This is a genomic window from Pseudomonas sp. GW821-FHT11D10 (assembly GCF_058808435.1).
In genome coordinates, this window is record NZ_JBXARR010000001.1 from 1,349,859 (window position 1) to 1,407,529 (window position 57,671).

General features: G+C 61.7%; 47 protein-coding genes and 1 pseudogene (2 of these 48 cut by a window edge). 21 read left to right on the top strand and 27 right to left on the bottom strand.

Translation table 11 applies throughout. The features are described 5' to 3' along the window. The 7 genes from AC1RT4_RS06150 to AC1RT4_RS06180 form a co-directional block, all read right to left on the bottom strand. On the bottom strand, positions 1–1,383 hold the 5' portion of the coding sequence (locus AC1RT4_RS06150) for a putative bifunctional diguanylate cyclase/phosphodiesterase (protein WP_262161664.1). It extends 699 nt beyond the left edge of the window; the window shows 1,383 of its 2,082 coding nt (coding positions 1–1,383); the start codon lies at positions 1,381–1,383; the stop codon falls past the left edge of the window. Positions 1,384–1,572: 189 nt separating this feature from the next. Further along, positions 1,573–3,042, bottom strand: a complete 1,470-nt coding sequence (locus AC1RT4_RS06155; RefSeq protein WP_493084321.1) for an efflux transporter outer membrane subunit — start codon at positions 3,040–3,042, stop codon at positions 1,573–1,575. Continuing rightward, complete coding sequence (locus tag AC1RT4_RS06160) at positions 3,039–6,146, bottom strand: efflux RND transporter permease subunit (RefSeq protein ID WP_007955052.1); 3,108 nt, start codon at positions 6,144–6,146, stop codon at positions 3,039–3,041. The genes AC1RT4_RS06155 and AC1RT4_RS06160 overlap by 4 nt, the downstream gene beginning before the upstream one ends. Then, the gene (locus tag AC1RT4_RS06165) at positions 6,143–9,247 is read right to left on the bottom strand and encodes an MdtB/MuxB family multidrug efflux RND transporter permease subunit (RefSeq protein ID WP_493084323.1); all 3,105 of its coding nucleotides are present in this window, start codon (positions 9,245–9,247) and stop codon (positions 6,143–6,145) included. Before AC1RT4_RS06165 ends, AC1RT4_RS06160 begins: the two co-directional genes overlap by 4 nt. Next, complete coding sequence (locus tag AC1RT4_RS06170) at positions 9,244–10,551, bottom strand: MdtA/MuxA family multidrug efflux RND transporter periplasmic adaptor subunit (RefSeq protein ID WP_007955055.1); 1,308 nt, start codon at positions 10,549–10,551, stop codon at positions 9,244–9,246. The genes AC1RT4_RS06165 and AC1RT4_RS06170 overlap by 4 nt, the downstream gene beginning before the upstream one ends. A gap of 175 nt (positions 10,552–10,726) precedes the next feature. Then, on the bottom strand, positions 10,727–11,227 hold the full coding sequence (gene tpx / locus AC1RT4_RS06175; RefSeq protein WP_007955056.1) for a thiol peroxidase: 501 nt from the start codon (positions 11,225–11,227) through the stop codon (positions 10,727–10,729). A 132-nt stretch (positions 11,228–11,359) separates the two neighbouring features. Further along, complete coding sequence (locus tag AC1RT4_RS06180) at positions 11,360–11,803, bottom strand: SRPBCC family protein (protein ID WP_493084326.1); 444 nt, start codon at positions 11,801–11,803, stop codon at positions 11,360–11,362. Between the two features lie 132 nt (positions 11,804–11,935). On the opposite strand from AC1RT4_RS06180, the gene AC1RT4_RS06185 reads away from it, so the two are divergent. The 14 genes from AC1RT4_RS06185 to AC1RT4_RS06250 all read left to right on the top strand — a co-directional run bounded on the left by AC1RT4_RS06185 (position 11,936) and on the right by AC1RT4_RS06250 (position 29,446). Further along, the gene (locus AC1RT4_RS06185; RefSeq protein ID WP_085604104.1) at positions 11,936–12,361 is read left to right on the top strand and encodes a YciI family protein; all 426 of its coding nucleotides are present in this window, start codon (positions 11,936–11,938) and stop codon (positions 12,359–12,361) included. 315 nt (positions 12,362–12,676) lie between these two features. Continuing rightward, positions 12,677–14,053, top strand: coding sequence for a DUF1254 domain-containing protein (locus tag AC1RT4_RS06190; RefSeq protein ID WP_493084469.1), 1,377 nt, complete (start codon positions 12,677–12,679; stop codon positions 14,051–14,053). A 12-nt stretch (positions 14,054–14,065) separates the two neighbouring features. Further along, positions 14,066–15,016: a SphA family protein gene (locus tag AC1RT4_RS06195; RefSeq protein ID WP_007955060.1), complete on the top strand. Its 951-nt coding sequence runs from the start codon at positions 14,066–14,068 to the stop codon at positions 15,014–15,016. A gap of 62 nt (positions 15,017–15,078) precedes the next feature. Next, positions 15,079–16,059 (top strand): AAA family ATPase, encoded by a 981-nt coding sequence (locus AC1RT4_RS06200; RefSeq protein WP_493084329.1) that lies wholly within the window; start codon positions 15,079–15,081, stop codon positions 16,057–16,059. 8 nt (positions 16,060–16,067) lie between these two features. Beyond that, the gene (locus tag AC1RT4_RS06205) at positions 16,068–17,006 is read left to right on the top strand and encodes a DUF58 domain-containing protein (RefSeq protein WP_493084331.1); all 939 of its coding nucleotides are present in this window, start codon (positions 16,068–16,070) and stop codon (positions 17,004–17,006) included. After that, positions 17,003–17,491: a DUF4381 domain-containing protein gene (locus AC1RT4_RS06210; RefSeq protein ID WP_493084333.1), complete on the top strand. Its 489-nt coding sequence runs from the start codon at positions 17,003–17,005 to the stop codon at positions 17,489–17,491. The genes AC1RT4_RS06205 and AC1RT4_RS06210 overlap by 4 nt, the downstream gene beginning before the upstream one ends. Then, positions 17,478–18,470 carry a vWA domain-containing protein gene (locus AC1RT4_RS06215; protein WP_493084335.1) on the top strand — a complete coding sequence of 331 codons (993 nt, stop codon included), beginning with the start codon at positions 17,478–17,480 and terminating at the stop codon, positions 18,468–18,470. Before AC1RT4_RS06210 ends, AC1RT4_RS06215 begins: the two co-directional genes overlap by 14 nt. A 1-nt stretch (position 18,471) precedes the next feature. Beyond that, the gene (locus AC1RT4_RS06220) at positions 18,472–20,052 is read left to right on the top strand and encodes a VWA domain-containing protein (protein WP_493084337.1); all 1,581 of its coding nucleotides are present in this window, start codon (positions 18,472–18,474) and stop codon (positions 20,050–20,052) included. Continuing rightward, complete coding sequence (locus AC1RT4_RS06225; protein WP_493084339.1) at positions 20,049–21,353, top strand: BatD family protein; 1,305 nt, start codon at positions 20,049–20,051, stop codon at positions 21,351–21,353. The genes AC1RT4_RS06220 and AC1RT4_RS06225 overlap by 4 nt, the downstream gene beginning before the upstream one ends. Beyond that, on the top strand, positions 21,350–22,372 hold the full coding sequence (locus tag AC1RT4_RS06230) for an HAD family hydrolase (protein WP_493084341.1): 1,023 nt from the start codon (positions 21,350–21,352) through the stop codon (positions 22,370–22,372). Before AC1RT4_RS06225 ends, AC1RT4_RS06230 begins: the two co-directional genes overlap by 4 nt. A gap of 52 nt (positions 22,373–22,424) precedes the next feature. After that, entirely contained in the window at positions 22,425–23,999 is a 1,575-nt protein-coding gene (locus tag AC1RT4_RS06235) for an arylsulfatase (protein ID WP_273898604.1), read from the top strand. A gap of 192 nt (positions 24,000–24,191) precedes the next feature. Beyond that, complete coding sequence (locus tag AC1RT4_RS06240) at positions 24,192–26,696, top strand: spermidine synthase (RefSeq protein ID WP_493084344.1); 2,505 nt, start codon at positions 24,192–24,194, stop codon at positions 26,694–26,696. 99 nt (positions 26,697–26,795) lie between these two features. Then, positions 26,796–28,454, top strand: coding sequence for a J domain-containing protein (locus AC1RT4_RS06245; RefSeq protein WP_493084346.1), 1,659 nt, complete (start codon positions 26,796–26,798; stop codon positions 28,452–28,454). Continuing rightward, positions 28,451–29,446: a DUF3829 domain-containing protein gene (locus AC1RT4_RS06250; RefSeq protein ID WP_493084348.1), complete on the top strand. Its 996-nt coding sequence runs from the start codon at positions 28,451–28,453 to the stop codon at positions 29,444–29,446. The genes AC1RT4_RS06245 and AC1RT4_RS06250 overlap by 4 nt, the downstream gene beginning before the upstream one ends. Positions 29,447–29,495: 49 nt before the next feature. Here the strand turns inward: AC1RT4_RS06250 and AC1RT4_RS06255 are convergent, their stop codons facing one another. Then, positions 29,496–30,167 carry a DUF3313 domain-containing protein gene (locus AC1RT4_RS06255; RefSeq protein WP_085604143.1) on the bottom strand — a complete coding sequence of 224 codons (672 nt, stop codon included), beginning with the start codon at positions 30,165–30,167 and terminating at the stop codon, positions 29,496–29,498. A 201-nt stretch (positions 30,168–30,368) separates the two neighbouring features. On the opposite strand from AC1RT4_RS06255, the gene AC1RT4_RS06260 reads away from it, so the two are divergent. After that, positions 30,369–32,726, top strand: a complete 2,358-nt coding sequence (locus AC1RT4_RS06260; RefSeq protein ID WP_493084351.1) for a tetratricopeptide repeat protein — start codon at positions 30,369–30,371, stop codon at positions 32,724–32,726. Positions 32,727–32,768: 42 nt separating this feature from the next. Here AC1RT4_RS06260 and AC1RT4_RS06265 read toward each other — a convergent pair whose 3' ends face one another. The 3 genes from AC1RT4_RS06265 to AC1RT4_RS06275 form a co-directional block, all read right to left on the bottom strand. After that, entirely contained in the window at positions 32,769–33,743 is a 975-nt protein-coding gene (locus tag AC1RT4_RS06265) for a hypothetical protein (protein ID WP_493084353.1), read from the bottom strand. A gap of 129 nt (positions 33,744–33,872) precedes the next feature. After that, on the bottom strand, positions 33,873–34,352 hold the full coding sequence (locus AC1RT4_RS06270) for a DUF934 domain-containing protein (RefSeq protein WP_192564834.1): 480 nt from the start codon (positions 34,350–34,352) through the stop codon (positions 33,873–33,875). After that, entirely contained in the window at positions 34,349–36,022 is a 1,674-nt protein-coding gene (locus AC1RT4_RS06275; protein WP_493084355.1) for a nitrite/sulfite reductase, read from the bottom strand. The genes AC1RT4_RS06270 and AC1RT4_RS06275 overlap by 4 nt, the downstream gene beginning before the upstream one ends. Before the next feature lie 330 nt (positions 36,023–36,352). On the opposite strand from AC1RT4_RS06275, the gene ccoN reads away from it, so the two are divergent. Both ccoN and AC1RT4_RS06285 read left to right on the top strand, forming a co-directional pair. Next, a complete protein-coding gene (gene ccoN, locus AC1RT4_RS06280) occupies positions 36,353–37,780 on the top strand; it encodes a cytochrome-c oxidase, cbb3-type subunit I (RefSeq protein ID WP_493084357.1) in 1,428 nt (475 codons plus the stop codon). Positions 37,781–37,795: 15 nt separating this feature from the next. Next, positions 37,796–38,017: a cbb3-type cytochrome c oxidase subunit 3 gene (locus tag AC1RT4_RS06285; RefSeq protein WP_493084359.1), complete on the top strand. Its 222-nt coding sequence runs from the start codon at positions 37,796–37,798 to the stop codon at positions 38,015–38,017. Positions 38,018–38,162: 145 nt separating this feature from the next. Here AC1RT4_RS06285 and AC1RT4_RS06290 read toward each other — a convergent pair whose 3' ends face one another. Then, a complete protein-coding gene (locus AC1RT4_RS06290; protein WP_493084361.1) occupies positions 38,163–38,654 on the bottom strand; it encodes a hypothetical protein in 492 nt (163 codons plus the stop codon). 116 nt (positions 38,655–38,770) lie between these two features. After that, the gene (locus AC1RT4_RS06295) at positions 38,771–39,280 is read right to left on the bottom strand and encodes a GNAT family N-acetyltransferase (protein ID WP_493084363.1); all 510 of its coding nucleotides are present in this window, start codon (positions 39,278–39,280) and stop codon (positions 38,771–38,773) included. Between the two features lie 412 nt (positions 39,281–39,692). Here AC1RT4_RS06295 and AC1RT4_RS06300 point away from each other — a divergent pair, with 412 nt between their 5' ends. Continuing rightward, the gene (locus AC1RT4_RS06300; RefSeq protein WP_493084365.1) at positions 39,693–40,064 is read left to right on the top strand and encodes a DUF6124 family protein; all 372 of its coding nucleotides are present in this window, start codon (positions 39,693–39,695) and stop codon (positions 40,062–40,064) included. Between the two features lie 184 nt (positions 40,065–40,248). Next, positions 40,249–41,526, top strand: a complete 1,278-nt coding sequence (locus AC1RT4_RS06305) for an immunoglobulin-like domain-containing protein (RefSeq protein WP_493084367.1) — start codon at positions 40,249–40,251, stop codon at positions 41,524–41,526. 97 nt (positions 41,527–41,623) lie between these two features. Here AC1RT4_RS06305 and AC1RT4_RS06310 read toward each other — a convergent pair. Continuing rightward, positions 41,624–41,719 (bottom strand): annotated as a pseudogene (locus AC1RT4_RS06310) (GNAT family N-acetyltransferase); the annotation flags it as partial. A 427-nt stretch (positions 41,720–42,146) separates the two neighbouring features. On the opposite strand from AC1RT4_RS06310, the gene AC1RT4_RS06315 reads away from it, so the two are divergent. After that, complete coding sequence (locus tag AC1RT4_RS06315) at positions 42,147–42,518, top strand: DUF6124 family protein (protein WP_493084369.1); 372 nt, start codon at positions 42,147–42,149, stop codon at positions 42,516–42,518. A 175-nt stretch (positions 42,519–42,693) separates the two neighbouring features. After that, positions 42,694–44,415, top strand: coding sequence for an immunoglobulin-like domain-containing protein (locus AC1RT4_RS06320; RefSeq protein ID WP_493084371.1), 1,722 nt, complete (start codon positions 42,694–42,696; stop codon positions 44,413–44,415). 69 nt (positions 44,416–44,484) lie between these two features. Here AC1RT4_RS06320 and AC1RT4_RS06325 read toward each other — a convergent pair whose 3' ends face one another. The 13 genes from AC1RT4_RS06325 to AC1RT4_RS06385 form a co-directional block, all read right to left on the bottom strand. Then, positions 44,485–45,462, bottom strand: coding sequence for a LysR family transcriptional regulator (locus AC1RT4_RS06325; RefSeq protein WP_493084373.1), 978 nt, complete (start codon positions 45,460–45,462; stop codon positions 44,485–44,487). 39 nt (positions 45,463–45,501) lie between these two features. After that, positions 45,502–46,449, bottom strand: a complete 948-nt coding sequence (locus tag AC1RT4_RS06330) for a peptidylprolyl isomerase (RefSeq protein ID WP_493084375.1) — start codon at positions 46,447–46,449, stop codon at positions 45,502–45,504. Then, entirely contained in the window at positions 46,446–46,913 is a 468-nt protein-coding gene (locus AC1RT4_RS06335; RefSeq protein ID WP_007955105.1) for a YbjN domain-containing protein, read from the bottom strand. Before AC1RT4_RS06335 ends, AC1RT4_RS06330 begins: the two co-directional genes overlap by 4 nt. A 29-nt stretch (positions 46,914–46,942) precedes the next feature. Beyond that, complete coding sequence (locus tag AC1RT4_RS06340; protein WP_085604179.1) at positions 46,943–47,572, bottom strand: DNA repair protein; 630 nt, start codon at positions 47,570–47,572, stop codon at positions 46,943–46,945. A gap of 16 nt (positions 47,573–47,588) precedes the next feature. Beyond that, entirely contained in the window at positions 47,589–49,286 is a 1,698-nt protein-coding gene (locus tag AC1RT4_RS06345) for a putative porin (RefSeq protein WP_007955107.1), read from the bottom strand. Between the two features lie 39 nt (positions 49,287–49,325). After that, on the bottom strand, positions 49,326–50,030 hold the full coding sequence (locus AC1RT4_RS06350) for an energy transducer TonB family protein (RefSeq protein WP_064381837.1): 705 nt from the start codon (positions 50,028–50,030) through the stop codon (positions 49,326–49,328). 3 nt (positions 50,031–50,033) lie between these two features. Next, positions 50,034–50,459, bottom strand: a complete 426-nt coding sequence (locus AC1RT4_RS06355; protein WP_007955109.1) for an ExbD/TolR family protein — start codon at positions 50,457–50,459, stop codon at positions 50,034–50,036. A gap of 11 nt (positions 50,460–50,470) precedes the next feature. Further along, the gene (locus tag AC1RT4_RS06360; RefSeq protein ID WP_493084379.1) at positions 50,471–52,270 is read right to left on the bottom strand and encodes a DUF2341 domain-containing protein; all 1,800 of its coding nucleotides are present in this window, start codon (positions 52,268–52,270) and stop codon (positions 50,471–50,473) included. Between the two features lie 14 nt (positions 52,271–52,284). Continuing rightward, a complete protein-coding gene (locus tag AC1RT4_RS06365) occupies positions 52,285–53,880 on the bottom strand; it encodes a ShlB/FhaC/HecB family hemolysin secretion/activation protein (protein ID WP_493084381.1) in 1,596 nt (531 codons plus the stop codon). A gap of 55 nt (positions 53,881–53,935) precedes the next feature. After that, entirely contained in the window at positions 53,936–54,562 is a 627-nt protein-coding gene (locus AC1RT4_RS06370; protein WP_074690888.1) for a transposase, read from the bottom strand. 205 nt (positions 54,563–54,767) lie between these two features. After that, positions 54,768–55,976 carry a DSD1 family PLP-dependent enzyme gene (locus AC1RT4_RS06375; RefSeq protein ID WP_493084471.1) on the bottom strand — a complete coding sequence of 403 codons (1,209 nt, stop codon included), beginning with the start codon at positions 55,974–55,976 and terminating at the stop codon, positions 54,768–54,770. Between the two features lie 74 nt (positions 55,977–56,050). After that, a complete protein-coding gene (locus AC1RT4_RS06380; RefSeq protein WP_493084473.1) occupies positions 56,051–57,379 on the bottom strand; it encodes a D-arabinono-1,4-lactone oxidase in 1,329 nt (442 codons plus the stop codon). Positions 57,380–57,455: 76 nt separating this feature from the next. After that, positions 57,456–57,671, bottom strand: partial view of a c-type cytochrome gene (locus AC1RT4_RS06385; RefSeq protein ID WP_493084383.1) — the 3' portion only. The gene runs 138 nt beyond the window's last position; 216 of the gene's 354 nt are visible here — the last part of the coding sequence; its start codon lies beyond the right edge, outside the window; its stop codon occupies positions 57,456–57,458.

The following is a 57,671-nucleotide window of genomic DNA, read 5'->3' on the forward strand; positions in this document are numbered from 1 at the left end:
GGCCGCATGAAATTTGGGTTGGTAATGCAGGCTGAACTCGCCGTGCTCCAGCGCCGCGCGCAAGTCCTGCAGCAGTTGCAGTTGCTTGCGCGCGTTGCTGTTCATCGAGGCGTCGAAGAAGCTGTAGCCGTTCTTGCCGCCACCCTTGGCGTGATACATCGCGGCGTCGGCGTTCATCAGCAGCTCCTGGGCGCTCTGGCCGTTGCCCGGGTACAGGGCGATACCGACGCTGGCGGAAATCTGCAGCTCATGTTCGGCCACCCGGAACGACTGCGCGATCAGGCCGACCTGACGCGCCGCCAGGCCCAGCGCATCGTTGGGTTCGGTCAGGCGCACCAGCAGGACAAACTCGTCGCCGCCGATTCGCGCCAGGGTATCGAGACTGCGCAAATCTTCACGCAAACGTATCCCGACTTCGCGCAGCAACTGGTCGCCCATGTGGTGACCGAAAGCGTCATTGACCGGTTTGAAGCCGTCCAGATCGATGAACATCAGCGCAAAACAGCCGCCCTGCTCGTTGACCTTTTTCATCGCCTGATTGATCCGGTCGTCCAGCAGCATGCGGTTGGGCAGGCCGGTCAGAGTGTCGTGCAAAGCCAGTTGAGTGAGTTCGCGATTGGCCACGGTCAACGAATGGGCCAGATCAGCGGTGCGGGCTTCGAGGCGCGCGTCGAGAATCGAGGTCAGCAGCGCGATGGCCAGCACCGCCAATGTGGTGATCAGCACCAGATTGTCGAGACCGTTGCCGTTCAGGCCGCTGAGTGCTGCGCCGCAGAAACTGCCGTCGGGAAACCGCGCTGCCGCCATGCCGGTGTAGTGCATGCCGACAATCGCCACACCCATGACAATCGCCGCCCCGGCACGGAACAACCGCACGTAAGGCGACTGCTGACGCAGACGAAAGGCGATCCACAACGCTGCCGCCGAAGCGCCAACAGCGATCAATAAGGAAGCGCCGAACAGTGTCGGATCGTAGTCGATGCCAGGCTGCATGCGCATCGCGGCCATGCCGGTGTAATGCATCGCGCTGATGCCGGCACCCATGATCAACGCGCCAAAGGCCAGCTGCCAGGCCGGCAGTTTCGGCTGGCTGACCAGCCACAGGGCAAAACCGCAGGACAGCACGGCGATCAGCAATGAGAGCGCCGTGATTGAAATGTCGTAACCGAGACTGATCGGCAGCTTGAACGCCAGCATGCCAATGAAGTGCATCGACCAGACGCCGATGCCCATGGCAAATGCCCCGCCGGCCGTCCATAAATGCACGGCGCGGCCCTTGGCAGTGGCAATGCGCCCGGTGAGATCGAGCGCGGTGTAGGAAGCGAGGATCGCCACACACAGCGAAATGAAAACCAGCGTGAAGGAATAGCTACCGATGAGCATGAGAATTCTCGAGACTACCCCGCCGTACTGCGTCCGTTCTCGGCGGGGCCAAATGCGCCGATTGTACTGATTGCGTAAAAGAATTCACTGACAAAGTAATCAAATGGCCATCAACCCGATGAAACGCTTGTTTGATCGTCTGACAAGGCTCTATTTCGGTGTCTTGAGCAGATCGTTACCGGCTCTGTTTCAACGGTTATCAGTGGTTTCCAGCTGCCCGTCCCAACCGCCACCCAGTGCCGCGATCAACTGCACGCTGGCAATCAAGCGGCTCTGCAGGATATTCAGGACAGTGCGTTCATTGCTCAGCGCCGTGGCCTGCACCACCACCACATCCAGATAAGCAATCACCCCGGCCTTGTACTGGTTTTCGGTCAAACGCAACGAATCCCGTGCTGCATCGAGCGCTTCCTGGCGCACGGCTGCTTCGTCTTCGTACACCTTCAACTGCACCAGATAGTTTTCCACTTCGCGGAAGCCATCGAGTACGGTCTGGCGGTATTTGGCCACGGTCTGGTCGTACACCGCTTCGGTGCGGTCGACTTCGGCCGAGCGGATGCCGCCGTCGAACAGCGGCAGGGTCATTTGCGGCCCCACCGACCAGAAGCGGTTCGGCAGGCTGATCAGGTTCTGCGAGGTGCTGCTGCTGTAGCCGCCGCTCATGCTCAGGCTGAAATCCGGGTAGTACGCAGCCTTGGCCACGCCGATGTTGGCGTTGGCGGCGATCACCGAACGCTCGGCCGAGGCGATGTCCGGGCGGCGCTCAAGCAACTGCGACGGCAGGCTCAGCGGGATCTGCGGCAGCTTGGGAATGTCCTGAGTTTCGGCAATGTTGAATTCGGCGGGCGGCTGGCCGGTCAGCACTGCGATGGCGTTTTCGAACTGCGCCCGTTGCCAGATTAGGTCCACCAGATCGCCCTGGGTGGTTTTCAACTGGGTCTGCGCCTGCGCCACCGCGTCACGCCCGGAAACCCCGGCGTTGTACTGGTTCATGGTCATTTTCAGCGAGCGCTCGTACGCCGCCACTGTCGATTCGAGCAAGCGTTTCTGCTGATCGATCACCCGCAATTGCAGGTAGTTCTGCACCAGCTCGGACTGCTGGCTCAAACGCATCGCCGCCAGATCGGCGTAGCTCGCCTGGGCGCTGGCTTCATTGGCTTCAAGGCCACGACGCAATTTACCCCAGATATCCGCCTCCCAACTCACGCCCAGTTGCGCGTTGTAGGTGTCACGAATACCGCTGGAGGAACTGCTCAGGCTCGAACTGCTGCTGCCGGTGCCCTGACTGGAACGGGTCTTGCCGGCGCTCAGATCGACGCTCGGATAAAACGCCCCGCGCGCGCTGCGCACCAAGGCCTGGGCCTGACGGTACTGGGCCTCGGACTGGGCGACGGTCTGGTTGGAACTGTTGAGTTTCTCGATCAGCTCGTTGAGCTGACGGTCGCCATACAGCTCCCACCAGGCGCCGCGTGCCAGGGAATCGCTCGGGTTGGCCTGACGCCAGCCTTCGGCTTCCTTGTACTGGGCGATTTCGGCGGTCTGCGGGCGCTGGTAGTCCGGGCCGACGGCGCAGGCACTGAGCATCGCCACGCACAGGGACAGGCTCAGCAGACGCGAGCCGCGAGCGGTAGCCAGATTGATAAGCGAACGGTCAGTCATAGCGGAGTTTCCAGAGCGGCATCGGTGCGCACGCCACGCCATTTGTTGAAACGATGGCGCAGCTTGTCGAGATAGAGGTAAACCACAGGCGTGGTGTAAAGGGTCAGCACCTGGCTGAAGACCAGCCCGCCGATAATCGTCAGGCCCAGCGGCTGGCGCATTTCCGCGCCTTCGGCCCGGCTCAGCAGCAACGGCAAGGCGCCAAGGATCGCCGCCAGCGTGGTCATCAGGATCGGCCGCAAGCGTTGCAGGCAGGCGCTGCGAATCGATTCCAGCGGCGCCATGCCCTGATGACGCTCCAGTTGCAGCGCCAGGTCGATCATCAGGATCGCGTTCTTCTTCACCACGCCGATCAGCAAGAAAAGCCCGAGCAGCGAGATCAGGCTGAACTCGCCGCCCAGCACGTAGATCGACAGCAAGGCACCGACACCGGCCGACGGCAGCGTCGACAGGATCGTCAACGGGTGAATGTAGCTTTCATACAGCACGCCCAGCACCAGATACACCGCCAGCAGCGCACCAAGGATCATGAACGGCTGGCTCTTCTGGGTGGCGGCGAACGCATCGGCGGTGCCGGCCATTTTCACGATCACGTCTTCCGGCAGACCGAGCCTGGCAATCGCCCGCTCGATGGCGGCACTGCCCTGCTCCACCGTCACGCCTTCGGCCATGTCGAAGGAAATGCTCTCGGAGGCGAACTGGCCTTCGTGGCTGACCCGGTCGTCTTCCAGGCTGTTTTCGTAGTGGGCGAACGTCGACAACGGAATACGCGCGCCGTCGGCGGTGATCACCTGAACCTGCTTGAGCGTCACCGGGTCCTGGGCGTATTTCGGATTGACCTCCATCACCACCTGATACTGGTTGAGGCTGTCGTAGATCGTGGAAATCTGCCGCTGGCTGTAGGCGTTGTTGAGCACCGCCGTGACCATTTCCATGTCCACGCCCAGGCGCTTGGCCTGATCGCGGTCGACGATCAACGTCACCTGCTGCGCACCCGCGCCTTCGCGGGCGTCGATGGCGGTCAGCTCGGGCAAGGCCCGCAGCGCGGTGACCACTTTCGGGTACCACTCGCGCAAGGCGCCCAGGTCACCACTTTGCAGGATGTAGCTGTACTGCGAAGTGGTCTGCTCGCGACCGCCGCCGAATTGAAGGTCCTGGTCGGCCATCAGCATCAACTGCGCACCGGCCACCTTGGGCATTTCCTTGCGCAGGCGCTCGATGACTTTCTGCGCCGACAGATTGCGCTCCTTGATCGGCTTCAGGCGTACCAGCATGAAGGCGTTGTTGGTGCCGTTGGTGCCACCGATGAACCCGGCCACACTCTCCACCGCTTCGTCCTTGAGCACGGCACGGCGGAAGACTTCCATTTTCGGCTGCATCACGCTGAACGACAGACCGTCGTCACCGCGCACGAAACCGATCAACTGGCCGGTGTCCTGCTGCGGCATGAAGGTTTTCGGCACCACCACATAGAGGGCGACGTTCACCCCGACGGTGATGATCAGGCTCAGCAACGTCAGGCGCCGGTGGCGCAACACCCAGTCGAGGCTGGTGGCGTATTTGCCGACCATCCAGTCGTTGGTCCGGCGGCTCCAGCGTTGCAGGCGGTTTTCCTCGCCCGGTGTATGGGGTTTGAGCCAGCGGGCGCAGAGCATCGGGGTCAGCGTCAGGGAAACCACCAGCGACACCACGATGGCAGCGGCCAGGGTGATTGAGAACTCGCGGAACAGGCTTTCGATGATCCCGCCCATGAACAGGATCGACAGGAACACCGCCACCAGCGAGACGTTCATCGACAGCAAGGTGAAACCGACTTCCTTGGCCCCGAGGTACGCAGCCTTCATCGGTTTGACGCCTTCGTCGATGTGCCGGGAAATGTTCTCCAGCACCACGATGGCGTCGTCCACCACCAGCCCGGTGGCGAGAATCAGCGCCATCAGCGACAGGTTGTTCAGCGAGAATCCGTAGAGGTACATCACCGCGAAGGTGCCGACCAGCGACACCGGCACCGCCAACGTCGGAATCAGGGACGCGCGGAAATTACCGAGGAACAGGAACACCACCAGGATTACCAGCGCCACGGCGATCAGCAGGGTCATTTCCGCTTCGTGCAGGGTGGCCTTGATCACCGGCGAACGGTCCATCGCCAGGTTCAGTTTGACGCTGGCCGGCAACACCGCCTGCAACGCCGGCAACTGCGCCTTGATCTCGTTGACCGTCTCGATGATGTTGGCGCCGGCCTGCCGGTTGATCACCAGTAACACTGCCGCGTCGTCGTTGAAGAAACCGCTGTTGTAGCGGTCTTCCACGCCGTCGCTGACCTTGGCCACGTCTTTCAGACGCAGGGCCGCGCCGCCGTTGTAGTGGATGATCAGCGATTCGTAATCCTTGGCTTTCTCCAACTGGTCGTTGGCCTGAATCTGCCACAGACGCTGGTCGTCCTCGACCGAACCCTTGGGCCGGCGCACGTTGGCTTCGGCAATGGTCTTGCGCACATCGTCCAACGCTACGCCGTACTGGTTCAGTGCCTGGGGTTCGAGTTCGATACGCACCGCCGGCAGGGAGCTGCCGCCGATCTGTACTTCACCCACGCCCTGCACCTGGGACAGGCTCTGGGACAGAATCGTCGACGCCAGGTCATAGAGCTGACCCTTTTCCAGCACGTCCGAAGTCAGCGACAACACCATGATCGGCGCCTGCGACGGGTTGACCTTCTTGTAGGTCGGCATGCTGCGCATCCCGCTCGGCAGCAGGTTGCGCGAGGCGTTGATCGCCGCCTGCACTTCCCGCGCCGCGCCGTTGATGTCGCGGTCGAGGTCGAATTGCAGAATCACCCGGGTCGAACCCTGGCTGGAACGGCTGCTCATGGTGTTGACGCCGGCGATGGCGCCGAACGAACGCTCCAGCGGCGTGGCCACGGTGGACGCCATGACTTCCGGGCTGGCGCCGGGCAGGCTGGCCTGCACCACGATCACCGGGAAGTCCATTTGCGGCAGCGGCGACACCGGCAGCAGGCCGAAGCTCACGCCGCCCAGCAGCATGATCGCCAGGCTCAGGAGCATGGTCGCCACCGGGCGTTTGATGAAAGGACCGGACAGGTTCATGGCTGTTCCACCGGCTCCACGGCCGAAGGAGCACGGCCCCAGCGCCGGCCGAGACGATCGAAGTACAGGTAGATCACCGGGGTGGTGAACAGCGTCAGCACCTGACTCACCAGCAACCCGCCGACCATCACCAGACCCAGCGGTTGACGCAATTCAGCACCGGAACCGGTAGCCAGCATCAACGGCACCGCACCGAACAGCGCCGCCAGCGTGGTCATCAGAATCGGCCGGAAGCGCAACAGCGCCGCCTGATAGATCGCCTGCTCCGGCGCCATGCCCTGAGTGCGTTCGGCGTCGAGGGCGAAGTCGATCATCATGATCGCGTTCTTCTTCACGATACCGATCAGCAGAATGATGCCGATGATCGCGATCATGCCCAGATCATTGCCGCTGAGCAGCAACGCCAGCAACGCCCCCACCGCCGCCGACGGCAAGGTCGACAGGATGGTGATCGGGTGAATGTAGCTCTCGTAAAGCACGCCCAACACGATGTACATGGTCACCACCGCCGCCAGAATCAGCAGCAAGGTGCTCGACAGCGATGCCTGGAACGCTTCGGCCGCGCCCTGGAACTGGGTCTGCACGCCGATCGGCATGCCGATGTCCTTCTGCACCTGCTCGATGATGTCCACCGCATGCCCCAGCGCCACGCCGGGCGCGAGGTTGAACGACATCATCACTGCCGGGAACTGGCCGATGTGGGTGATCGCCAGTTGCGCCTGCCGTTCCTCGACGTGGGCCAGACTCGACAACCGCACCTGACCGCCGTCGGTGGTCTTGACGTGAATCTGATCCAGCGCCTGCGGGCCGATCTTCTCCCCGGCCTGAGCCTGCAGCACCACGCGGTACTGGCTGGCCTGGGTGTAGATGGTCGAAATCTGCCGTTGGCCGAACGCGTCGTACAGCGCATCGGTGATGTTCGAGACCGACACACCCAGCCGTGAAGCGGCGTCGCGGTCGATCACCAGGAACACCTGCAAACCCTTGTCCTGCAAGTCACTGGCAACGTCGGTCAGCTCCGGACGCTGGGCCAGGGCCTCGACCAGACGGCCGCTCCACAGGCTGAGCAATTCGGAATCCGGCGACGACATGCTGAACTGGTACTGCGTGCGGCTGACGCGGTCTTCGATGGTCAAATCCTGCACCGGCTGCATGAACAGACGGATGCCCACCAGTTTGTCCAGCTGCGGTTGCAGGCGGGTAATCACTTCGGTCGCCGTCAGATCACGCTGGCCATGGGGCTTGAGGTTGATCAGCAGCCGACCGCTGTTGAGCGTGGCGTTGTCACCGTCGACACCGATGTAGGACGACAGGCTTTCCACCGCCGGATCTTCCAGAATCACCTTGGCCAGCGCCTGCTGACGTTCGCCCATCGCAGCAAAGGAAATCGACTGCGGCGCTTCGGAAATGCCCTGGATCACCCCGGTGTCCTGCACCGGGAAGAAGCCCTTGGGCACCACCATATAAAGGAACACGGTCAGGGCCAGGGTGCCGATGGCTACCAGCAGGGTCAGCGGCTGGTGCTTGAGCACCCACTGCAACTTGCGGCCGTAAGCGGCGATCATCCAGTCGATGAACGCGACACTGGCACGGTAGAAACGGCCCTGCTCATGTGCTTCCGGCTCACGCTTGAGCAGACGCGCGCACATCATCGGCGTCAGGGTCAGCGAGACCACCAGGGAAATCAGGATCGCCACCGCCAGGGTGATGGCGAATTCGCGGAACAACCGCCCCACCACGTCGGCCATGAACAGCAGCGGGATCAGTACCGCGATCAGCGACAGGGTCAGGGAAATCAGGGTGAAACCGATCTGCTTCGCGCCCTTGAGCGCAGCCTGCATCGGGCTGTCGCCCTCCTCGATGAAACGCGCGATGTTTTCCAGCATCACGATCGCATCGTCGACCACGAAACCGGTGGCGATGGTCAGGGCCATCAAGGTCAGGTTGTTGACCGAGAACCCGGCCAGGTACATCACGCCAAATGTGCCGATCAACGACAGCGGCACCGCCACCGACGGAATGATCGTGGCACTGGCGCGCCGCAGGAACAGGAACGTCACCATCACCACCAGCGCGATGGCGATCAGCAATTCATGTTGCACGTCGGTGACGGAGGCGCGGATGGTCTGGGTGCGGTCGGTCAGCACGACCACGTCGAGACCGGCCGGCAGGTTGTCGGTGATGCTTGGCAGCAGCGCCTTGATCCGGTCGACCACCTCGATCACGTTGGCGCCCGGCTGACGCTGGATATTCAGCAGAACAGCCTGATTCTGATTGGCCCACGCCGCCAGACGCTCGTTCTCGGCGCCGTCGACGATCTGCGCGACATCCTTGAGCCGCAGCGGCGCGCCGTTGGCGTAGGCCAGGATCAGGTTGGCGTAATCCTTGGGCGAGGTCAGCTGGTCGTTGGCGTCAAGCATCGACACTCGGGTCGGGCCGTCGAAGTTACCCTTGGGCTGGTTGACGTTGGACGCACTGATCAGCGTGCGCACGTCCGACAGGTTCAAGCCATTGGCCGCGAGCGCCTCCGGATTGACCTTGATCCGCACCGCCTGACGCTGACCGCCGGCAATGCTGACCATGCCGACGCCGCTGATCTGGGCGATTTTCTGCGCCATGCGCGTATCGACCAGATCATTGAGTTTGGGCAGCAACATGGTTTTCGAGGTGATGGCCAGAGTCAGCACCGGGGTGTCCGCCGGGTTGACCTTGTTGTAAACCGGCGGCGCCGGCAAGTCGGTCGGCAACAGATTGGTCGCGGCGTTGATCGCGGCCTGCACCTGCTGTTCGGCGACGTCCATGTTGATGTCGAGGCTGAAACGCAGGGTCAGCACCGACGCACCGCCGGAACTGGTCGAGGCCATTTGCGTCAGGCCCGGCATCTGCCCGAACTGACGTTCCAGCGGCGCGGTGACGGCGCTGGTCATCACGTCCGGACTGGCGCCCGGATACAGGGTCATGACCCGGATGGTCGGGTAATCGACCTGCGGCAAGGCCGAGACCGGCAGCAGGTGATAGGCGATCAGACCGGCCAGCACGATGGCCAGCATGCTCAGCGTGGTGGCGACCGGGCGGAGGATGAACAGACGCGAAATGTTCATGCGCCCTTCTTGGCCTTGTCAGTGACGGTGGCGTCAGGCGCGGTGGCGGCGGACTTGCCTTGCAGGTGTTCGGTCGGAGTGGTCGGCACATCCTTGCTGTCGTTGACCACTTCCACTTCGCTGCCTTCCTTCAGGCGGTCGGTGCCTTCCAGCACCACCCGATCGCCAGCGGCCAGGCCTTCGGTGATCACGGTGTTTTCGCCGTCGCTGGCACCGATCTTCAACTGGCGGATGGTGACTTTCTTGTCGCCGTCCAGCGCGTAGACGAAAGTGCCGTTGGTGCCGAACTGGATGGCCGCCGACGGAGCCAGCACCACACCTTTCAAGGTGTCAGCCAGCAAATGAACGTTGACGAACTGGTTGGGGAACAGCGACTGATCGCGGTTCTCGTAGCGCGCCTTGAATTTCAGGGTGCCGGTGGTCACGTCGATCTGGTTATCGAGGCTTTGCAGTACACCGGTGGCTTGCAGTTTGGTGTCGCCACGATCCCAGGCCTCGGCCGGCAGTTTGGCGCCGCTGCGGTAGCGGGCGAGCACGGTTTCCAGGCTGTTTTCCGGCAGGGTGAAGGCCACGCTGATTGGCTGGGTCTGGGTGATCACCGCGAGGAACGTGGTGTCGTTCGCCGCCACGAGGTTGCCGACGTCGAGCTGACGCAGGCCGACGCGACCGGCAATCGGTGCGCGGATCTTGGTGAATTCGAGATTGAGCTTGGCGTCGTTGACTGCCGCCTGATTGGTTTTCACGGTGCCGAGGTATTGGCCGACCAGCGCTTCGGCGGTGTCCAGGGTCTGCTTGGCGATGCTGTCTTCTTTGTAAAGACCGCGATAACGCTCGACATCGACTTGGGCGTTCTTCAACTGCGCCTGATTCTGCAGCAAGGTGCCTTCGGCCTGGAGCAAAGCGTTCTGGTACGAGCGCGGGTCGATCTCCGCCAGCAGGTCGCCGGCCTTGACCATTTGCCCTTCCTCGAAATAGATCTTCACCAGCTCGCCGCCGACCCGGCTGCGCACATTGATGGTGTTGAGCGCCGTCACCGTGCCCAGTGCCTTGTAGTACAGCGGGAAGTCCCCGGTGACCGCCGGCGCCACGCGTACCGGAATCGGCCCGCCCGCCCCACCGAAGCCCGGACGCATCATCCCCGAACGGCCAGTGTGGCCGGCCTGCGCCTTCTCGCCGCCCTCCTTGTGGGTCGAACCGGCGGGCCAGAATTTCCAGCACAGACCGGCAATGACCAGCAGGACAAGCAGGCTCAACAGCCAGCGACGGGAGTTTCGGGAAGACGATTGCATGGAGTGATTAACCATTGGGCGCGTGGGCTTCTTTTACGGGAGGCTGAACGATAAGCACTGGTGGGGATTTAGCAAAGCAGCTTTACCGGCAATTTACCTTCCACTTACGTTTCAAGGTGTGAGGCAAAACACTGATACACAAATGAAAACGGCCTGGACAGAGCCAGGCCGTTAACAATTGTAAAAGCGCTTACTTGAGAACGGACAGCGCCGCTTCGTAGTTAGGCTCTTCCGCAATTTCCTTGACCAGTTCGCTGTGCAGGACGTTGTCGTTTTCGTCCAGTACAACCACCGCACGGGCGGTCAGGCCTTTCAGCGGGCCGTCAGCGATGGCCACACCGTAGTTCTCGATGAACTCGGCGCCACGCAGGGTCGACAGGTTTTGTACGTTTTCCAGACCTTCGGCACCGCAGAAACGAGCCTGGGCGAACGGCAGGTCAGCCGAGATGCACAGCACAACAGTGTTGCTGATGTCGTTGGCCTGAGCGTTGAACTTGCGTACCGAAGTGGCGCAGGTCGGAGTGTCGACGCTTGGGAAGATGTTCAGCACTTTGCGCTTGCCGGCGAAGTCTTTCAGGGTGACGTCGGACAGATTGCCGGCTACCAGGGAAAAGGCTGGCGCCTTGGAACCGGCTTGTGGCAGTTGGCCGTTGACTTGAACCGGGTTGCCTTTGAGAGTGACTTGAGCCATGAACGGAGTCCTTCTTAACGTTGTTGGGAAAGCATGCAAGAGGCGGAAGTTAACCACGAAATTGTCCGACGACCTATGCCTGAACCGAAATTGTCATGTGCCACCCCGCAAGATTGGATACAACCTTGAGCGTCAACCCAGCAATTGCAGCATGTTGCGATGCCGGGCCTCGAAGATCCGCCGCATGTAACCGTTCACCAGCAAGCCTTCGCTGAACGCCCCGCCAATCGCCGAGTACGTCACGTGGTCGGTGTACAGCGTACCGCCCTCGCCCGCCGCCACCCGGTGTTCATGCCGAAAGGCCCGCAACGGTCCCTTGAGCATTTCATCGACAAAATGCGTGTCGCTGACTTCACGGATCGTCACCGTCCAGTTCGACGGAATCAGATTGAACATCCAGTGCCGGAAGCGGAACTGCCGCCCGGCTTCGATTCGCAGGTTGCTCAGATCGATATCCCCCAGCGGCGTGATGCGTTCAGGGAAGATCTTCGGGAAATTGACCCCTTCCAGGCAGAAGTCGAGCACCTCGCTCGGGGTGCGGCCGGGGATCAGCGTGGTGAGTTCCAGGGTGGGCATGACGGACACATTCCGAATGAAGGTGATGCTTGTTAAAACGCGAGTCTGCATCTTTTCTTTAACGACCTGTCGATTCAGACCCCGGCCGTTCGACTAAGCCATGAATCCCTCACCTATCTGCGGAGAAACACCATGCGCTTCATGATCATTGTCAAAGCCAGCCACGACTCCGAAGCCGGCGTGATGCCCAGTGAGCAACTGCTGACCGACATGGGCAATTACAACGAACAACTGGCCAAGGCCGGCATTCTGGTTTCAGCCGATGGCCTGCACCCCAGCAGCAAAGGCGCCCGTGTGCGCTTCAGTGGTGAAAACCGCAGCGTGATTGACGGCCCGTTCGCAGAAACCAAGGAGCTGATCGCCGGCTACTGGATCTGGGACGTGAAGTCGAAAGAAGAAGCCATCGAGTGGGTCAAGCGCTGCCCGAACCCCATGCCGGGCACTGAGTCGGAAATCGAGATTCGCCAGGTGTTCAGCCCGGAAGATTTCGGCGCCGAGTTCACCCCGGAACTGCGCGAGCAGGAAGAACGCATCCGCGAACAAGCCAAGAAACACTGAATACCGAAAATTTGCGCAGGATCACTTTCGTGCACAAAGCAACTTGATCCTGCGCACAAAACCAAAGAATTAACCCCTTAGACTGGCTAACCCCCGATTAACTGCTAGCGTCAACAGACATGTCCTACAGGCTTGATAAGAAAGGGATTACGTCGTAACGGCCTAGAGAGTGCCGTGTCGTCCACTGAGCCACCAGGGAACCGGGGAATCATGTCCAAGCACAACAGGATCAACGTCTTGTGGTCGGCAAGCGTGCTGACGTCAGTCTTCAGCGGCCGTTCGAAAACGCTGATCAAAGCCGCCGGCTACGGCGTGATGAGCATGTTCGTCAGTTGCGGCGTCGGTGCTCAGGATTTCACCGCCAGCCCCGAAGAAGCCCGGGCCATTGCCAAGGAAGCCTATCTGTATGGCTTTCCGGTGGTGGAGATGTACAAGACCCTCTACACCCAGGCCATCGACACCAAGAGTCCGAACTACAAGGCGCCGCTGAACAAGATCGGCAACACCGCCAAGGCCTTCACCGCGAAAGACACCGCGTTCGTCACGCCGAACGCCGACACGCCCTATTCATTTGTCTGGATGGACTTGCGTGCCGAACCGCTGATTCTCACCCTGCCGCCTATCGAAGAGCACCGGTATTACTCGGTGCAACTGATCGACGCCTACACGCAGAACTTCGCTTACCTCGGCACCCGCAGCACCGGCAACAACGGCGGCCACTTCATGATCGCCGGGCCGGACTGGCAGGGTCAGCAACCGCTCAACATCGACCGCTTGCTGCGCAGCGAAAGCAACATCACCTATGCGCTTTACCGCACGCAGCTCTTCGACGACAAGGACCTGGCCAAGGTCAAACAGATCCAGAAAGGCTACAAGGTCGAGACCCTGAGCCACTACGTGAAGCAGAAAGCCCCGCCGCCGGCACCGAAGGTCAACTGGCCGAAACCGACGCCGACCATGAGCGAAACCCCGGACCTGTTTCGCTACCTGAATTTCATGCTGGCCTTCACCCCGCCGCAGGATGTCGAGAAAGACCTGCTCGGCCGCTTTGCCAAAATCGGCATCGGTGCCGGAAAGCCGTTTGACCCGAAGACACTCAGCCCCGAACACCGTAAGGCGCTGGAGGACGGCATTGCTGACGCGAAAGCCGAGTTCGCTGCCTTCAAGAAAGACAAGGTCGAGACTCATGAAGTCAGCAGCGGCGACTTCTTCGGCACCCGCGATCACCTCAAGGGCAATTACCTGTACCGCTACGCCGGGGCCAACATGGGGATCTTCGGCAACTCTGCCGAAGAAGCGGATTACATCGGCTATTTCGTCGACAAGGACGGCCAGCCGGCGGATGCCTCGAAACACGACTACACCCTGCATTTCGCCAAGGGCACCCTGCCCCCGGCCGACGCGTTCTGGTCGCTGACGATGTACGACGGCCAGAGCAAATTGCTGGTGGCCAACCCGCTCAACCGCTACCTGATCAACTCGCGAATGCTGCCGGACCTGAAGCTCGACGCCGACGGCGGCCTGACCCTCTACGTCCAGCACAAGAATCCGGGCAAGGACAAACAGGCCAACTGGCTGCCGGCACCGAACGGGCCGTTCTACGGTGTTTTGCGCCTATATCTGCCCAAACCGGAAGTGGCCAGCGGCGAGTGGAAAATGCCGCTGCTGACGCCATCCGACTCAAAACAATAAACGGAGTGTTTCATGGTCAAGCCTTGCGTTGTCCGCCCGTTGCTGGCGCTGTGCATGATCGGCAGTCCGTTGGTGTACGCGGCTGAAGGTGGCGTCGGCCGGCCGATCACCGGCCAGCAGGTTTTCTCCAATGCCGGTGTGATTCCGCCGGCGCCGGGCTGGGTGATGTCCGTGACCAGTATCTGGTACGACGGCGAGATCAAGGGCAGTGGCGGCGCGCCGATTTCCGGTGAGGTCAGCGCCGGGATCAAGATGAAAGTCTCCTACACCATGGCCAACCTCACCCACGTCTGGGACACCGGCAAGGGCCAATGGAATTACGCCTCGGCCATTGGTGTGCCCGTCCAGTACACCGACATCGATGCCGCTGTCACCGGCCCGCGCGGTCGCACTTTGGGCACCAGCGACTCCGGCACCCAGTTTGCCGATGCGCTGATCACGCCGATTGCTGCTGGCTACCACTTCGACGAGCTCAACCACATCGCGTTTTCGCTGCCAATCTACGTGCCGACCGGCGCCTATAACGATGATCGTCTGGCCAACGCCGGGCAGAACAACTACACATTCATGCCCACCGTGGCGTTCTCTCATCTGGACGGCAAGGGCGGCGAATTCACCCTCTCCGGCAACCTGCAGTTCTACACCGAGAACAAGGCTACCGATTACCGCACCGGCGACATCTTCACCCTCGAAGCCTTGTGGACCCACGGTTTCGGCAACGGCTGGAACGCCGGGCTGGTCGCCGGTTACGTCCAGCAGATCAGCGACGACAAGGGCGACACCGCCGACACCCTGAACGGCTTTCGCGGGCGCTCGGTGGGCGCCGGCCCGACCGTCGGCTGGAGCGGCAAGTTCGCCGATGCCCAGGCCAGCGTCAGCGCGCGCTGGGTGCCGGAGTTCGACACCAAGAACCGGCCTGAAGGCAACGGCGTCGCCGTCAACCTGACTCTGGCGTTTTTCTAGACCGCGGCCGGCCTCCTTTATAGCCGGCCATTCGATCCTCACGTGTCGAGAAGGGAACCTACATGACTGCACTGACCGACCTCAACGCCCTGCAAGCCAGCATCGCCGAAGCGGTGCTCGGCCAGGATCAGGTGATCCGGCAGATCCTGCTTGGCCTGCTGGCCAACGGGCACCTGCTGCTGGAAAGCCTGCCGGGGCTGGCCAAGACCCGCACGGTCAAGGCGCTGGCCAAACACCTGGACGCGAAGATGAGCCGCATCCAGTTCACCCCCGACCTGCTGCCCTCGGACATCACCGGTGCCGAGGTACTGCATCAGGTCGAGGGCAAGAACGAGATCCGCTTCCAGCCCGGCCCGCTGTTCGGCAACCTGATCCTCGCCGACGAGATCAACCGTGCGCCGGCCAAGGTGCAGGCCGCGTTACTCGAAGCCATGGAAGAACGGCAGATCACCGTGGCCGGCAACAGCCATGCGCTGCCGGAGCTGTTCATTGTGGTCGCCACGCAAAACCCGATCGAGCAGGAAGGCACCTACCCGCTGCCCGAAGCGCAGATGGACCGGTTCCTGATGAAAGTCCTGCTGGATTACCCCAACGCCGACAACGAAAGCCAGGTGCTGCGACTGTTGCGCGCCGAGGAGTTCGCCCAGGGCGCCAGCACCGCGCCGACCAAGGGCTTCGAGCTGGCGCAGGACGTGATCTTCGCCGCGCGCAAGGAGGTCAGCGCGGTGCACGTGTCCCCCGCCATCGACCGCTACCTGATCGACCTGATCAATGCCACCCGCCATCCGGCCGACTACGACGAAGACCTCGCCCGCTGGATCGCCATCGGCGCCAGCCCGCGCGGCGGCATTGGCCTGGATCGCTGCGCCCGCGCCGATGCGTGGTTGCAGGGCCAGGATTTCGTTTCGCCGGACAACGTGCGCGCCGTGGTGCACCCGGTGCTGCGTCATCGCCTGCAACTGAGCTACGACGCGGTGGCCGATGGCGTCAGTGCCGATCAGGTGCTCGACCGGATCCTCGACAAAGTCGCCATTCCGGCCTGAGGTCTGTTATGGAAACCGCCGACGGGCTGGTCTATGTCTCTCTCGCGCAATTGATGGCGCTGGAGTTCAAGGCCCGTGACCTGAGTTTTCTCGCCCGCCAGCCCCAGGGCAGCATCCTCGCCGGCAACCATGCCTCGCGCCTGCGCGGCCGGGGTTTGAACTTCGATGAATTGCGCCGTTATCAGCCGGGTGACGACCTGCGCCACCTCGACTGGCGCGCCTCGCTGCGCACCGGCAAACCGGTGGTGCGCACCTTCACCGAAGAGCGCGACCGCCCGGCGCTGATCGTGGTCGACCAGCGCATGTCGATGTTCTTCGGCTCGCAGCGCAGCTTCAAGTCCGCCGTTGCTGCCGAACTCGGGGCTTTGGCGGCGTGGATGGTGTTCCATGCCGGCGACCGGGTCGGCGGGCTGGTGTTCAACGATCAACGCATCGACAGCATCGCGCCATTGCGCAGCCGCAAACGGGTCGAAGCGCTGCTGAGTCGCATCGCCCAACAGAATCAGGCGCTGAACGCCGGCAACCCGGACGCCGAAGACGAGGATCAACTGGACAAGGCCCTGCAGCGTTGTCTGGGAGTGGCCGGGCACGACCATCTGATCTGCATCGTCAGTGATTTCGCCGGGGCCGGCGAGCGCACCTTGCAGTTGATGCGGCAACTGGCGGCGCACAACGACGTGATCGCCCTGCAAGTCTACGACCCTATGGCGCTGAAATTGCCGAGCGACGGCCGGCTGTTGGTGACCCAGGGCCAGTTGCAGGTAGAGCTGGCGGTCGAGCAACGCAGCGTGCACCAGCCATTGGGGGATTTCCTCGGTGGTCGGCTCAAGGACGTCGCCACCTTGCTGCGCCGCAGTCAGGTGCCGCTGATGATGTTCAGCACCGCCGAAGAAGCGCATCAGCAATTACGCGCCGAGCTCGGTAAATCCACGGGTGCGAGAAGATGAATCCGAACGTTCCGGACATCGGACAGCTCAAGGAGCTGGGCCTGCCGACGCCGGTGAGCTATGCACCGCAGACCTGGGGCTGGTGGGTGTTGCTGGCGCTGTTGGTGCTGGCGGCGGTGCTGATCGGTGTGCGGCGTTATCGGCAATGGCGACGGGATCAATATCGGCGTGAAGCGCTGGTGCGGTTGGCGCAATTGCGCGAGCGCAGCGATGACTTGAATGCATTGCGCGAGTTGCCGGAATTGCTCAAGCGTGTGGCGCTTTCGATGCCGGCTTCAACATCGGTCGCGGCACTGAGCGAGGAGGACTGGCAGCGCTTCCTGCAACAACACAGCAAAAAACCGTTGCCCGCCGATTTCAGCCAGCAACTGGCGCAACTCGCCTACGCCCCGGACGACGCATTACGCGCCCTGCCCGCGCCGCAGCGCTTGGCACTGTTCGACACCTGCCAACATTGGGTGGAGCGTCATCATGTGGCAGCTTGATTACCCGTGGCTGTTGCTCCTGCTGCCGCTGCCCTGGCTGGCCTTCCGTTACCTGCCCGCCTACCAGGAAGCGCGCAGCGCCGTGCGGGTGCCGTTCTTCGGCGCCATGAGCCGCGCCGTCGGCGAAACACCGGCCAGTGCCGGCACCCGCAGCAATCACTGGCAGCTGTGGCTGAATGTGCTGGTGTGGACCCTGTTGCTGGTCGCCGCTGCCCGCCCGGTGCTCGTCGAAAAACCCATCGAACGCCAGCAACCGGTGCGCGACCTGATGCTCGCCATCGACCTCTCGCAGTCGATGGAGACCGAGGATTTCACTAACGCCGCCGGTCAGAAAATCAATCGACTGGCCGCCGTCAAAGAGGTCGTGCAAGGCTTCATCGACAAACGCAAGGACGACCGCCTCGGCCTGATCGTGTTCGGCAGCGGTGCTTATCCGCAGGCGCCACTGACCCTCGATCACGCCAGCCTGTCCCTGTTGCTGGAAGACACCGGCATCGGCATGGCCGGCCCCAACACCGCGATCGGCGATGCGATCGGTCTGAGCCTGAAGCTGCTGGACAAGGCCCATGAACAGGAAAAAGTCCTGATCCTGCTCACCGACGGCAACGACACCAGCAGCGCCATCACCCCCGACCATGCCGCCGACATGGCCGCCGCCAAAGGCGTGGTGATTCATACCATCGGCATCGGCGACCCCACTGCTTCCGGTGAAGCCAAGGTCAATCTGCAAAGCCTGCAACAGATCGCCCAGGCCACCGGCGGCCAGTTCTTCCGCGCCGAAGACCGCACCGCGCTGGATCAGGTCTACAGCACCCTCGACCGGCTCACGCCGCATCAAGTGAAAACCCTCAGCCATCAACCCCAGCGCGAATTGTTTTACTGGCCGCTGGGCGCGGCGCTGGTGTTGCTGACCCTGTATCACCTCGGCGCGCTGCTGCGCCCAAGGTTGGCGGTTGCACGTCAGCGGCAGGAGGCCTGAGATGGAGATCAATCTCGGCGACTTCCACTTCTTGCGGCCACTGTGGCTGCTGCTTGGACTGTTCGCGGTGCTGCTGCCATTGATCTGGCGTCGCAGCCGCGATTTGCAGCGGCGCCTGCGCGGCAACATCGCCGAGCATCTGCTGCCGCACCTGCTGGTCACCCCGCAGGATCATCAGCGCCTGCGCCCGGTGCATTTGCTGTGTGCGTTGCTGGTGCTGGGCGCCGTGGCGGCCGCCGGGCCGACCTGGGAACAGGATCGGCCGGACTTTCTGGAGAATCGTGCACCACTGATCGTAGCCGTCGACCTGTCACCGTCGATGGACGCCAATGATGTTCCGCCCACGCGGCTGGAAGCCGCCAAACACACCCTGCACGACCTGATCCAGCGCCGCGCCGGTGCGCGCACCGCGTTGATCGCCTACGCCGGCAGCGCGCATCTGGTGCTGCCGGCGACCGATGACCCGGCGTTGCTCGACAGTTTCATTCAGGCCCTGGGCACCGGGCTGATCGACAAACCGGGCAAGAACGTCGGCGCCGTAATCGATCAGGCCAAGCGCCTGCTCGAGGCCGAGAAAACCCCGGGCAGCCTGCTGTTGATCACTGACGGCGCCGACACCGCGCAGCTCGATGGACTGGGCAAACAGTTGCAGGGCACCGGGTTGCAAGTGCTGGTGCTCGCGGTGGGCAATCAGGACGGCGGGCTGATTCAGGATGCGAGCGGCCAGCCGCGCACCGACAGCAACGGTCGTCCGGTACTGGGCAGCTTCGACCCGGCGGCGATCAAGCAACTGGCCTCGGCACTCGATGCGCCGCTGGGCAGTCTGACCCTGACCAACGACGATCTGGATTGGGTCGAACTGCACGCGCAACAGCACTTTCAGAGCGCCAGCGCCGAACAGCAGGAATTGCACTGGAAAGACGCCGGATACTGGCTGTGCTGGCCGTTGTTGCTGTTGGCCTTGTTCAGCGTGCGCAGGGGCTGGAGCGTGAACTGGATGCCGGCGCTGGCTCTGGCCGTGGGCCTCGGCTGGCCATCGGCGCCGGCGCAGGCCAACGCGCTGACCGACGCCTTCTTCACCCGCGATCAGCAAGGGCGCTGGGCCTTCGAGCATGAGCACTTCCCGCAAGCGGCGGCGCTGTTTGTCGATCCGTACTGGAAAGGCGTCGCGGCCTATCACGCTGCCGACTTCGATCTGGCGCTGGCGACCTTCGCCCGGCTCGACACGCCACAGGCGTATTTCTATCTGGGCAACATCTATGTGCGCCGCTTCAAGTTCGATCAGGCCATCGCGGCCTATCAGCAGGCATTGAAGCTGCAACCTCAATTCCCCGAAGCCACGGCCAACCTGGCACTGGCCATCGCGCTGCAAAAAGACACCGAAAGCGCCGAACAGAACGCTCCCGAAACCAAACCGGACGAGGTCAAGTTCGACAAGACACCGGGCAAGGGCCAGAGCAAAGCCGTGACCACAGAACAGGCGACGTCGGATGCGCTGTGGCTGCAGAACCTCACCACCTCACCGGCGAAATTCCTCCGGCAGAAATTCAGCCTGCAGGATCAGGCGGGGGCCCGGCCATGAACCGGATGCTGTTGATTCTGTGCCTGATGAGCGCCCAGGCGATCGCAGCCGAACCGCAACTGCGCGTACAGGCCCAGCTGCAACCCGCCGACGGCATCAAGGTCGGCGGTCTGGTGGAGCTGCAACTCGATGTCCTCACCGACACCTGGTTCACCAGCGCCGCCACCCTGCCCGACCTGAAACTCGACGGTGCGCTGGTGATGCCACCGGACGGTCAGGCCCAGCACCTGAACCAGACCATCGACGGCCAGGCCTTCAGCGGTCTGCGCTACAGCTACCTGATCACGCCCAACGCCGCCCGGACCTTCGACATTCCGGCGCTGACTGTAAGCGCCACACCCGGCCAGGCAACCACTGAGATCAGCGCCCGCAGCCAGCCGCTGCAATTCAGCGCCGCCCTGCCACCCGGTTTCAATTCCGGGGAAACACCGCTGGTGGCCACCGGGCTGCGCTTCAGCCAAACCGTCACCCAATCGGCCACGCCGCTGAAGGTCGGCGACAACCTCACCCGCCAGTTGACCCTGCAAGCCGACGGCGCACTGGCCATGGCCCTGCCGGTGCCTGCGCTGAGCGACGTCAAAGGTCTGAGCCGCTATGTGAAGACACCACAGGTCAGCAGCCTCGATGACGGGCGCGGCGATATTCTCGGCGGTCAGCGCATCGACAGCGTGAGCTATCGCGTCGACACCGCCGGGGCCTACAGCCTGCCGGCCATCGACGTGAAATGGTGGGATTCGCGCACGCAACAGATCCGCACCGCACAAGTCCCCGCAGTCAGCTTCGCGGCCAGCGCCAACAGCGCGTACAAACCGGTGTTCTCGATCACCGAGGACCTGCGCCAGCTCGGCCAGAACCATCGCCTGCACCTGTCCACCCAGGGATTCATCTGGCTCGCCGTGCTGGTCGCATTGGGCGTACTTGGTTATCTGGGCAGGCCCGCGCTCAGCCGTGCGCGCCGTCAATGGCAGCAGCGCCAGCTCGTGCGGCAACAGGCCCGCCAGCAATCGGCCGACTTCGCGTGGCAGCAGGTCGCCGGGCAACTGGCCGGTCAACCGCCGCAATTGACGGCCCTGTACCTGTGGCTGCGGCGCTGTGGTCTGGGCCTGAAACTGACCCACGCCGGGCCGCGTCTGCAAGGACTGTTGCGCAGCCTTTACGGGCGCGATCCGGCCGCTGGGCAGGCACTGGGTCAATTGCGTCAATCGTTGTCTACGCTTCACAGTCAGGCCGAACAGCAGCAGGCCCGCCCGGCCCCGGCCCTGCGCCCGCTCAACCCCGTTCACGAGAAGGATTTCCCATGACGAACCCGATGCTGCACCGCCAACGTTTCGGTCTGGCCCTGTTGTTCGGCCTCGCATTGCCGCTGCTGGCACAGGCCAGCGAACCGCTGCCGTCGTGGAACGACAGCCCGGCGAAAAAGCACATCATCGAGTTCGTCGAGGCGGTCACCGATCAGTCCGGCAAGGACTTCGTCAAACCCGCCGAACGCATCGCCGTGTTCGACAACGACGGCACGTTGTGGAGCGAGCAACCGGCGTATTTCGAGCTGCTGTTCGCCTTCGACGAGGTCAAGCGCACCGCCGCGCAGCACCCGGAATGGAAGACCACGCAGCCGTTCAAAGCGGTGATCGAAAACGACCACAAGGCGCTGGCCGCCGCCGGCATGGACGGTCTCCTGAAAATCGTCGCCGCCACCCACACCGGCATGACCACCGACGCGTTCGATGACTACGCCAAGACCTGGCTGACCCAGGCCCGTCATCCGAAAACCGGCAAACCGTACACCGAGATGATTTTCCAGCCGATGCTGGAAATGCTCGACTACCTGCGCAGCCAGGACTTCAAGACCTACATCGTTTCCGGCGGCGACACCGGCTTCATGCGCGCCTTCGCCGAAAAGGTCTACGGCATCCCGCCGGAACAGGTGATCGGCACCACCTTCGTGACCGCGTTCGAATACAAGGACGGCAAGGCCTCCATCGTGCGCACCGCAAAACTCGCGCACAACGACGACGGCCCGGGCAAACCGGTGAGCATCGATTCGGTGATCGGGCGTCGGCCGATCCTCGCCTTCGGCAACTCCGACGGCGACCTGCAAATGCTTCAGTGGACCGCCGCCGGTCCCGGCAAACGCTTCATGGGCCTGGTGCATCACACCGACGCCAAACGCGAATGGGCCTATGACCGCCAATCCGATATCGGGCGCCTGGACAAGGCCCTCGACGAAGCGAATTCCCGAGGCTGGACCGTGGTGGACATGGCGAGCGACTGGCGCCGGATCTATCCGTTCGATCCGCCCGTACCCGAGCAAGTGAAGTAACAGGAAATACGTTTGTCGTGCACCCCACCCCCGCGCTAAAGGAGCAAGTCATATGACTCGCATACGCAAGTGGATACCCAGGCTCGCCCTGGTGGCGACTTCAGTCATGGCCCTGTCGGCAACTGCCTCAGCGGCCGACAAGCCCAACATTCTGGTGATCTTCGGCGACGATATCGGCCAGACCAACATCAGTGCCTACTCGATGGGCGTGGTCGGCTACAAGACGCCGAACATCGACCGGATCGCCAAGGAAGGCATGATGTTCACCGACTACTATGCGGAGAACAGTTGCACCGCCGGACGATCCACCTTCATTACCGGCCAGACAGCGTTGCGCACCGGCCTGTCCAAGGTCGGGATGCCGGGCGTACCCGTCGGCTTGCAGGCCCGTGACGTCACCATCGCCCAGGCGCTGAAGGCCCACGGTTATGCAACCGGCCAGTTCGGCAAGAACCACCTCGGCGACAAAGACGAATACCTGCCCACCAACCATGGCTTCGACGAATTCTTCGGCAATCTTTATCACCTGAACGCCGAAGAGGAACCGGAACGCCCTTACTGGCCCAAGGATGATGCCGAGTTCGTCAAGGCTGCCTCTCCCCGTGGCGTGATCCACAGTTTTGCCGACGGCAAGATCGAAGACACCGGCGCCTTGAACAAAAAGCGCATGGAAACCATCGACGATGAAACCACCGCCGCTGCGCAGGCGTTCATCGAGAAACAGGCCAAGGCCGACAAACCGTTCTTCGTCTGGATGAACACCACCCGCATGCACGCTTTCACGCATGTGCGTGAGTCCATGCAGGGCCAGAGCGGCATGCCCGGCAACGAGTATGCAGACGGCATGCTCGAACACGACGGTGACGTGGGCAAACTGCTCAAGACCCTCGATGACCTGAAAATCACCGACAACACGATCGTGGTCTACACCACCGACAACGGCCCGAACCAGTGGTCCTGGCCGGATGCGGCCACCACGCCGTTCCGCAACGAGAAAAACTCCAACTGGGAAGGCGCCTATCGGGTGCCGGCAATGATTCGTTGGCCGGGCAAGGTCAAGGCCGGTGAAGTGTCGACGCAGATGTTCTCCGGTCTGGACTGGTTCCCGACCTTGCTCGCGGCGGTGGGCGATCTCGACATCAAGGATCGCCTGCTCAAGGGCGCGGACGTCGGCGGCAAGAACTTCAAGGTGCATCTGGACGGTTTCAACCAGCTGGACTACCTGACCGGCAAGACCGACAAGAGCGCGCGTAACGAGTTCTACTACTTCAACGATGACGGTGAACTGGTGAGCATGCGTTACAACGACTGGAAGTTCGTCTTCTGCGAACAGCGTGCACCGGGCGGCTTCAAGGTCTGGAGCGAACCGTTCACATGCCTGCGCGTACCGAAGATTTTCAATCTGCGCATGGACCCGTACGAACGCGCCGACGTGGTCTCCGACCAATACTTCGACTGGCTGGCGAAAAACGACTACCTGATCTTCCAGGGTATAAGCCGTTCCGCCAAGTTCCTGCAAACCTTCGTCGATTACCCGCCGAGCCAACGTCCGGCGAGCTTCAGCATCGACCAGGTCCGCGAGGAAGTGGACAAGAAAATTGCCGAGAAAATGAAAGCGGCCAAGTAAACCTGCGTGACCGCCGCTCGCCTGCGTTGGCGAGCGGCACTGTTTTCGGCTTGTGACCGAGTCGCGCCCATCGCGAGCAAGCTCGCTCCCACAGGGATTTGTATAACGCCATGGATCCCTGTAGGAGCGAGCTTGCTCGCGATGAGGCCCGTACAGTCGCAGCCATTCTTGAACCGGAACAAGGCCATCTGCATGTCCTCACGTGTCGCCAGCAAATCCCCGGCCCACCCCGTCCCGCACACCGCCACCGCGGCGTTGCTGATCCCCGCCCTGCTCTTGTGCATCTCCGGTGCTGCGGCGCTGGTTTACCAGGTGCTGTGGATCAAGCAGCTGTCGCTGGTGGTCGGGGTCGAGGTCTATGCGATCACCACCGGGATCAGCGCCTTCTTCGCCGGGCTCGCACTCGGTGGCTGGTGGTTCGGGCGCTGGGCGGATCGACTGAAGCAGCCGGTGTTGCTGTATGCCTGGCTGGAGGTGCTGGTGGCGGTGCTGGGCGTTGGTGCGACCTTTGCCATGAGCGTGGCGGCCAGTCCGTTTGCCTGGCTGCAGAATCATGTCGGACTGTTCGCCTGGCTGTTGCCGTTCCTTCTGGTGGGCGCTCCGGCGGTGTTGATGGGCGGCACGTTGCCGGTGCTGGTGCGCTCGCTGGCGGCCAGTCCGGGCAAGGCCGGCGGTCAGTTGTACGCCGCGAACACTCTGGGCGCGATCGCCGGCACGTTGCTCGCGGCATTCCTGCTGATCGCCACCCTCGGCGTGCGCGGCAGTGCGCTGGCCGCCGCGATGCTCAACCTGCTGGCCGCCGCCGGAGCGCTGGGCTGGCAGCGCCTGCGTCCAATGCCGGTCGAGGCGTCGGTCAAACATCACATCGAAAAGGCACCGGATCGCACCGCACTGTGGCTGTATTCCATCGCCGGCGGCGTGGCGCTCGGCTACGAAGTGGTGTGGTCGCAGTCGATCGTGCAATTCATGAGTACCCGCACCTACGCGTTCGCCGTGGTGCTGGCGACGTATCTGGCCGGACTGTTTCTGGGCAGCGCCCTGCTCGCCCGGCGAGTTGAACGGATTCGTGATCCGTGGGGCGTGTTCGGCCTGCTGATCGCCGGCGCGGGACTGATTGCCCTGCTGGAAATCGCCGTGCTCGGCCGCTGGCTGGTGATCGCCCAGAGCCAGGCGGAAATCTGGCTGCTGACCCAGGGCGCCAGTGAACTGGCCGGCATGAGCGCGCGTTTCGCCGTGGCGGCGCTGGCCATCGTGTTTGTCCCGACCCTGCTGCTGGGCGCGGCATTTCCGTTGGCCCTGCGCTTGAGTGTCGGGCAGGAGCGCATCGGTCGCGATGTCGGCGCGGTGGTGGCGTTCAACACCCTGGGCGGGATTGTCGGGGTGATGCTCTGCGGCTTCGTGCTGATTCCGCTGCTGGGGCTGGTGCGCACGCTGGGCCTGCTGGCGATCATCGCCGCCGGCATCGGCTGGTTCGCCGTGCGCAAGGGCCATGGCGTGAAGAAAGGCCGGCGTCAGGCCGTGGTTGCGCTCGGTCTGTTGTCGGTTGCACTGGCGGTGCTGACCCCGGTCAACAAACTCGCCAGCCTGCTGCCCGGCGCGCGCAACGGAACGCTGGCGTTCTACGAGGAAGGACGCGGCGGCACGGTGGCGGTGGTCAGCCAGGGAACAGGCCGCAATGCCTTTCAGCGTTTGTACATTCAAGGCGTGTCGAACACCGGCGATGCCATGCCGTCGCTGCGCTACATGCGCATTCAGGCATTGCTGCCGCTGTTGATCCACAACGGCGAACCGCGCTCGGCACTGGTGATCGGTTTCGGCACCGGCATCACCGCCGGCGCGCTGCTGCGTTATCCGGGGCTGGAACACCGCGTGGTCGCCGAACTGCTGCCAGCGGTGGTCAAGGCGGCGCCGCTGTTCAAGGGCAACTTCAACGCCGCCAGTGACCCCGGCGTCGATGTGCGTCTGCGCGACGGTCGTCAGGAACTGCTGCGCAGTCCGCAGACCTACGACCTGATCACCCTCGAACCACCGCCGCCCTCCGCCGCCGGCGTGGTGAATCTGTATTCCCGAGACTTCTACCAACTGGCCGCCAGCCGCCTGGAAAAACAAGGTCTGGTCGCGCAATGGCTGCCGCTGCCGACCCAGAACATCGACGACTCGCGCTCGCTGGTGCGCAGCTTCCTCGACGTGTTCCCGTACGCGACGCTGTGGACCAGCGAGTTCCACGAAATGCTGCTGGTGGGTTCACTGACGCCCATCGAGCTGGACGCCGGGAAAATCACCCAGCGCCTGCAACAGGACAGCGTACGCGGCGCCTTGCAGGACGTCGGCATCGGCTCGGCGGCAGCGCTGCTGTCGACCTGGGTCACCGACCGCGCCGGGCTGGAACGTTTTGCCGCCGACGCACCGCCAGTGACCGACGACCAGCCGCGCATCGAGTACGCGCCGTGGGTTCGCACCAAGGAAATCACCCGCGTACTGCCGGCCCTGCTGGATCTGTACGTCGCGCCGCCGCTGGTGAACGCAGACGCCGGGTTCGACGAGCGCATGCAAGCCCACCGCCAGCGCCTGATGCAGTTCTACCGCGCCAGCCTGCATGCCTACGACGGCGACCGCGATGCCTGGGGACGGGACATCCGCGAGGTGATGCGCGGGGATGGCGGCAATCCGTATTTCCGCTGGTTCGTCGGCGACTGAGCGAGACACGAGGACTTTTCGACGCGAAACAGGTAGGGTGCGCAACATCACAATGCCACCACTGGATCGCGTCGCGGTTTTTATGGAGTTGTCATCGCAATGAGTTGCTGGACCGTCCTTGGCCTGTCGGCCGACGCCGATGTGCGCACGATCAAACGCCAATATGCCGTCCTGCTCAAACAGACCCGCCCCGACGACGACCCCGAGGGTTTCCAGCGACTGCGCGATGCCTATGAGCAGGCACTGGCCTACAAGGAATGGCAGCAGTATCACGAGCAGAATCAGGACGAAGAGCAGGAGCAAACCCAGGACCAGCGCATTGAAGAATCCTGGGACCTGAGCGGCCTGACCGTGGTCGAGGTCGATGCCCTGCAACTGGCGACCCGTTCGCTGGACGGGCTCAGCGTTGAAGAGCTGAATCATCGCCATGCCGTCACCCTCGAACAGGGTTGCGCACATTTCTTCGAAGACACGGTGCTGCATCATTGCATTGAACACCCTGAGACTTCGCAGACGCTGGTGGACTGGGCCATCCCGACCTTCTTCTGGTTCAGCGCCTGGCAACGCCTCGAGCTGGACGAGATATCGATCGACCTGTTGCTGGATCAACAACGCGTGCGCATTGCGCAACCGATGCGTGATGCCCTCGAACGGGAAGACGTCGACGGATTTCTCCAGGCCTACGCCCGTTGTGCCGATTTCAACTGGCTGGCGATTGAACAACATCGGCAATGGTTCAACCGTGCCCTGAGCCATTTGCTGCTGGATGCGCCGTTCTGGTCTCCCGAGATTTTCGAACGGGTGCGCACCGGTCAAGGCTGGCACGGCAGCACGGGAAATCCCTGCCCTGATGGCGAATGGCAACGCCTGCTGGCTCGCCAGAATGCGCCGTTTTTTGTGGCTCGCCAGCAACAGCTCGCTCTGGAACCGCCGGCCACCCCCGAACACCGCGCCGCCCGCCTGCTGCTGGGCACCGGCTCGTTCAGCGCCCGCCGCGCACTGGCCCGACGCATGCGCGAAAAAGACTGGGCGCAGTGCCGCAAGTTGAGTTCGGAGCTGTACGCCAATCACCCCAAGGTCTGCGCACAGATGCCCGGCGGCACGGCGTTTTTCTGGCAAAGCTGGGAACTGAGCTTCAATGATTGGCCGACGTATGTGGGCGTGGTGCTGGCCTGCCTGATCGGCGCGTTCACCCATTACATTCCGTTGGGCGTGCGCCTCAGTGGACTGATCAATATCGTCTTGATCTCGACCGTGGTGTTTGGCGTGATCGTGGCGGGGCTCAATTGGCTGGTGCACAACGTCGCCCATCGGGTATGGCGGCTGGATGACCGGCTCAGCGCTGCTCTTTGCCCCGGAGCTTTCAAAGACTCGCCGCCGTTCGGCGTGCTGCGTGACCTGGTGCCCGGCGCGTTGATGGTGGCCGGGCTCGGCTGGTTTTTCGGCCCGATTGCCGGCGCGGTCTACGCCGCGACCCTGGCGACCTTCGGCCTGGTACGCCGCTGGCAGTCCAGGCCACGGGTGTCCTGGGAAGAGAGCCGTCCGGCCATGAAAGTCGGCGGGACGATCCTCGGCATTGTGGTGCTGGCCCTCGTGCTCGGCGTATTCAAAGTGGTCGCCAGCCAAGGCACGGTCAATCGCAATCAGGGCCTGCAACCCTGGACCGAACGTCTGTGCAGCCGCTTGCCGGCCACCACCGCCGAATGCAGCGCACCGGCCACCGTTGAACAGTGGTACGGCAAGGAGGCGCGCCCATGACCACGAGAGTGATGTTTTGCGTCGGTATTTTCTTCGCACTGGTGGTGATGGCGCTGACCAGTGCGACCCGCCCTTTCCTTCAGTTAGATCTCTGGCTGGACGGGCGCGATGCGCCGGTCACCGCCCAGGCTAATGCGCTGAGCCCGGTGATCGCTCGCGTCAACCGGATCGACGTGCAATGGCGAGCGGCCTACGATCGCTACAAAAACCCTCAACCGCCCTTGCCGCGCGACCAGCGCTGGTTGAAGAGCCTCAAGGATTTCGACGACAGTGACGCGTTCAATGTGCGGGACATTCAGCGCGATGTCTGCGGTCAGGGCCTCACGGAAAAACTCGATCTTCTGGCCTGGCAGCCTGAACTGGCGCGCCAGGCCAACGAGTACGTCCGGGCGCTGAGTCACGTCACGACCACCATTGCCCCCACGCGGTTTTACCGAGAAGCGAGCTTCACCTCGGGGTCGCAACAGCCCTCCCCTGGAGAACTGGCTGCCATCGAGCGCGTTTCACAGGAGTACATCGGCGCCTCGACGGCTCTGCGGCAAAGCCTGCTGCCGCTCGACACCGCGCAACGTCCCGAACAGCTCAAGCTGATCGAGGCGCGTCTGGGCAGGGACATTCACTGGGATTTGCTGGCTTACATGATTCAGGCGCGGGAGACCGTCGACGTGCTCGACGAAGCGATGAAAAACCGCACGCTGACGCCGAAGTTGCTGGCCCAAACCACCGCGAAACTGCAACAGGCGTGGAACCGTCGCGAATCCTGGCTCGCACCGCGCACGGGTGGATTCCAGAACAAGACCGATGCCGCACGGGATCTGTGGCTGCGCATCGGCGAGCCGGGGCAAGACTATCTCGAGGCATTGAACACCCTGCAAGCAGACTGGCACAACCACGCTAAGCCCGAACGTTTGAGCGAGGACTACTACGCCGTGACCCGCAGTTACGACGGCTTGCTCAGCCATTACAACCGACTGGCGCGCGCCAGTTTCTGACGCAGTGCACACGCCGGATCGCCCTCAGGGACGACCCGGCGTGCCGGTCTTACTTGGCCTTGAGCTTGAGGTAGGACTGATGCAGATCCGCCGCCCAGCCATCGATCACGCTTTTCACGTCATCGGCCTTCATCACCTGCGAATCGTTTTCCAACGGCTTGCCGGTGCCTTTGCGCACCACCTGCGCCGCCACTTTGTTGGTGCCGCCATCGAGGAACACCGCTTCGGTCGCCAGGGTGGTTTCCTGATCGCGAATGCCGCTGGCGGTGCTGACCGCTGCGGCGACCAGGGCAATCGGAATCACTTCATAGGCGTGCAGGCCTTCGGTCTTGCTGCTCACGGCGGTGATCGCCGCGCGTACCACGATCACACCTGGCCCAGGGCCTGAGGCCAGCGGCAGGGATTTGCCCAGTTCACGCTTGAGCGCCTGATCGTAGTAGCTGGTGATGCCGTTGAGGGTCTGCTGCGGAATCTTCACGGTGGGTTGCGGTTTGGGATAGAGCTGGGTCGGTTCGACGTAGACGCTGGTGAATTTGCTGATATCGATTTTCGGGTCAATCCAGCGCATCACTTCAGCCCCCGACGGGGATTTGGCCTCCCTCAGCTGGCTGTAGTCCTTGAGGAAGCCTGAGTACTCGTCGGGTGCGACGGTTTTGCTGGAGCAGCCCACCACGCCCAGCGTGGCAATGCACAGGGTGCTCATCATTACGGCTAGCTTCATGCTGTAACTCCTGTCGGAAGGCCGGATTTATTACATTGGGGAGTTACAGGTATAGCTAAAACCGCGCGGTTTGCGATCACAAAACACAATATTCACACCACGCGGCTTCCACTCATTTGACAGATGCAGGTCAGGCGGCAAAGCTGCATCAAGCTTGAACGCGCGCCAGACGGCAAATGCACCTGGACTACGGAAGTCGCAATGCCCAAGCATAAAAATAAAGCTGCACCGCTTCAGCCTGATGCTTCACCGACCTCGTTTTCACGTTACCTGTTTCCCGTTTCCATCGGCGTGCTGCTGGCCGCCGTGGCGGGGATCGGCTGGTTTCTGTTCAGCCCGGCGCCGGTGCCGGTCAAACCGATGCCCGTGAGCGCCCCGGTTGTGGCGCCGGCCAAACCTGCACCCACCGTGGCGGCGGCGCCCGCGAGCATGGTTGATGAGCAGCAATGCCAGGGCTGTCACAACGAGCAGGTCAAGGATTGGCAAGGCTCCCATCACCAGTTGGCGATGCAACCGGCAAACGCTGAAACCATGCTTGGCGACTTCAACAACGTCGTGGTCAAAGCCGAAAACGAGACCACCCGATTCTCGCGCAAGGGCGACGACTTCTGGGTCAATACACCGGGCATCGACGGCAAGAACGCCGACTTCAAAGTCGCCTATACCTTCGGCATCGCTCCGCTTCAGCAATACCTGATCGAAGTCGGCGAAGGCCGATTGCAGGCGCTCGGTGTGGCCTGGGATACCGAGAAAAACCGCTGGTTTCATCTCTACCCCGGCCAGGGCGTGAACTTCAAGAATCCGCTGCACTGGAGCAAGCCGAGCCAGAACGCCAATTTCATGTGCGTCGAGTGCCACACCACCGGGTACAAGCGTAACTTCGATGCGGCGAGCAACACCTTCGCCAGCCAGTGGAACAGCCTCGGCGTCGGCTGCCAGGCCTGTCACGGCCCGGCGTCGAATCACCTGGAATGGACGGCGAAGAAAACCGACCTGATCCACGCCGGGTTCGCCGTCGATCTCAAGGACAAGAACGCCACCGTCGAAATCGAAACCTGCGCCCGCTGCCACGCTCGCCGCGCACCCTTGGGCGATGGCTACACCGTGGGCAAACGCTTGATGGACGATTACCTGCCCAGTGTCCTCACCCGCGAGCTGTATGCGCTGGACGGCAAGATCAAGGACGAAGTGTTCGAACACGGCTCCTTCGCCCAAAGCAAAATGTTCGACAAGGGCGTGCGCTGCAGCAATTGCCACAATCCTCACAGCACCGCGCTGAAAGCGCCGGGCAACGCGGTGTGCCTGCAATGCCACAACACCGCCGGCAAAACCTCGGTCGAGGGCGTCGACGGCAAGGGCCTGCAAGCCAAGAACTACGACAGCATCGAACACACCCGCCACACCCCGGGCCAACCCGGCTCGCAATGCGTGGATTGCCACATGCCCGGCAAGTTCTACATGGGCAATGACTTCCGGCATGACCACAGCTTCAGCATCCCCAACCCCGAACGTGCGCAAAAGCTCGGCACGCCGGACGCCTGCCTGACCTGCCATCAGGGCAAGGCTGGCGACAAGGTCACTGCGCAGTTCAAATTGTGGAATGCCTCGACCACGCCGCAAGCGCCGCGTTACGACGAAACCCTGTGGCTGATTCGCAACGGCCAGCCGGGTGCTGCGCAGGCGTTGTATGAGCAGTTGCAGCGCAGCAATCTGCCGGCGATCCAGCGGGCGACGTTGCTCGCAGAGTTGCCGCTCTATCCAAGTGAACAAGCCCTGACACTGGCGACGACGGATCTGAAAAACCCGGCGCCGCAGGTTCGCGAAAACGCTGTGCGGGCGATCAGCGCTTTCCTGCCACCGCCGGAGCGTTTGCCTCTGTTGACGCCGTTACTGGGCGATCCGGTGAAAGCGGTGAGAATCGCTGCGGCGCGGGATCTGCTGAGTGTCGCCCGCAATGGTCTGGGTTCGGCGCAGGCCAATTGGGAGGCGGCGATTGTCGAGTACGAGGCGGTGCAGAAAAGCCTGGCCGAACGTGCCGAGGCCAACCTGAATCTGGCGATGCTTTATCAGGCCAGCGGCCGCAGCTCGGAGGTTGAAGGACTGTTGCGAACCGCACTGAAACGCGACCCGGATTTCTACCCGGCGCTGGTCACGTTGGTGCAATGGTTGGAGGCCAATGGTCGCGGTCCCGAGGCGCAGCAACTGCTGGATGAAAACCTCAAGGCACATCCGGATGCCGCCCTGTTGCAGCACACCCGGGGCCTGTCATTGATCCGCGCCGGCAAACCGGCCGAAGCCATGTCGCCCCTGCGCAAGGCCGCGCAACTGGAACCGCAGAACGCACAGTACGGTTATGTGCTGGCGGTGGCGCTGCACGAAAGTGGCAAGGTCGATGAGGCGTGCGCGCAGCTGGAGGCGCTGCTCAAGCTGCAACCGGCGAACCGCAATGCGCGGTTGTCGCTGATTCAGTGGTATCTCGACAGCGGGCAGGAGCCGAAGGCGCAGGTGGTGTTGCAGGGGTGGAAGAAGCTGAATATGGGGGATCCGGCGTTGAAATGAAAACAGGCGGGAGCAGCACTCTTCTGCTCCCGCCTGATTGCGTCACCAGCTCGAAGTCTCTCCGCTGCGCAACGCCATCTCCCGCCGGCTGTTCGCCCGCATCGCCTTGATCAGCGACACCGTGCCCACCAGCAAAATCGCCGCACCAAACAGGAAGTCGATGTTGTACAGCTGGAAATCCTGCACAGGCCCCACCAGCACCGTGCGCACCAGGCCAATCCCCACCAGCGTGGCGAGGAAGTCGATCCCCGGCTCATCGCGGTAGAACACCAGCAGCAACGGCAGGCACAGCACCAGGAGCATCAACAGCACTACAACCTTGAACGAGCCTTTGCGCTCGACGCTGAACGCGCATTCGTGGGGGCCGTAGGCTTTGTAATCCTCGTCGCGGATCATCGAGTTTTTCTCGTTGATGTAGTCGGCGCGGTTGTACTTCTGGATCGGCGTGAAGGTGTTGGACATCTCCATCAGCGTGGTGATGTTCTTGAAGCGCAGGTCGATGCGCTCGCTGCCCTTGAGGTAATACAGCACCGGTTTGTAGCCGTAGCGATAGGTGTCGAAAGGAAATTCGGTGACCCGGCCCTGAACACTGATCGGGCGCGATTCGAGTTCGGCAAAGGCGCTCTTGTCGGTCGAGGCGAGGTTGCGGCTCAGGGGCAGGACTTTCACCTGTTCGAGGAAGATCGGCGTGACGCCAAACGACCACTGCAACGGTTCCAGGCGCAGACGCAGTTCGTTGCGGCCCAGGTCATAGCGGTTGAAGGTACGTTCGGAGACCACCACTGCGCCGCTGAGCATGAACTCGCCGCGCAGGTTGTTGGTGATGCGCAGGGTCAGTTGATCCTTGCCCAGCAGCGCCGCTTCGGTGTTCGGCGGTGTGCCGCACCAAGCGGTGCTTTCGCCGATGCCACCGAGCTGACCGCCGCGGTTTTCGTTGAACACATAGATGTAACCGGCCCACAGCGTCACCATCAGCAGCAACGCGGTGATGCCCAGAATTTTTTTGCCCGGACTCACTGATCAGACTCCCTTCTTCGTTCCGTCGTCCAGCCGAAAACCCGCTGGCGACGGGGACTCTACCAAAAGGCCACCATCGACCCAAGGAAAAATCCCCGATTCATCAGGGTTCTAAGGGTTTCCCCTGCATCACCTGCGCCGGAACAACGGTCGCGGCTCGATCACCGAGCGCCCGTACAACACGCTCATCCCGGCCAGGCCCTTGAGCGCATCCTCGGCGGATTTGTCTTCGCGTACGGCGAAGCTGTCGAAACCGCATTGGCGCATGTGGCTGAGCTGGTCGCGCAGCACATCGCCGATGGCGCGCAACTCGCCTTTCCAGCCGAAACGGCTGCGCAGCAGATAGGCCTGGCTGTAGGCGCGGCCGTCGCGAAAGCTCGGGAAGTCGAGGGCGATCAGTGGCAGTGAGGTCAGCCACGGCAACAGGCTTTCAACGCCGTCGTCCGGGCCGAGCCAGACCGCATGGGTCGAGGGTGATTCGAGCCAGTGGGCCAGCGGCAGAATCAGCATTTCAGTGCTGTCAGCCGTTTCAGGCGAGCGGATCAGCGTCCACGGATCATCCAGCACGATCCGCGCCCCACTCGCCTCCATCCTCAGCAGATTGTTCATGCCGACACCTCCAGCGTTTTCGGATAGACCCGTTCCTTGAACGGCTCCAGGCCGATGCGCGCCACGGTATCGACGAACAGTTCTTCGGCCTCGCGATAACGCACGAAGGTGCCGATGATTCGCTCGATCACCTGCGGCACCTCGGCAGCGCTGAACGACGGGCCGATGACTTTGCCCAGTGCGCTGTTCTTGCCCTGGGCGCCGCCGAGGGTGATCTGGTACCACTCGCTGCCGTTTTTATCGACGCCGAGAATTCCGATGTTGCCGATGTGGTGATGGCCGCAGGCGTTCATGCAGCCGGAGATGTTCAGGCTGATGTCGCCCAGATCATGCAGGTAATCGAGGTTGTCGAACCGTGCCTGAATCGCCTGGGCAATCGGAATCGACTTGGCATTGGCCAGCGCACAGAAATCACCGCCGGGGCAGGCAATGATGTCGGTCAGCAGACCGACGTTGGCGGCGCCCAGCCCCTGCTCTTTCGCCAGTTGCCACAGCGCATACAGCTCGGACTTGGGCACATCCGGCAGGACGATGTTCTGCTCGTGGGCGATGCGGATTTCGCCGAATCCGAAACGCTCGGACCAATCAGCCACGGCCAACATCTGCGCATCGGTCACGTCCCCCGGCGGCGCGGCCAGGCCCGGTTTGGTCGACAGCACCACGCTGGTGTAGCCCGGCACCTTATGCGGTTGCACGTTGCGCGCGACCCAACGGGCGAACGCCGGGTTGTCGGCCAGGTGCGTGCCGAAATCCAGATCGGTGCCCGCCAGCGCTTGGTAACTCGGCGGCACAAAAGCACTGGCGACCCGCTGGTATTCATCTTCGGTCAACTGCGCCGGGCCGTCCTTGAGGTGTTGCCATTCCTCCTCGACTTCCTTGGCGAACGCTTCGATACCCAGCGCCTTGACCAGAATCTTGATCCGCGCCTTGTACTTGTTGTCGCGCCGACCGTGGCGGTTGTAGACCCGCAGCACCGCCTCGACGTAGGACAGCAAGTGCTGCCACGGCAGGCCGTCGCGGATCTGCAATCCAAGGATCGGCGTGCGCCCCAGACCGCCGCCCACGATCACTCGCAGCAGCATCTGGCCGTCACGTCCAGGGTAAAGATAGAGGCCGATGTCATGCATCATGATCGCCGCGCGATCCTGTTTCGCCGAGCAGATGGCGATCTTGAACTTGCGCGGCAGGAACAGGAATTCCGGGTTGATCGTCGACCATTGCCGCAGGATCTCGGCCAGCGGACGCGGGTCGATCAACTCGTCCGCCGCGACCCCGGCGAAGGCTTCGGTGGTGATGTTGCGCACGCAGTTGCCCGAGGTCTGGATCGCATGCATGTTGACCTGCGCCAGACGTTCGAGAATGTCCGGCACTTCGTGCAGTTCGATCCAGTTGAACTGCATGTTCTGCCGGGTGGTGAAGTGGCCGTAGCCACGGTCGTAATCCCGGGCGATGCTCGCCAGTGTGCGCATCTGTTCGGCGCTCAGCGTGCCGTAAGGAATCGCCACCCGCAGCATGTAAGCGTGCTTTTGCATGTACAGGCCGTTCTGCAGGCGCAGCGGCAGGAACTCTTCTTCGCTCAACTCCCCGGCCATGAAGCGCTCGACCTGATCGCGAAACTGCGCAACGCGCTCGAACACCAGCGCCCGGTCGTAATCATCGTACTGATACATCGGCCTACTACCTCGTCAGGAACTTGCACGGATTCCTGTGGGAACGGGCGAACCCGAGATAGCGCCAGTTCGCGTCTGGCGCTATCTCGGGTTCGCCCGTTCCCACAGTATTTTCCCTGACTATGGCCGAACAGCGCAGCCCGTTACAGATTCACCTGAACGCATAAAAACCGTATCAGGGCGCGGCAGATGGCCGCAGGCAGCGCTTCGATCTGATCCGCATAAATGAACAATTCCTGAGCCTGTTTTGTTTCTGGCGGGGTTTCTACAGTGCAGCTCGTGCCAGACCGGGTGGCCTGGCAAGACTTTGCAACCGTGGATGAACTGACCATGAGCACAGCAACAATCGGACAGGCTTATAACTACAAGGTCGTCCGCCAATTCGTCATCGCGACTGTTTTCTGGGGTGTCGTGGGCATGGCGATGGGGGTATGGATCGCCTCGCAACTGGTATGGCCGGACATGAATCTGGACTTGCCGTGGACCACCTTCGGCCGCTTGCGACCGTTGCACACAAGCCTGGTGATTTTCGGCTTCGCCGGCAGCGCGCAATTCGCCGCCAGTTACTACGCGGTGCAGCGCACCTGCCAGGTGCGGCTGTACTCGGACAAGCTCGCTGCCTTCACCTTCTGGGGTTGGCAATCGGTGATCGTGATCATGCTGGTCACCCTGCCGATGGGCTACACCACCACCAAGGAATACGCCGAGATCGAATTCTCCGGCGCGGTGTGGATGGCGGTGGTCTGGGTCGCGTATGCCGTGGTGTTCTTCACCACCGTGGTGCAGCGCAAGACCAAACACATCTATGTCGGAAACTGGTTCTTCGGCGCCTTCATTCTGGTGATTGCCATGCTGCACGTGGTCAATCACCTGTCGATTCCAGTGGACTGGTTCAAGTCCTATCCGGTGTACTCCGGCGCCACCGACGCCATGGTGCAGTGGTGGTACGGGCACAACGCGGTGGGGTTCTTCCTGACCACCGGGTTCCTCGGGATGATGTATTACTTCGTGCCCAAGCAAGTGAATCGGCCGGTGTATTCGTACCGGTTGTCGATCGTGCACTTCTGGGCGCTGATCACTCTGTACATCTGGGCGGGCCCGCACCACTTGCACTACACCGCGCTGCCGGACTGGGCGCAGTCGCTGGGCATGGCGATGTCGTTGATCCTGCTGGCCCCGAGCTGGGGCGGGATGATCAACGGGATGATGACCCTGTCCGGCGCATGGCATCAGTTGCGCACCGACCCGATCCTCCGTTTCCTCGTTCTGTCGCTGGCGTTCTACGGCATGTCGACCTTCGAAGGCCCGATGATGGCGATCAAGACCGTCAACGCCCTCTCCCATTACACCGACTGGACCATCGGCCACGTACACGCCGGCGCGCTCGGCTGGGTGGCGATGATCACCTTCGGCGCGACCTATCACATGGTGCCCAAGGTCTTTGGCCGTGAGCGGATGCACAGCACGCCGCTGATCAACCTGCACTTCTGGCTGGCGACCATTGGCACGGTGTTGTACATCGCTTCGATGTGGGTCAACGGGATTACCCAGGGCCTGATGTGGCGGGCGATCAACGAGGACGGCACGCTGACCTACTCGTTCGTCGAAGCGCTGCAGGCCAGCCATCCGGGGTTTGTCGTGCGCTTTGCCGGTGGGGTGTTCTTCCTGACGGGCATGCTGCTGATGGCCTACAACGTGTGGCGCACGGTGCGGGTGGCGGACGTTGCGATTGCCCATCGTGAAGCGCAGATCGTCTGATCAGGGGAGCCGGTCATGTTCGATATTTTCTTGAATGTGTTGGGTGTGGTGTTTCTGTGGCTGGCGGTGGAGTACTGCTTGCGGCACGAGACGGCCGAGAGCCTGGATGAGGCGAGTCTGACGCCGTTTGCGGATGATCCGGAGGTGGCTCGGCGGGTTGAGTTGGCCACCGGTAAGACCGTGAAAGCGGTGGCGCCGGAGGTGGCGAAGCCGGGGTGGGTCAATCTTGAGATGTGAGCTACTTCCGTTGATCGTTCCCACGCTCCGCGTGGGAATGCAGCCCGGGACGCTCCGCGTCCCTTCCAGAGCTGGAACGCGGAGCGTCCCTTGAGGCATTCCCACGCAGAGCGTGGGAACGATCAGCTAGGGGTGGCTTTTGATCTTAGGTGCGGTCTCGGGGAATCAGGCTTTGCAATTGCTGCGCGAGGAAATTCGCATCGAAGGCAAAGGTATCCGGTTCTTTCAAGCCATTGGTCTTGCGCCACTGCCAATCACCATTGGGCAGCCCCACCAACGAAACACTCCCGTACCGCGCCGCCGTCAGCCCCATCACCGCCAGCGAAATCTGCCCGCCACTGCCCATCACATCCGGCACAAACTCCACCGGTTTGCCGGCAATCACGATGCTCAGCTTCTCAGTCTTGAAGGTCGACGTTTCCACCGGAGTGCTCGGCCCGAACGCCACATAAGCCTCCCGATTCACCTCCAGCAACCCCGGCGCCTGCACCGGTTCAAGCCATTGCTGAATCTGCCCGAACAACTCGGTGATCCGTGTGGCCCAGGTCGCCGATTGCGTCTCGAACACCTGCTTCTTGTGCGCTTCGCTGTCGGCATAGTGGCGAAGCATTTCGCCCAGTTGCTGTACGTCGTCCATTGCGGTGTTCCTTCAAGGAAGCAGTGCTGCGGACGTCGAGCATGGCAGATGCCGATGACGACCGTGCAAGTCATTTGCCTGCACGGTCGCCTCGTCGGCCATTGACGGACAGAAGGTCAGCGCTTGCGCAGGCGCGCCATGCTCAGGGTGTCGACCCATTGCCCGTCACGCACCGCGTAATCGCGGAGCAGACCTTCGGTTTCGAAGCCGAACTTGCGATAGAGCCCGATGGCCGCCTCGTTGTCGGCGTACACGCTCAGTTCGACCCGGTGCAGGTTCATCCAGTTGTCGGCGATGTCCAGCGCCGCGGCCAACAACTTCGAACCGACACCCTTGCCCTGCCACGCCACCGCAACGGCCATGCCGACACTGCCGGCGTGACTGCGGCGAATTCGCGAAAACTGTTCCAGCCCCAGATTGCCAATCACCACCCCCTGATGCAGCGCCACCAGTTGCACCACCCGCTCGTTGTCCGGCGCCAGGCGTTTGCGCCAGACCTCGGTGGTCTGAAACGGCATCTGCAACACCTGCCGGGTCACGGCCGGGTCGTTATAGAGCGCGGTGATGCCCTCGACGTGGGACTCGCTGAAGCGTTCGAGGTGAATGGCGGAGTTGTGCTCAGGCATGAAAGATCCCTCCTGGATCAGTGCGTGGCCGGTCACTGTAAACCGCTTCTTCACGGATTCGCCATGACTGTTTAAAGCCGTTGACCGAAACGTCCGGCAAGCCACAACGCCTTGCGCCATTGCCTACGCATCCGCCAGAATCCGCCGGCTTGTGCGCCTTGAGGGCCGGCTCTATCGTTTCCGGGTTGCTGATGAATCAGCGATCGGATTTGACCGTCCGACTCAATCAAGGCGCGCCAGTGCCCAGGACCGGATTCAGACGTCTTTCTGAACCCACGTGTCGCGGTGGCTGTGCGTGGGATACCTTCGGGTATGCCGGGTTCCTTGATTCCCGGTCGGTCAACCCGCGTACAGCTGCCACCTTTCGATTGACCGCGAACGGTTGCAGCTCCGTCTATCAAGGAGCTTCACCATGATCAAACCAACGCCGAACCCACCCGAAACCGACACCACCTCGCCCTACGAATCCCTCGATTCAAAGACCTTCCACGAAGCCGCCGAACGTGCCCTCGACCACTACTTCAATCCCCTGCTCCCCAGAAAACCGCTGCTCAAACCCAACACCCGCTACCTCATCGCCCCCGGCATCGACAGCGAAGAACTGCTGGCCGACGCCTGCGAAACCCTGACCTCGGCCAAAATCATGGCTACCGACTTCGCCGGACTGGTGGACGGCTCGCATCGGCATGTGCTGCTGGGCATTGCGCAACTGATCATGCTGGGGGAACTGGCGGTGAATCGAGCGCTGGATAATCTGGAGGTGGCGGCTGAGCCGCGCGTCTGAGTGTTGAAACCGAAACGGCCCCTTTAAGGGGCCGTTTTTGCGTTTGCAGGAAACCGTTCACCGATGACCATTCGTCTCGAAGTCACGCTCACCTGTCAGATCTGACAGGTGACGAGGCTCTCCTTTCGCGGTGTCATGAACTTCGCCCCGAAGATGGCTTCCCACCGCACGCCAGGAGAGCAACATGAGCATCAACGTCAATTCAACACAGATCAGCGCCTTGCTCCAGCTGTATCCGATGGCCATTCCCGGCGCAGTAGAAAACCTGCAACCGCCAGGGGTCTACCATCTCGGCATTCCCGAGAGCATTCATTCGCCATCCACCAAACTCTTCATGGTGATCGACCCGGTCACGTTGTTTTCCACTCCCTTTGCAGCAGGTGACTCCGTAAGACTGTGGGTAAACAGCCAGGCGACATCCGTGATCAAGCCGATCAAGCCGGGCGAAGAGAACGACCGCATTTTTATGGAGGCTCCTTGGGGAGTGTTGAAGGATGGCCTCAATACGCTGTACTACGAAGTCACCCGGGTCAGCGGTAATAAAGATCAATCCACCCCGATACTGAATGTGCTGTTCAACAACCCGGTCTCCGGTATCACGGTCAGCCATCCGGCCAGCATTGGCCCAGGACAAACGGGACCAATCACCATCACCATCAGCTACCCACGCCCCTTCGGAACCGTGACGCTGACCATCGGCAACTGGAGCATCACGCTTACCAACTTCGATCACACCAAACCGATCCTTTATCCCCTGACAGTCACTGACCTTCAGCAGATCGGTGACGGTAACCACCCGGTCAGTGCCACGGTGGTCGATCAATTGACCAACAGCAATATGTCGGCGACTTCGTTTATTGATATTCGTGCAAATCAGCAACAAGAATTGGTCATTGATAAAACCCCAATGCATATGGACACTCCGGTTTACAAGAACTCATATGGTTGGGCCACCAAAGTAGTTACTGAAGCTCCACAACGACGGATACCGATCGCGGGGCAAGCTCCGTTCCAATACCGCTCAGCGAATGTCTTGGTCGCACAAGTCGATGCAAGCGGTACGGTTACTAGTGGCCAGACCGGTAGCACGTTAATCACCGTGACTGCTGCCAACGGCAAGAGCGATTCCTATCCCGTTGAGGTATCCAACAAATATCAGCTTTTGGTCAACAAGTCGTCAATGAGCCCTGCTCAAGCATTGGCCTGGATAAGAAGCGTCGGTGGCTTGGTAGATACTGCAGTGTCGAATGTGGCTGCTCTTGATCTGGTCAATCCGTTGCCTGATCTATTTGATAACGTGGCTGGCCGGAGTGTGGCTTGTTGCAATTTCGATATTCCCAGTATCAATAGCATTCAGATCTTGTTCTGGGTGACGGGAGGTTCGTATCCGTATATAGGAGCTACTACTATTCCATTAACCAGTGCGGACAAGGTAAGAGCTTTGACTATTGTCCCCAGGTAATCCCCGATACTGCCCCGGCGTCGCCGCCAGATGCTGTTTAAAACAATCAAAACAATGGGGACAACAATGGGGGCGGACAACAATGGGGACAGATTTATTTAATTACGGCCGGGTCGTTATAGAGCGCGGTGATGCCTTCGACGTGGGATTCGTTGAAACGTTCGAGGTGAATGGCGGGGTTGTGCTCAGGCATGAAAGATCCCTCCTGGATCAGTGAGCAAAAGGGGACGCATTTATTTACCAGCCCTTAATCAGTGCGTAGCCGATTGCTTTAAACCGTTTTTTCGCGGGCTCACCATGACTGTTTAAAGCCGTTGACCGAAACGTCCTGCAAGCCACAACGCCTTGCGCCATTGCCTACGCATCCGCCAGAATCCGCCGGCTTGTGTGCCTTGGGGGCCAGCTCTATCGTTTCCGGGTCGCTGATGAATCAGCGATCGGGTTTAGCAGCTCGGCAATTCTCAAGGCACGCTGGTTTCGCCATTTCTGTTTATGGCGGCTTGCGTGGGGCACTTCGGTGCGCCGGGATCCTTGAGCCTGGTCTGCTAACCCGCGTACAGCCGCCACCTCATTCGTTTAGCAGCGATGGATGACGGCTCCATTTCTCAAGGAGCTTCACCATGATCAAACCAACGCCAAACCCACCCGAAACCGACACCACCTCGCCTTACGAATCCCTCGATTCAAAGACCTTCCACGAAGCCGCCGAACGCGCCCTCGATCACTACTTCAATCCCCTGCTCCCCAGAAAACCGCTGCTCAAACCCAACACCCGCTACCTCATCGCCCCCGGCATCGACAGCGAAGAACTGCTGGCCGACGCCTGCGAAACCCTGACCTCGGCCAAAACCATGGCCACCGACTTCGCCGGGTTGGTGGACGGTTCGCAACGGCATGTGCTTTTGGGGATTGCGCAATTGATCATGCTGGGTGAACTGGCGGTTAACCGGGCGCTGGATAATTTAGAAGTGGCGGCTGAGCCGCGCGTCTAAGTGGTGAAACCAAAACGGCCCTCTGTGGGCCGTTTTTCTATCTGCGGTACTGGCATGAACCCCTCCTCCGATGACCGTCCGTCTTAAAACCAGCCTCACCTGTCAGATCTGACAGTAGCCGAAATGAATCGCTCAGGGTTTTCATGGCACATCAATTACCAAGGAGTTGCGTGCCATGAAAATTCCCGCATCCAGCGGCGGCCCCATCGTCGCCCTGGCACTGACACCGCCCTATATTCCAAGCCAGACCTACCCGATCATTCACCCGGCCGCTGATGTCGGGCTTTCCAGGCTCAACTATTACGCGGACCCGCTCGGGCTGTTAGTGTTGTTTGGGCCTTATGACGGTCAACTGCCCAATGAGTCCGGACGGATGCTTATCAATGGCTCGACTGCGCCGATCCCGGTCCAGGTCACCAAAGATACGACGTCACCGCTTGCTTTTCGCGTGCCACCGGGGTTGCTATCAAATGGAGTGAACATTCTGAAAGTCAACCTCCAGCGCCAGTCGGGCAATCTGGATTCGGCAGAGCTGCGCGTGCTGCATTCCCACGATGCCCCCGCCGGCAATGACACAGATCCGAATCCCGGCAATTCATTGCTGAACATTGACGTCACCCCGAAGAGTATCGGTCCGGCCGAGGCTATAGCAGGCGTGAAGCTCACAATGAGTTGGCTAGGCATGGCACTGTATGACCTGTTGACCATCAACTTCGGCGGTAAAACCCTCACCCATCAGCTCGTGCCAACGGCGCAGGATCCCAACCCCGAAACCAAACCAGTAGTCTTGACCTTCAACACTGCCGATTTCGCCCATGCCCCCAACAACCCGCAGTTCATATTCAAGTACAACGTCATCAGTCAGATAGACGACTTTTCCGGCACGTCATCGAACGGAGTATTCAACCCGCAGGAATTCTGGTCGAAGGACTGTGTGGTTAATGTGCATCTGGATTGGGCAGAACTGCTTGAGGCCATCCTTCAGGAAATCCTCGGAGAAAACGGTGATGATCCGGCCATCGTTGATCTGGGCAAGATGAACGGCGGGCCGTTGTGGGCGCTGATTCACCTGATTCCTTCGATTTGGCAGTCAGGAGATAAGATTCATCTAATGTTCGAAGCGTGGCTGAACGGCGCTGTGGTCGCCACCCATGACGAGACATTGCCGGTTGGCAATGTTCCTGGGCAGTTTTCCTGGCCAATACCCAATGTGAAGGTGGTTGCCAACAGTCAGGTGAGGGTCAAGTTCGAACAGATCAGGGGAGGCAAAGTCATCGGGATTTCCAAACCTGCCGAAGCGCAGGTAGTGGGAACCGGTCTGCCCGAACTGAAAATGGATACCACGCCAGTATCTTTATCCGGCTCTCGTCATTATGTGACGCCGACCGTTACAGACTTGGGAAATTATGATTTCCCTTCACACCCTAATCCTGGTACTTCAATTGATCGACCTGCTTCGGGCGGTTTAGGCACCATTACCTATCACTCCTCTAATCTCGATGTTGTAGTTGTCAACAGTAGTGGACGAATTTATGCCAGAGGAAATGGTATCGCGACCATTACCGCCAAAGACTCGGCCAATCAGACGAAAAGCTATACCGTCACCACTTCTGGTACTGCAACACCGGTGTATTGCTCCAGCGCTCCGCACCGAAAATGGGCCGAGATCGGGCCATACCTCAATGCCGTGGGGGGCAGGCTTTTTACGTTGTCTGAAATCCAATCGATCTATCGCAGTTTTATACCAGCAAACTTGCAAATAGTTGGTCGTAGCGCAGCTACTTTGACCTCAACTCCTGGACGGCCTGGCACGCACTGGGGCTTCGTCTGGTCCAATATATCCACAGAATATGAGGACACTATTTATTCCTGGCGGTTCTTTTATGTGAAGGTTTGAGTGTAAAAAAAGAAAACTAAAAATGGGACGGATTTATTTAATCAAATAAGCCCGTCCTTTTTAACGCAGTTACTCAAACCATTCCCTACGTTCACTAAACGTCCGTTGAATCAACTCAACCAACGTCTGCACTTCAGCCACATCCCGCGATGCGGAATTTACCGCCAACCACGCCTGCAACCGCATAGCCTCTTCAAACAACCCCGGCAACGCCACCAGCCCGCGATCGAACCGGCTCATGTACATCGGCAGCAAACCAATGCAGGCGCTGCAGCGGATCATCTCCAGCATCAGCTCGTAAGACTGCATCTGCACCACCCCGGCCAACCGCTGTTCGACCAGTTCATTCCACGGCCGGAAGCTGTCGATCTGCCGATCATGCTGCCATTGCACCAGCATGAAATCGGCGAGGTCGTCGGGGCTTTCCGGGCGTGCAGTGACACGGGAGTAGCGTTTGGCGATGTGCGGCTGATATTCCAGTTGCGCGAGGCGTTGCGGTTCGCTGGTGGCGAAGGTCGGGCCGGGATGCGGGGTGTCGCCGTGGGCCAGCCACAGCACGATGTCGGCGCTGACGGCGCGCAGGGCCAGTTCGCTGTCGAGGGCGATGATTTCGAGGCGCACGCTGGCGTTGCGGCGCAGCAGTGCGATGAGGTCGCGGCCAAGGATGTCGTGCAGGATCGATTCGGCAACGGCCAGCCTGATCAGGGGTTGCTCGATCACCGGCAATTTACGTTCGTGGGCCAGGGCAACCAGTTGCGCCTGCAATTGCTGGCCTTCGCGGGTCAGCGTCAAGGCGCTGCCCTGAAAGCTGAACAGCGCGCATTGCAGTTGCTGTTCGAGCTGCGCCAGTTGTTTGCGCAGCAGGGTCGAGCGCACGTTGAGGCTGCGAGCGGCCTGCATGAAGCAGCCGCAACGGGCGCTGACCAGAAAGTATTGGGCGACGTCGCCGTCGAGGGTCGCGGCTTGCGCCAGCCAGGGTTCGTCCTTGTCCCGGGGCCAGCGGAAATCGGCGCTGCTCTGTCGTGCTGCGGGTTCGGTGAATGACATCGATGACTCCCTGTCGATCTTTGTTTTGGTGTGCAGCGCTTAGGGTTTGGTCTCCAGCACCTTGTTGAGCTCGGCCCCGTCGATGCTCAGCGTCGCGGTGTTGAGCATGCCGTCCAGATAGGCCTGGGCGATCTGCTCCTGACGCTGGGCACGCAAGGCCTGGGTCAGTTGATCGCGCAACTCGTCGAGGGTCGCGGTGCGGGCCGGTTGTTGTTCGGTGAGTTTGATCACGTGGAAACCGGCGCTGCTTTGAACGGGATCGGAAACCGCGCCAACCTTGAGACGTGCCACGGCGCCACGCACTTCCGGCACCAGTTGCTGCAACGGTTGCAGGCCGGTGTCGCCGCCGCGCTCAGCGGTGAGGCGATCCTGGGAAAACTCCTTGGCCAGCGCTGCAAACTCCGCAGGGGTCGACTGGGCTTTCTTGCTCAACTCCGCCGCCTGCTTGCGCACGGCCTCAAGATTCTGCGGCTCATTCACCCCGAGGAAGATCTGACTGACCCGATACAGCGCCGGCGTCTGCCAGTTGGCCTTGCCCGCGTCGTACGCCTGCTGCAACTCGGCAGCGCTCGGATAATCCGCCGGCACCTGGCTCACCGACTGCAAATAGTCGCGAAACACGATCTGCTCGGTAGCGGCACGGGTCTGCCGAACCACGTCCGGGCGCTGCGCCCAACCTTGGGCTTCGGCCTGTTCCAGCACGGCTTTTTCAGCCAGGCGTGAACGAATCCAGCGCTCCAGCCCTTCACGATTGCCGCGCAGTTGCTCGCGGGTTTGCGGTGGAACAGCCGCCAGCAACGCCTGCAATTCCTCCGGCGAAACCTGCTGATTGCCTAATCTGGCCACTGCCGGTCCACTGTTCGCCGCAATGACCGGCGCCGGCTGCTGGGCGGCGACCGGGTCATTACCCGGCCGCACCACCAGCGCCACGGCCACCACCAACAGCGCCACCGCAGCGGCGCTGATTACCATGGCAGGTTTTGTCACAGCGCGACTTCCTCTTGCTCAACCTTTGGAGCCTGAGCGGCAGCGGCGTTCTGGGTGAAATCACGCAGGTACACGATGAATTCCTGAAGCAGGCGATCCCACAGCTCCAGGTTGCCGCGCAGGTAATCGCTGCTCACGCCAGCGGCCACCACCACGTCCATCTCCATCACCAGAAACTCGCCCTGCAACGACAACCGGGCAAACCGGCGGGTTGCGTTCCACTGCTCGGCCACACCGGCCGGCAACTCACCCTGCACGCGCAACGCGCAGCTGAAGGTGAAGTCGACGTAGCTGCCCTGCTCCGCCACCGCCGGGTTGCCGAAACGCACGGCGTAACCGATGCCCTGGCTGGCGCTGAGCAACTGGACGATGCCGTTCTGTTCAGTCTGGTTGACGCGGTAACCGGCGGCTTGCAGAACGTCGGTCAGGGATTGCGGGGATACGTGGGAGATCAATTGAGTCATTACTTCTTCCTTGTCCATGAGTCTTTTAATCAGTGCGCGATCGCGGCTTGCGGCGCATCGAATTGAGTCTTGTACAGTTCGTCGCCAAAGCCCTGAGCAAGCTCATCGAACTTGACCCGGGCGCTGCCGGCGAAGGGCTGGCGGATCTTCATCACCTCGGCCACATCGATGTTTTCGTAGGCGGTGAGAATCTGCTTGGCCACGCCGTACATCTGCTGATTCTTGACCGAACATTGCTGCACTTGTGTGTCACGTTCAGTCAATTGCGCTTGAAGCTTAGACCGTTCTGCCTCTTTGGCACGGGCCATGACCAACAACTCGTCATAGGCTTTCTTGAACTTGCCGGTCTGCTCGTTGCTGGCCGCGACTTGCGCCTGGGCCTGGCTGTGCAGACTTTGCTGCTGCCCGGCCAGTTGCTCGGCGAGGCCTTTGGCTTTGGCCAACTCGGCGGTCAATTGCTTGATTTGCGCCTGCGCAGCCTTGGCTTCGTTCTGCGCCGCCAGTTGCGCGGCGCTGGCCTGGGCCTGCTGACTTTGCAGGGTTTGCAACTGCTGGGTGGTGCTGCGCAACTGGGTGCGCAGGCGTTCTTCCATGCCTTCGGCGCTCGCCCCGGTGGCGATCAACATGCCGAGCCCAAGCCATAAAAAGCGGATTTTCATAACCCTCTCCCGGCGCTTAGAAGCGCGTGTTGATCTCAAGCTGCATGACGTCGATATCGAACGGCGCGCCATACACCGCTTCCGAACTCAACCAGCGGCCGGTGGCGTAGACGTTCTTCGCCAGACCGTAATTGCCGCCCAGGAAGTAGCCCTTGGCGTTGGTGCCGCCGAGGTGGAAAGACGAGTCGTTGAAGCCGTCCGGCAAGGCGTCCGGCTGGATGTACTTGTAGCCGGCGAACAGGTTCCAGTCGCCCTGCTTCTTCAGCTCCAGCGCGTTGCCGAGGGTGAACTGGACCATCCACGCATTGGCGCCGCTTTCGATGTTGCCGTTGCTGTCGAGGTTGTTGACCAGTTGCCCCGCCGAACGCTTGCGCATGTCGCCTTCGTCGTAGCCGAGGTTGTGGATGTAGTTGCCCTGGCTGCGCAGTTTGAAGTCTTCCGGCAGATCGGCGTCCCACACCACGTTCAGGTCCAGCAGGTTGAATTCGGAGGCCAGGCCAACGAACTGCGGCTGTGGCGTGGTGGTCGGGTTGAGCGGGTTCGGCGTGATATCACGCAGCAGGAACACGCTGTTGCCCTTCTGCATGAACGCCGCGCGGGTGCCGTCACTGTCGCAGCCCGGTGCGCCAGCCCAAGGTTCGCAAGGGCTCGAGCGCTGGCCTTCGATGTCGTCGAAGCGGTAGTAGGCCAGCGCGCCTTTCAGGCGGTTGTTGCTGTTGATCGCCCACTTGGCGCCAATCTGCGCGCCGTACAGCCATTTGTTGTCGCTTTCTTCCTTGTCGAAGCCATTGCTGGTGGTGGTGTCGTTGGTGTAGTCCACCGGGAACGCGCCGACGGTGCCGAACACGCCCCAGTCGCGGCTGAGCTTGTGGTCGAAAATCGCCGCCACGCCGTCGAAGTTCAGGTCGTTGGAATACAGCATGTCAGTGGACATGAACGGGTTGGCGAAGCGGCCACCGGTCAGGGTCAGTTCATCCGACGGCTTCCAGGTCAGGTAACCCTGATCGAGCCAGATGTCTTTTTTCGAGAAGCCGCCGCCGAGGTTCTGGGTGGTCGACACCGGGTTGTTGTCCGAGCCGGTGCCGATGCGGATGCCGGCGGTCCATTCCGGCGAGATCACCGCTTTCATGCCCAGCCGGGCGCGCAGGCGGAACAGGTTTTCGCGGTCTTCGCGGGTGTTGAGCAACGGCGGCAACGCGGTGCTGCTGTTGGGGTTCACGTCGTACGGGCCGTTGTTGTTGAGCTTGGCGAAGTCGACGATTTCGTTGCTGTTGCTGCCCGAGTAGTAGCGCGATTCGTCACGCAGACGGATGTCGCCGTCGAAGCTGATGCGCGACGCCCAGTCCGGGAAGGTGTTGGGCGCGGCCCAGTTTTCCTGTTTGGCGGTGGCCATGACTTCGGCCTTGACCTGATCGCGGATCTGGTCGCGCACTGCCGCCGGCACGTATTGCACCCGCACATCGCCCGGTGCTGCGACCGGCCCGGCCGCCACCGCGGTGGACGCCGCAGCCTGCTTGGCCTGGGCCGCTTCGTTCTGGGCCTGGGCGATCAGCGCGTCGGCCTTGTCCTGTTTCAGAATGCCCTGCTCGACCAGCAAGCGGATCAGATTGATCGTGGCGTTTTCCGAGGGCGCAGGCGCTGCCGCGGCCTGACCGACCAGGGTCGCGATGACCATGCCGACCGCCAGGGACAATCGATTCACGTTGGAAATCATCTGCACACAACTCCTTTTCATACAGCTTTATGAATTCGGTTAACCCGGACGCCGCCCTTGCAGGGACATGCGCACAGGCAAGGTGATGGAGGCCGGTGGCCGCTCGCTCAGATGCGGCGCGTTACGCAATGCGGCCAACACCTGACTATCGATCTCGGGGTTACCGCTGGACTTGATCAGCTCGACCCGGGTGATCTCGCCGACGCTGCTCAGCCACACATCGGCCTGCAGCGAAAACGCGAGGTTGCGCAGGTCGGGGTTCTCGCGCAGCAGCTTCTGGAAGGTGAACGCGAGGAACTGGCTGTAGGTGCCGTTGCCCAATCGCCCACCGCCGGAACCGGCCATGCCGCCGCCCTTGCCCGCGCCGATGTTGAAGGCGTCGCTGCCGCTCTGGGCGTCGCCGTCGATCTGCATCGGGTTGGCCAGATCGTCCGCCGGCGATGGCGGTGCTTCTTCCTCGGGCTTGACCTCTTGCGGCTCGGGCGTTGGCTCGGGCTCGACGATTTTTTCTTCCACCGGGGTTTCCGGCTCTGGCGGTTTTTCCGGCGGCGGAGGTGGCGGTGGCGGCAACGGAATGATCGTCGGCACCTTCGGCGCTTCCCGGCGGATGCCGCTCATGTCGTTGGCCCACTGCCACAACAGGAATGCCGCGACGGCGCCCAGCAACAGCCCGGCGCCCCACTTCACGTAACGCAGTGGCGACTTCTTCACCGGCAAAGGCTCGATTGGCAGTTGTGCAGTCATCACTCAGCCCTGCGTCGGTTTGCCGGTAACGAGACCGACCTGGGACAGTTCGAGCCGGCGCAGCAGATCCAGCACTTCGATGACTTTCTGGTACTGCACCGTAGCGTCGCCGCGCACGATCACCGGGAAGTCCGGGTTCTGCGCTTTCTCGATGCGCAGGCGTTCTTCCAGCTCCGGCAGGGTCACCGGGTAGGCGTCGAGGAACACCTGGCCGCCGTCGTTGACCGAAATCGCCTTGGTCTTGGCCTCGGACAGCGACACGGCGGCGCTGGCCTTGGGCAGGTTGATCTGGATCCCGGAGACCTGCGCGGTGGCGGTGAGGATGAACATCACCAGCACCACCATCAGCACGTCCACCAGTGGCGTGATGTTGATGCTGTCTACCGCTGCATCTTCGTCATCGTCGTGGGAGGCATTTACGGACGCCATGTCTGTGCTCCTCAGGCCGGTACGGAGTGGTTGGCGTGATGACCGCGCTGATGCGCCGCTTCACTGGACTGGCCTTCGCCGTGCATCTCCGCCAGACGGGTGATGAACTCGTCGACGAACACGCGCATGTCGGCGCTGACTTCCTTGTTGCGGGTGATCAGGCGGTTGTAGCCAAACAGCGCCGGGATCGCGACGAACAGGCCCATGGCCGTGGCCAGCAACGCGGCCGCCATACCCGGCGCGATGGCGTTGATGTTGACGTCGCCGGCCATGGCCGTGCCGAGGAACACCACCATGATCCCCAGCACCGTGCCGAGCAGGCCGATGTACGGGCCGCCGGCGATGGCGTTGGACAGGGTCGAAAGCTTCGAGCTGAGCTGCTGGTTTTCACGGGTGCGCACGCCGTCCATGGAGCAGCGGATGGCTTCGATGGTCGCCGCCGAAACGGACGAGGTATCGGCGCCCTGCTCGCGGCGGGTGCGGATCTCTTTCACAGCCACCAGATACAGGCGCCACAGCGGTGAGTGCTGCAAACGCTGGGCGAGTTGGGTGTCGTCGGCGAACATTTCCAGGCGAGTGCCGACCTTGGCGAATTGCACGCGGAAGTCTTCGTTGGCAGCGGTGACGCGGCTGAGGGTGCGGTTCTTGCGCAGCATGATGATCCACGACTGGAACATCATCAGCACCAGCACCGCGATGATCACCCAGGCGTCCACCGGCACCGCGTTGAGCAGGAAGCCGAGGCTGCCGAAACCGAAGCCGGACTGTTCTTCATCGACGCCGTAAGCCACCAGTTTCGACTCGGCGCCCTGGGAAGTGGCGTCGGCGAGCAGCAGCGGCGCCGGACGGGCGACTTTCGACAGGCGCAGTTCATCGATAGCGCCCACGAACGGCTGGAAAGGACCTTCGTGCAGGTCGGCGCCGATGGCCATGACCGAGTTGAACGCCGGCATTGCCTGAGCCAGTGCCGCGCCTTCGCGACCGTTGATGTACAGCGTCACTTTCGCGCCTTCGGCGGTCAGTGCGACGTGCTGCCATTGGCCCGGATTCAGCGGCTGCGTGGCGACGGCGCGCTGGCCATCGATCTCCACGAACGGCACGCCCTGATTCACACCGACCAGCAAGCTGTTGGTGCCTTCCCGGCGGGCCAGGATCAGTTGCTCGCCATTGGCCTGATCCAGTCGCAGCCAGGCACTGAAGGTGAACGCGCTGCCGGCGTTGTGCTGCAACGACGGACTGGCCGGTAACAGCAGCGGCTGGCCGCTGAACTGCAAGGCACGCCCTACTACGCCGTCAATCGCCGCGCCGGTCGCGCTCTGCGCGGTGTTGCCGTAGGCGGTAGTGTCTTTCGCCGGGGTGCCGGTGGCGCCGTCGAAATGATAGAGCGCGGTGTAATTCGGATCGAACGTCAGTTGGCCGTTGCCGGTCGCCGGCGCCTTCTGGTTGCCGTAGTACATCCAGATGTCCTGACGCTGACCGCCCTCGACATTCGGCACATCGACCCAGATCAGCGCCATGCCCATCAGCGCGTCGAAGCTTTCGATCTGGTGGTTGAGCACGGTCTTGTCATCGGCGGCGACGAAGCGCAGGTCCGAGCCGTCCTCTTTTACGCCATCAAACGTGAAGTTGCCGGTGTGCAGGCGCACCAGCAGCGCGGTGCGGCCCAGAGCCTGATTGATCGCGGCACCTTGCGGTGTGGTGTCGACGGCGATCTGTTTGCGGTAATGCCAGTCGTCCTGCCACCAGGCCTGGGCCGTGGCCGGGAGCACGAAGCCCAGGCAGATCAACAACGAAAGGAAAAGGCGCTGCATGGAGGTGCTCCTTGTTAGAAAGTGGCCTGAAGGTTGAAGTGCAGGCGCGATTCCTGTTTCGAGGTGTTCGGCCCTTCGAGTAGCGGGTAGCCCCAGTCGAGGCTGCCGGACAGCCATTTGCTCAGGCTGGCGCGGGTGCCGAGGCCGATGCTGGCCAGGGCGTAATTGGCGTCCTGGTCCGGCAGTTCGTCACGCAGATAGAGTTGCGCGCCTTCGGCGAAGGCGTAGAAGCGCCAGTCCTGCATCCAGCCGCCGACGTACTTGGCCAGCGACGGTGTGCGCAGCTCTTCGCTCAGCAGGAAGCCGTCATCAGCGGTGCGTTCGGCCGCCAGATAACCGCGCACTGAAGTCGCGCCGCCGGCGGAAAACTGTTCATTGGAAACCAGCGGCCCCGACGCCAGCTGAAACGCGGCTTTGCTTGCGCTCTGCCAGTCGCTGTCGAAGGTCCAGGTGAAGTTGGTATCGCCCTTGAGCACGGCGAAACTCGGGTTGGCGCGGTAGCGTTTGTAGTCGAAGTCTTCGTCGGAACTGCCGTAGCCGAAGATGCTGCGGGTGGCCGCGACCAGGCTCAGACCGAGGCCGAGCTGGCTCTTTTCGCTGTAGCGATAGCCGTTGTAGGCGAAGGTGAACGGCGCGTATTTCAGCGGCACCTTGTCGCTTTCGCCGGACAGGGTCAGGCGCTCGTCGAAGTCCTTGAAGTCGATGCCGGCCGACAGCGAGTTCGACCAGTTGCCGCTGGACGGGATCGTGTAGATCGCCGCTACGCCATAGGAATGGCCCTTGCCGAGCACGTTGCTGCCGCCGATGGTGGCGACGTTGCTGTCGGACTGGTAACCGGAGAACTGCACGCTCCAGCGCTCGGTCAGCGGCGCGGTGTAGGAGCCCGACCAGACCTTGGCGTTGTCGGTTTCCTGGGGTGCGGTGAAGAACGTCAGGTTGACGCTGTGCCCCAACTGCCAGAGGTTGTTGTAGCCGAGGCTGGTGACGGTGCGCAGTTTTTCGGTGTCGGCGCTGTAGTCGTTGTTCAGACCCACGCTGGCGGTCCACGGGTTCTGGTCTTCGACCTGCAAGTCCACGTCCATGGTGCCGGGGCGCTGGCCTTCGCGCACCAGCGGCATCACCTGCCGGCCCGGGGTCTTGTTGAGTTGCGCCAGTTCGCCCTGGACCTTGGCGAAATCCGGCACCTCGCCTTCCTTCAGCGCCGGGACGTTGTCGCGGATATCCAGTGGCGAATAGTGTTTGGCGCCGACCACGCGGACCCGGCCGACCTTGGTTTCGCTGACTTGCAGGTAGACGATGCCGTCGGCCACCGCTTGCTCCGGCAGTTCGACGAACACCGATTGGTAGCCGCGTTCCTGATAGGCCTTCTGCAAGGCATCGCGCGCGCCTTCGATGTCGCTCAAGGCTTTTTGCGGGCCGAGAAACGGGTAGACCGCTTCTTCGATCGCCCGCGCATCGAGCACGGTGTTGCCGCGCACGAAGTATTCGTTGACGTCCACCAGACGCTGCGCCGCTGCGTTTTCGGCCTCATCGGCGAACGCCGGCTGCGCGCCGGCCGTCACCAGCAGCCAGCCCCACAGCGCCAGCCGTGACGTGAAAATCTGCTCCACACTACCCCCTGAAATTCGCGATGACCTGTTGGCGCTCATGCGCCTTGCGTGTGCGTCAGTTACTGGCGTTCTTGATTGCTGAAGTGCAGGCCCCGGTGTGCTTGCCCAGCCAGGTGTGCAGCAGCGCGAAGTTCAGCGAGAACTCGGGCATTTGCAGCAGCGCGCCGCAGAACACTTCACCGATGATTTTCTGGATGAGCTGCACCGCACGCGGCTCGTTGAGCAGCGTGGCGATGTCGCGACTGAGGACGTTGAAGCTCCAGACTTTCTGGTTCAGGCCCAGGCCGACGAACCAGCGAAACAGCAGGTTGTAATTGAGCTGTTCATAAAGCTGCTGCTCGCTGGGCACCGAATACAGCAGTTGCAGCAGCAGAATGTGCATGACCGTCTGCGGGGCGATCAGCATGCCGGGTTGGGCATTGAGGTCGTGCAGGAGGTCGCGGTGGGCGTCGAGCAGGTCATCGATCTGCGGGCGCAGCAGCACCAGCGAATGCCCCGGCGGAATGTAACTGGAGACCTCTTTCAAGGCGCCCTGCCAGTCATCCTGCGACACGATCCAGACCCACGGCGCGCCGTAGCGATACACCGAAACCGGCTTCTTGCGCGCGGCTTCGACGATCTTCGACAGGCGTTGATCGAGTTCCTGCATGCCCACTTTCGAGTAGCGTTCCATAGTCCCCATTGCCTCACTCCCGGCGTCCCGCCTCGGCTTGTGAAAAGCGCCCAAAGGGCCCCTCAAGCGCGTTACATAGGCATGACCGGACTGGCGATGTGCTACCGAACTTTTGTCATAAAAGCTTCATTACAGAAATTGATCGGGGAATTGCGGGCATAAAAAAACCTGTGGGAGCCGGCTGGCTCCCACAGGGCTTCATCGTGATTCAACGTCAGGAATAAACCGGCCAGGTATCGACGATCTTGCCGCCACGCACCGCCAGCAAGTCGCCGAATTGCAGGAGGACGGCCTCGGTCTGGGTCGGCCGCAGAAAGACTTGATCCTCCACCGTCAACCCCACGGCATTCGAACCATTGACCATTTCCTGATTAGAGCTACGGCCGTAAACGCCATTGCTCTGCAATCCGGGCGGTGATTCGAACTCGGCCATCCAGTTGCCGCCGTAGATAAAAAAGGTCTGCCGCTGGTTGGTGTCCCACCACGAAAACAGCTTCGACTTGTCGTCCAGCGCCGGAATATTCACCGCCCCCGTGCTTTTCAACACTGGCGTGGCGATGTACGCGGCCGGCTCGTGTTCGACCAGTGACGGCAAGTCGTAATGAGTCGGCTTGAGCATCGCCGTACCCACCGACACTTCGCTGCTCAGGCTTTCGTTTGCATGCATGCGATAACTCGGGCTACCGGCAGTGTTCAGGCACAAACCGTCATGCCACAGCGCCGGATATTGCTGCCGGGTGAAGTCGACGCAGCGCTGATAAATCACCATCACCTTGGCGAACAGTTCCTCGGGCGAGCCGAGAATCCCCGGCACGCCCATGCCCACGAACGGGTCGTAACCCATGAACCCGGCGAACTCCAGATGCTGCGGGTTGGCGGCGATCAGCGCGAGCATCTGGCCGAGCACGTTCACGTCACTGACGCCGCCCCGGTGCAGGCCGACGTCCAGCTCGATGTTGATCCGCATCCGCGTGCCCAATCCCTGGGCCAGTGCGAGGTATTGCTGCAGACGTTCGGGGTTGTCGATCAGCCATTGCAGTTGTTTCGTCGGGTCGAACGGGCCTTTGTGGATCTGGTAGAAAATCTCGGCGGAACGCACCGGCAACGGCTTGCCGAGCAGAATGTCGGACTGCGGGAACGTCACCGCATCGTGATTGAGAAACGGCTGATGAAACGACATCAGCCGCTGCGTCCCTGCCCGTTGGCCGATGTAGCTGAGCAGCCCCGGTGACGGCAGGGATTTCTCCACCAGCCGCAACTGCTTGCCTGCGCGTTTGACCGAGCGCATCACCACGTCGATGTTGTGGTCGAGTCGATCAAGATCGATCAGCAACACCGGGCGCATCGGGCCTTTGGTCTTGAGCTCGTTGTTCAGCGCCCGGAAATAGTCACTGTAAGGCCCGCCGCGATCTCCAGGCCTCAACCATGCGCCAACCCCCACCAGCAAGGCGCCGACACCCAACGCACCGAGCACGAAGTTACGTCGATTGACCGCCATCAGCTCACCCCCAGAATCGACGACAGATGCCCGTTGAGAAACTTGCCGCTCGGGTCCAGCGCCTGGCGCACCTGAATGAATTCCTGCCAGCGCGGATAGAGCGTTTGCAACGTCCGGGCATTCAGCGTGTGCAATTTGCCCCAGTGCGGGCGCCCGTTGTACTTCCAGAAGATCGGCTCGACGGCGGCGAAGAAGTTGTGATGGTCCATCTGGTAATGCTGGTGGACCGAGATCGAGCAGCTGTCGCGGCCTTCGAACATGCTCAGCGGAATGTCGTCAGCCTTGACGTAGCGGTACTCGATGGGAAACCAGGTGCGCAGGTCCTTGTCGCGGATCAGCTTGAGAATCTCGCGCAGGCAGGCCGGACCGTGTTCGGCGGGCACTGAATATTCCATTTCGTTGAAGCGCACGGTGCGCACGTTGGCGTAGATATCGAACGAGTCGCCGACCCGGTCATCGAAACTCGCCAGATGCCGCAGGCTGTTGAGCAGCGAACTGCGCAGGCCCGGGAAATCGCTGCCGTACTTGTCGATCTTCTCGATCAGGGTCACGAACTCGTTGCCGCCCTCCTCTTCGGGCGGGATCGGCGGCGTGGGCGGGTCGGTGGTTTCGTTGAGGGCGATCGACAAGGCGTAGTCGGAATGGGTGACGACGAGCATTTCCCAGTGCTGGTTTTCGCTCGTGTTCTTGTCCAGGTCTTCCAGCAGCTCTTCGGTTTTGGCGATCCACTGGGTTTCCCGCAGGCGATAGGCCGGACGGTTTTGCAGGCGGATTTTGGTCGCCACGCCGAGTGCGCCGAGGGACACCCGGGCGGCGTTGAACACTTCGGGATGACGCTGGTTGTCGCAATCCAACACCTCGCCACTGGCGGTCACCAGTTGCATCCCGCAGACGTGGGCCGAGTAGGATTGGAAGGTTTTGCCGGTGCCGTGGGTTGAGGTGGAAATCGCCCCGGCGAGGGTCTGGTAGTCGATGTCGGCCATGTTTTGCAGGGCCTGGCCGACATCCTTGAGCGGCACGCCCATGCGCGACATCGGCGTGCCGGCGGCGAATTCGGCCTGCAGGGTTTTCGGGTCGTGATCGAGCAGACCGTTGAAGTAGCTCAGGGACAACAATGTGCCGTCGGTGGGCACCAGCGCGCTGAAGGAATGCGCCGAACCGACAGGGCGAATCTTGCCGGGGGCTTGCTGAATGATCGTCGTCAATTCATCCAGACTCTTCGGCGCCACCCGCGCCGCCGGCAGGCAGCTCTGCCCGCCCGACCAGTTGCGCCAGGGAATCAGGCGCGGTGCGCGCATCAACTGGCCCAGCGCCGGATTGGAAGCCAGCGCGCTGAACGCGCCGACGATGCTTGCCCGTTGCAATAACTGCCGGCGTGTCAGATCTATCGGCATGCCAGGATCCTTATTGTGGGAGCGGCTGGTCGGCCATGAAGCCGATCAACTGAAGGAATTGTTCTTCCGAGCACTCGACGCACTGGCCCATCGGCGGCATGCCGTTGTAGCCGTTGATGGCGTGGTCGAGCAGCGTGTCGGCGCCCTGCTGGATGCGCGGTTCCCAGGCCTTGCGGTCACCGGTCAGCGGCGCATTTGCGGCGGGGTTGGCGTGGCAGAGCTGGCA

Excerpts from the sequence above, each read along its gene's own strand:
- AC1RT4_RS06335 (WP_007955105.1), bottom strand. The coding sequence starts at position 46,913 with ATGACTCAATTGATCTCCCACGTATCCCCGCAATCCCTGACCGACGTT.
- AC1RT4_RS06340 (WP_085604179.1), bottom strand. The coding sequence starts at position 47,572 with ATGAAAATCCGCTTTTTATGGCTTGGGCTCGGCATGTTGATCGCCACC.
- AC1RT4_RS06355 (WP_007955109.1), bottom strand. The coding sequence starts at position 50,459 with ATGGCGTCCGTAAATGCCTCCCACGACGATGACGAAGATGCAGCGGTA.
- AC1RT4_RS06325 (WP_493084373.1), bottom strand. The coding sequence starts at position 45,462 with ATGTCATTCACCGAACCCGCAGCACGACAGAGCAGCGCCGATTTCCGC.
- AC1RT4_RS06200 (WP_493084329.1), top strand. The coding sequence starts at position 15,079 with ATGACTGCACTGACCGACCTCAACGCCCTGCAAGCCAGCATCGCCGAA.
- AC1RT4_RS06305 (WP_493084367.1), top strand. The coding sequence starts at position 40,249 with ATGAGCATCAACGTCAATTCAACACAGATCAGCGCCTTGCTCCAGCTG.
- AC1RT4_RS06315 (WP_493084369.1), top strand. The coding sequence starts at position 42,147 with ATGATCAAACCAACGCCAAACCCACCCGAAACCGACACCACCTCGCCT.
- AC1RT4_RS06165 (WP_493084323.1), bottom strand. The coding sequence starts at position 9,247 with ATGAACATTTCGCGTCTGTTCATCCTCCGCCCGGTCGCCACCACGCTG.
- AC1RT4_RS06345 (WP_007955107.1), bottom strand. The coding sequence starts at position 49,286 with ATGATTTCCAACGTGAATCGATTGTCCCTGGCGGTCGGCATGGTCATC.
- AC1RT4_RS06185 (WP_085604104.1), top strand. The coding sequence starts at position 11,936 with ATGCGCTTCATGATCATTGTCAAAGCCAGCCACGACTCCGAAGCCGGC.
- AC1RT4_RS06285 (WP_493084359.1), top strand. The coding sequence starts at position 37,796 with ATGTTCGATATTTTCTTGAATGTGTTGGGTGTGGTGTTTCTGTGGCTG.
- AC1RT4_RS06155 (WP_493084321.1), bottom strand. The coding sequence starts at position 3,042 with ATGACTGACCGTTCGCTTATCAATCTGGCTACCGCTCGCGGCTCGCGT.
- tpx (WP_007955056.1), bottom strand. The coding sequence starts at position 11,227 with ATGGCTCAAGTCACTCTCAAAGGCAACCCGGTTCAAGTCAACGGCCAA.
- AC1RT4_RS06350 (WP_064381837.1), bottom strand. The coding sequence starts at position 50,030 with ATGACTGCACAACTGCCAATCGAGCCTTTGCCGGTGAAGAAGTCGCCA.
- AC1RT4_RS06160 (WP_007955052.1), bottom strand. The coding sequence starts at position 6,146 with ATGAACCTGTCCGGTCCTTTCATCAAACGCCCGGTGGCGACCATGCTC.
- AC1RT4_RS06180 (WP_493084326.1), bottom strand. The coding sequence starts at position 11,803 with ATGCCCACCCTGGAACTCACCACGCTGATCCCCGGCCGCACCCCGAGC.
- ccoN (WP_493084357.1), top strand. The coding sequence starts at position 36,353 with ATGAGCACAGCAACAATCGGACAGGCTTATAACTACAAGGTCGTCCGC.
- AC1RT4_RS06210 (WP_493084333.1), top strand. The coding sequence starts at position 17,003 with ATGAATCCGAACGTTCCGGACATCGGACAGCTCAAGGAGCTGGGCCTG.
- AC1RT4_RS06260 (WP_493084351.1), top strand. The coding sequence starts at position 30,369 with ATGCCCAAGCATAAAAATAAAGCTGCACCGCTTCAGCCTGATGCTTCA.
- AC1RT4_RS06195 (WP_007955060.1), top strand. The coding sequence starts at position 14,066 with ATGGTCAAGCCTTGCGTTGTCCGCCCGTTGCTGGCGCTGTGCATGATC.
- AC1RT4_RS06320 (WP_493084371.1), top strand. The coding sequence starts at position 42,694 with ATGAAAATTCCCGCATCCAGCGGCGGCCCCATCGTCGCCCTGGCACTG.
- AC1RT4_RS06230 (WP_493084341.1), top strand. The coding sequence starts at position 21,350 with ATGACGAACCCGATGCTGCACCGCCAACGTTTCGGTCTGGCCCTGTTG.
- AC1RT4_RS06190 (WP_493084469.1), top strand. The coding sequence starts at position 12,677 with ATGAGCATGTTCGTCAGTTGCGGCGTCGGTGCTCAGGATTTCACCGCC.
- AC1RT4_RS06215 (WP_493084335.1), top strand. The coding sequence starts at position 17,478 with ATGTGGCAGCTTGATTACCCGTGGCTGTTGCTCCTGCTGCCGCTGCCC.
- AC1RT4_RS06290 (WP_493084361.1), bottom strand. The coding sequence starts at position 38,654 with ATGGACGACGTACAGCAACTGGGCGAAATGCTTCGCCACTATGCCGAC.
- AC1RT4_RS06240 (WP_493084344.1), top strand. The coding sequence starts at position 24,192 with ATGTCCTCACGTGTCGCCAGCAAATCCCCGGCCCACCCCGTCCCGCAC.
- AC1RT4_RS06370 (WP_074690888.1), bottom strand. The coding sequence starts at position 54,562 with ATGGGGACTATGGAACGCTACTCGAAAGTGGGCATGCAGGAACTCGAT.
- AC1RT4_RS06225 (WP_493084339.1), top strand. The coding sequence starts at position 20,049 with ATGAACCGGATGCTGTTGATTCTGTGCCTGATGAGCGCCCAGGCGATC.
- AC1RT4_RS06300 (WP_493084365.1), top strand. The coding sequence starts at position 39,693 with ATGATCAAACCAACGCCGAACCCACCCGAAACCGACACCACCTCGCCC.
- AC1RT4_RS06275 (WP_493084355.1), bottom strand. The coding sequence starts at position 36,022 with ATGTATCAGTACGATGATTACGACCGGGCGCTGGTGTTCGAGCGCGTT.
- AC1RT4_RS06205 (WP_493084331.1), top strand. The coding sequence starts at position 16,068 with ATGGAAACCGCCGACGGGCTGGTCTATGTCTCTCTCGCGCAATTGATG.
- AC1RT4_RS06270 (WP_192564834.1), bottom strand. The coding sequence starts at position 34,352 with ATGAACAATCTGCTGAGGATGGAGGCGAGTGGGGCGCGGATCGTGCTG.
- AC1RT4_RS06170 (WP_007955055.1), bottom strand. The coding sequence starts at position 10,551 with ATGGTTAATCACTCCATGCAATCGTCTTCCCGAAACTCCCGTCGCTGG.
- AC1RT4_RS06250 (WP_493084348.1), top strand. The coding sequence starts at position 28,451 with ATGACCACGAGAGTGATGTTTTGCGTCGGTATTTTCTTCGCACTGGTG.
- AC1RT4_RS06220 (WP_493084337.1), top strand. The coding sequence starts at position 18,472 with ATGGAGATCAATCTCGGCGACTTCCACTTCTTGCGGCCACTGTGGCTG.
- AC1RT4_RS06245 (WP_493084346.1), top strand. The coding sequence starts at position 26,796 with ATGAGTTGCTGGACCGTCCTTGGCCTGTCGGCCGACGCCGATGTGCGC.
- AC1RT4_RS06360 (WP_493084379.1), bottom strand. The coding sequence starts at position 52,270 with ATGCAGCGCCTTTTCCTTTCGTTGTTGATCTGCCTGGGCTTCGTGCTC.
- AC1RT4_RS06255 (WP_085604143.1), bottom strand. The coding sequence starts at position 30,167 with ATGAAGCTAGCCGTAATGATGAGCACCCTGTGCATTGCCACGCTGGGC.
- AC1RT4_RS06235 (WP_273898604.1), top strand. The coding sequence starts at position 22,425 with ATGACTCGCATACGCAAGTGGATACCCAGGCTCGCCCTGGTGGCGACT.
- AC1RT4_RS06295 (WP_493084363.1), bottom strand. The coding sequence starts at position 39,280 with ATGCCTGAGCACAACTCCGCCATTCACCTCGAACGCTTCAGCGAGTCC.